Origin of the sequence: Haemophilus seminalis, assembly GCF_006384255.1 — a bacterium.
Lineage (GTDB): Bacteria > Pseudomonadota > Gammaproteobacteria > Enterobacterales > Pasteurellaceae > Haemophilus > Haemophilus seminalis.
Genome location: NZ_VCED01000009.1, coordinates 1 through 57,671, shown reverse-complemented (window position 1 = coordinate 57,671; position 57,671 = coordinate 1). Strand labels below are relative to the sequence as shown.

Genomic DNA, 57,671 nt, shown 5'->3' with positions numbered 1-57,671 from the left:
TGGTGGTGAGGTGTTGTTGCATGGTGCTAATTTCGATGAAGCCAAAGCAAAAGCGATTGAGCTTTCAAAAGAAAAAAACATGACATTTATTCCACCATTCGATCATCCATTAGTGATCGCAGGACAAGGCACGTTAGCGATGGAAATGCTACAACAAGTGGCAGATTTGGATTATGTGTTTGTACAAGTCGGCGGGGGTGGCTTAGCTGCAGGTGTAGCAATTTTGCTTAAGCAATTTATGCCAGAAATTAAAATCATCGGTGTAGAATCAAAGGATTCAGCATGCTTAAAAGCCGCTCTCGATAAAGGCGAGCCAACAGATTTAACGCATGTTGGATTATTTGCGGATGGCGTTGCCGTAAAACGCATTGGTGACGAAACATTCCGTCTATGCCAACAATATCTTGATGATATGGTATTGGTCGATAGTGATGAAGTGTGCGCAGCAATGAAAGATTTATTTGAGAACGTTCGTGCGGTTGCAGAACCATCAGGTGCGTTAGGTTTAGCTGGTTTGAAAAAATATGCCAAACAAAACCATATTGAAGGCAAAAATATGGCGGCAATTTTGTCTGGTGCAAACTTGAATTTCCACACGTTACGTTATGTATCTGAACGTTGTGAAATTGGTGAAAATCGAGAAGCTTTATTAGCCGTGACCATGTCTGAACAACCCGGTAGTTTCTTAAAATTTGCTTATGTATTAGGTAACCGAGCAGTAACAGAATTCAGTTACCGTTATGCAGATGATAAACGTGCTTGCGTGTTTGTCGGGGTAAGAACGACAAATGAGCAAGAAAAAGCAGACATTATTGCAGACCTCACTAAAAATGGTTTTGATGTTGAGGATATGTCTGATGATGATATTGCGAAAACGCATGTTCGCTATTTAATGGGTGGTCGTGCAGCCAATGATAATGAACGCTTATATACGTTCGAATTCCCAGAGCAAAAAGGTGCGTTATTGAAATTCTTGGAAACGTTACAAAATCGTTGGAATATTTCATTATTCCACTATCGTGCCCACGGCGCGGACTATGGAAATATCCTTGCTGGTTTCCAAATTGAAGAAGGCGAACAATCAGAATTTGAACAGGCACTTGCTCAACTCAATTATGTTTTTGAAGATGTAACAGAAAGCAAATCTTATCGTTATTTCTTACGTTAATCTTATAAAAAAGGCGTGATATTTTTCACGCCTTTGTATTATTCAAACTCTAATTCCACCGCACTTTCGCCAAGTAAATTCACCAATTCCGTCAGAATTTCATCTGTTGGAATGATCGACCATTGCACGCCCAAACGTAACAACGCACGACCTTTCGGACTTTGGTAATACACGTTAATGGGCAACGTTCCACCACTCACTGGCTCAAGTAATGCTTTAAGTTGTTTAATGAAACTTGGTGTAATTTGATGCTCAGAAAGGCTGATAGCTAAGGATTTGACATAACGAGAACGAGCCTCATCTAAGGTCATTAACTCTCGAACCGTCATTTTTAAGCCACCTGAAAAATCATCAACACTGACCTGCCCAGAAGCAATCACTACTGTATCTTTTTGTAACTTTTCACCAAATTGCTCTAAACTTTCACCAAATAAAGTTAAATCTAAACGACCAGAACGATCATCTAATGTTGCAATACCGAGTCGATTACCTTTTTTAGTCATAGCCATACGAGACGAAACTAATAATCCTGCGGCAGTACTTATTTGCCCACGACGATTTGGAGTCAAATCTTTTAAACGTATTGATGTGTAATGAGATAATTCTTTTAAATATCGGCTTACAGGATGACTACTTAAATAAAGCCCTAGTGTTTCACGCTCACCATCAAGAATTTGTTTTTCTGAGTAAGGGGGGGTATTCGCATAGGCATTCTCAACTTCTTCGTGGGTTTCAGTCAGCACCCCAAACATATCCGTTTGTCCCATTGCTTCATCTTTAGCATGTTGATCAGATGCTTTTAGGGCATCTTCTAAATTCTTAGAAAGTGCGGCGCGATGTGGACCTAATTTATCAAAGGCACCTGACATAATTAGGCTTTCAAAAGTCCGGCGGTTAATTTTCTTCAAATCTACTCGAGCACATAAATCAAATAAGTCTTTGAAAATTCCCCCTTCATTTCTAGCGGTCACAAGTGCCTCAATAGGGCCTTCCCCCACACCTTTAATTGCGCCAATACCATATACAATTTCACCTTGGTCATTAACACTAAAATGATGCTTACCCACATTAATATCTGGTGGAGCAACCTTTAATCCCATACGTAAACATTCATCATATAAACCCACAATTTTATCCGTGTTATCCATTTCAGATGTCATTACCGCTGCCATAAATTCTGCAGGGAAATGGGTTTTGAGCCAAAGGGTTTGGTAAGACACCAAGGCATAAGCAGCGGAGTGAGATTTATTAAAACCATAGCCAGCAAATTTTTCCACCAAGTCGAAAATCTTCATGGAAAGCTCACCATCAACACCGTTTTTTACCGCCCCCTCTTTAAACACAGAACGCTGCTTTGCCATTTCCTCTGGTTTCTTTTTCCCCATCGCTCGACGCAATAAGTCTGCTCCACCCAATGTATAACCAGCCAACACTTGCGCAATCTGCATAACTTGCTCTTGATACAAAATAATACCGTAAGTTGGCTCAAGAATAGGCTTCAAGCTTTCATGTTGATATTCTGCATCAGGGTAGGATACTTCTTCTCGTCCGTGTTTACGATCAATAAAATTATCCACCATGCCTGACTGCAAAGGACCAGGACGGAACAATGCTACCAACGCGATAATATCTTCAAAACAGTCAGGTTGAAGGCGTTTGATCAAATCTTTCATACCACGAGATTCTAGCTGGAATACAGCTGTAGTTTCAGAACGTTTAAGCAGTTCAAAAGATTCATGATCATCTAGAGGGATCGCAGCAATATCAACAAGTGGCTTACCTTCTCGAGCCATGCGAGCATTGATCATATCTAATGCCCACTTAATGATAGTCAGAGTACGTAATCCTAAGAAATCAAACTTCACAAGCCCTGCATATTCCACATCGCTTTTATCAAAATGGGTAACAGGGTGAAGCCCTTCATTATCGCAATAAAGCGGAGCAAAATCCGTAATTAAAGTTGGAGAAATTACTACGCCTCCCGCATGTTTACCCGCATTACGGGTTACACCTTCCAACTTACGCGCCATATCTATTAAGGCTTGTACTTCTTCATCACTGTCATACGCCACTTGCAATTGTGGCTCAACTTCAAACGCTTTTGCGAGCGTCATTCCTGGATCTGGAGGAATCAATTTCGAAATACGATCAACAAAACCATAAGGATGCCCCAATACGCGTCCTACATCGCGAATCACCGCTTTTGCCGCCATGGTACCAAAGGTGATAATTTGTGATACCGCGCCACGGCCATAGGTTTCAGCAACGTGCTCAATCACTCGGTCTCGACCATCCATACAGAAATCCACGTCAAAGTCAGGCATAGATACCCGTTCTGGATTTAAAAAACGCTCAAACAGCAAATCAAACTCAAGCGGATCTAAATCGGTAATTTTCAATGCATAGGCAACTAAAGAACCGGCTCCCGAACCTCGTCCTGGTCCCACTGGAATATCGTTATCTTTTGACCACTGAATAAATTCCATCACAATCAAGAAATAACCAGGGAATCCCATTTGGTTGATAACACCTAATTCCACTTCTAAACGTTCATCATATTCTGCCCGTCTTTCGGCCCTAATTTTTTCATCCGGAAATAGAAATGCTAAACGCTCCTCTAGTCCTTCTCTGGCTTTTTTTATTAAGAAATCCTCCGTGCTCAATTCACCCGTTGGAAATTTTGGTAAAAAATATTCACCAAGACGAAGCGTTACACTACAACGCTGAGCAATTAAAAGCGTATTTTCTAAAGCTGAGGGAATATCTGCAAATAACTCACACATTTCCTCTTCTGAACGGAAATATTGTTCGGAGGTATAACGTTTTGGGCGTTTAGGATCATCTAAAGTATAACCATCTCGAATCGCTACACGAATTTCGTGGGCTTCAAAATCATCTTGCTTAAGGAATACCACATCATTTGTAGCAACTAACGGTAAATGGTAATGTTCAGCTAATTTTAGTGCTGCTTGGATATAACTTTCTTCATCCGCTCTTCCTGTTCGGCTAAGAGCAAGATAAAAATGCTCGGGAAAAAATTCTTGATAAAATGCGACCGCACTTTCAATCTCATCAGCATTATCTTTTAATAATTTCTTTCCCACATCTCCCTGTATACCACCAGATAAGATAATCACCCCTTCTCGATAATCAATAAGCCAATCTTGATCAATATAAGGTAAGTCGTTATAACCTCGCTGGTAAGCCTTTGATAACAATAAAGTAATATTTTTATAGCCTTCATTATTTTTAGCCAACAAAGTCAGATCAAAGTATTCATCGCCACATAATGTACTTTTGACTTTTACATCTGCCCCGATAATTGGCTTCATCCCTAAAGAAAGCATCTCGCCATAAAAGCGCACCACACCGCAAAAATTTGTAAAATCCGTTAGTGCCATTGCAACCATTTCATTAGCAGCACAGGCTTTTACTAGCGGTTTCACTTTGATGATACTGTCAATCATCGAAAAATCTGTGTGCGTGCGAAGATGGACGAAACGAGGCTGGGATGACATTGAAAATCCTTAAAGTGCGGTTAAATTTTGCCGTAAATATTGAGGCTGTATTATAGCGAATTTTTCAAATAAATGCCTATGCAACAAATGGCTTTCCTAATTAGCTCGGATAACCGATTGCGTGAACAAAAAATGATTGCTTTCCGCAGACTGTAAATTAGATAAACGTATTTTTATTGAAACACCTTTACAATCCATTCAATAAATACGGCCAAGCGTTTGGGGATAAATTGACGCTGTGGGTAAATCAACCAAACTGGATGAGCGGTGGGTTGAAGCGCTGTTAAAACTGGCACCAATTTTTCTTTTTCTAAATAAGATCGGATCATCAACTCGGGCATTTGAACAATGCCGAGGCCAGAAAGGGCTGCAAATAGCAAGGCATTGGAATCATTGACTTGCATGGCTTTAGGGGATTTAAAGCGTTCTGTTTCCCCCGATTTTTTTTCGAAATTGCCATGGCAAAACTTTATGCTGAGAACCTGAAACATAATGCACAATTTGATGTTCGTCTAAGTCTAACAGCATTTCAGGCACGCCATGAATGGCAAGATAACTTGGTGCAGCACAAGTTTGCATCGCTTCAGTTTTCCAAGCAAAAGGTGATGGACTGCGAATTTTACCTTCACCGGGTAAAGTAAATAATTTAAGCATTTTGTTTTCCTTTCATTATTTGTTATTCAAATACGGTTCTACTATAGTCCAAACAGCCGGGAAATTCACGATAAAGACCGGATGTGGCGCATTAGGGATAACGGCTAAATCGGCATTCTGTGTCATACGATAGGCGTTGATGACCGTATCCAAGGGTGCATTGGCATCGTCTTGGCCAACCACAAACAACACCAGCGATTGAATCTTACCAAATGTCTCTTTGCCAACTTGGGTGTTGTCATAATTTTTCTGTACATTGTCAAACCACACCGCTGTTTGTTGTGGGTTGGGACGAATGCTTTGTTGCATTTGCCAATAGCTTGAATCTAACTGGCGAATTTGTTCATAGCTTGCGCGTTTATTTCCACCACCTTGAATAAAACCTCGTTTCTATTCGCCGGCACCGATGGCAATAATTTTCGCTGCCTGTTCGGGATAAGCAGCAGCAAAGGTGAGGACGGTATAAGCGCCGTCTGAAAAGCCGAGCAAATCCACTTTACCGTTAATTTGTGCGGCTTTTAATACGGCAAGCACATCAGCTGCTTTTTGTGCGTAAGTTGGCGCAACACTGCCGACTTCAGATTTTCCATGACCGCGAGTGCTGATGGCAATGACTTCATGATTTTGGCTTAAACGGTCAATAAACTCGCCCATTTCAGCCGTTGAACCCACTAATCCACCATGCCAATCACAGGCAAGCTTTTGCCATAGCGTTCAAAATAAATTTTAGCCCCATCACTTGCCGTCGCATAATGACCGACTTTTTCATTGTTCCCATAAGGCACTTGGCTATGGTAGACAGTTTCATTTTGTCCGAAATAGCGCAACGGTTCGCCAGCAAAACTGCTCGTTGCAAGGGTGGCGAAAAGTACGCTAAGCACTAATTTTTTAAATGCTTTCATGGTGTTCTCCTGAGTAAAGTGCGGTCATTTTTCTTGGTGTTTTTTGCTAGAACGCAATTACGCAATCACTGGATACTACGACATTTCCGACGTAAGAGTTTTTTGTAAGGCGTTTATTCATTGATTAATCCTTAGGAAAATTGACACAAGCGTAGGCTCTTGCGCCATCGGAGGGGTCAGAACGATACCTGAGCAGAAAAGTACAACCGGTTAGGGGTAAGTATAGTAAAATAGCATCAAGACAGTAATAATTAAATTTAGGACTACCTCGTATAAGGTTAGGATTTTGATGGAAAGGTAAATGGGTAAAGGAATTTCTTTGCGGATTATTGTATGGAGAAATTAAATGACTGTTGAATCGATGAAAAGAATATTAGCAATGCCGTCTATAGGTAATTTTAAATGTATTGAGCTTTTTGAAGTGATTGGTATAAAAGATAGTAACCCGCCTTTTAATATTTTCTCACTAGCAGTTACTCATGAAACAGATTTACGTTTGACAGATACAGAGAAAATTACATCAAAGCTTATTAAGTTAAAGGCTGATAACTCTCTAAAATTTGGAGTTTTTAAAAGAATTGTTTCTATAGAAGATTTTGTCAATATCATTTCTGATTTAGTTACTACAGAGGCAAATGAAGATGATGGCAATAAACTTTGTTATGGTCATTTAAAAGCTATTCCTCCTGTTTATGTTCCGCCATTAGAGCGCGGTAAGAATGAGTTTTTAGGTTTACTCAAGAATAATTTTTTTGGTGGTTCGCATCTTTTTGAATGGTTTGACGAAAGCAAAGAGTATGTTGCGCCACTGATAGACAATTTCTCTGCCTTAGACGAATTTTCTGAAAAACTACAGGAATACTTACCCATTAAAATCGGTACTCATTTTGATAGATTGGGCAATATCATCGTACAAATTCCTTGTGCTGCGGTGGCGCTTACAATAGAAAGAAGAGATGAACAAAGTCATCAGTTATTGTCTAATTTAGCAGTTAGCCCCTATTTTTCAGGAGAGGTAAAATTTTCAGGCATTTTTTGGCGGGAACAACATGGCAGTATTATTGATTTTCAGAAAATTTCATTGGTTATAGGAGAAAACATCATACCTTTTCAGCAAATTAATGGAAGTGGATATTATGTAATTTGGGATGAAAATAATCAGATAATTTGTAGTGGTGGGCAAGTAAGGTTTGTACCGGAATATATAAATTGTTCTATAAATATACATGAAAATAGTCAGAGAATATTAAAATTACCTAATGGAAAAGAGAAAAGAATTAATATTTTTACCCCGAAATCAAAAAGTCAAATTGGCAATAAGACTAAAGATTATCGAAATTGGGTTAGAAATAGATTTCTCAAAATAGAAAAACAAGAATTACATGATACTTTAAAATTGAGACAATTTAAGCGGGATATGCGTCAAGAAGCGTTGGATTTTCTCAGAGAGTTGATTGAAGAATATGGAAAAAATGGTATTTATCTTTGGGATCCCTATTTAAATGCAAAAGATTTATTGGAGACTGTATTTTTTAGCCCATATGCTAATTCGCCAATCAAAGCACTAACTGGCTTAAAAATTGCTCCACAAGAAAATAAAACATCATCTTATAAAGCCGACCTTGCAAACGAAATTAACCAAGCCATTCGTCAAGCTGGTTGGTTAAATCTGACCTTTGTCAATGCTGATCGTTCTAAGGTTGGCGATTTTCATGACCGTTTTATTATTTTTCCACAAGCAATAGATGAACCTGTAAGAGCTTGGTCATTGGGAACATCAGTGAATAGCTTAGGAAAAAGCCATCACATCATTCAAGAAGTTGAAGATGGGCAGATTATTGCTGATGTTTTTGAAGAAATGTGGGACCAATCAATTAATGATGAGGATAATATTATATGGAAATCTGCGAACAGCTAACTACAGCTCAAATACTACATTTAGCTCAATCTCTTGATTATTCCTCCTGCCTACCTGATGAAATATTCTCTTTTTTTGATAAGGATTTTAATTTCAATAGTTGGAAGTGGGATGATGAACATCTTTTCTGGCAATATTATAATAATTTTTATCCATCAAGCATTGATTACCATGATGCGGTTATTTATATTGATAATCCTGATAAGAAAAATAGGCTGATAGAAAGTATTTCATGGCTGATTAACACTTTGCAAGATGAGCATTCAAGTGAGAAAGATCAAAAGATAGCTTTTGAATTGACTTGTCTTCTTCCTAAATTTTGGGCAATCAGCTACGAAGAAGGAATTATTTTCTCTCAATCCTCTAAAAATTTAGCGATAAGATATTTATCTCATCTGAAAATTGAGTTGTCTACTATCCAGAATGCATCAATTAATGACAATGAGAGAATGGATTCTCTAACAGAAAATTTAGAAAATGAACGATGGAAAAAGCTCGCAGAAGATAAATGGCATTTAAATGAATTATATAATCACCTGTCTTTAAATTTTCATCAATCGTACTCATTTATATCTGAGCATCATAATCATGAGATCTTGTCACTGATTAATCAGGAAACTAAGGTTTTTAATCTTTTATATTGGCTTGCTTTGCTACCAGAAAAATATCGCCAGCCTTTTGCACTACAAACAACCAATAAGTTAGCAAAATTTCTTTTGCTGTTTAGATTAGATCATTTATCTAGAAATGAGATGAAAGACGAGCAAATCCAATTATCAAATATTTGGAAAGATTGCCCTAATGAATGGTTTGATATTTTTAACCAATATCCGGTCAGATACCCTTATCTTCAGTTAGGATTTGGTGCATTCTTGACAAAGGCTACCGATGAGAAAATCTGCATCTATATTGACAGCTTGCATTTAAATCAAGGTGAAGAGAGCATTAAAGAGTGTTTGATGTATTTTTTTGCTCATGCTGATAAAAATAGGATTCAGTATTTATGCAAATTAGCTTTTGATAAGTGGAAGGACTGGGATTTTGGGAATCCTTACTCAATTGCTAGAAGTATCCTAGATAGAGCTTTAGTGAAATATTTCCAAATAATGCTTCCTAAACAGGATAGAGAAAATTTCATTCAAAACGAAATTAATCAAATCCTGAATTTCCAACGGCAATGGTTTGCTTCTATTGTAGAGCTAGATAAATTTGTTTATCTGCATTTATCCCGAATGCAACAAGCTTGTATTTCTGAAGAATTAGAAAAAGATGCATCACTATCGTTTGAAGATATTCAGAAGCGTGTTTATTTTCCTGCTCAATTTGACAATGATTTAAGGTGGAGAAATTGGATTGATTTGGATAAATTTAACTAAGACAATGATAAGTTGCCAATTGCGAATTGGATTAAGATCTAATAATCAAAAAAACCGTCTAAATTTTATTTTCAGACAGTTTTTTGATGTTCTAATTATTTACTGGTATTAGCATATCTTCAGGCTACACAATCATAGTAAATGTTAGGTTAGTGGAGTTTTCTTTTTTCTGGCATGAAGTCGGTGTATTTTCGTAAAAGTGCGGTTATTTTTTAGCGTGTTTTTCTGATTTTAATATTGCAAATCTTGAACGAAGATGTTTTTTCAGGGCGCTTGTTTATTAATTCATCCCTAGGAAAATAGGCACAAGCGTGAACGCTTGCGCCTATGGGAGAAAACCACCCTTTCGAGTGGCTTTGTTTTAAGCTAAATTTCCAAATTTACCTGATTGCACATCGTGAATAGCTTGAAGGATTTCTTCTCGACTATTCATAACAAATGGGCCATATCCTACAACAGGCTCATTGAGAGGCTCCCCTGTGAGAATCAATAATTTTGCAGTATTATTGGATTCAATTAACACATCTGCAGCACCACGCTCAAAGGTAACCAATTCACCGCGTCGAGCAATCGCCTTGCCGCTAACGTGGATCGTACCATCTAATACAAGGATAATCACATTATGACTTGCTGGCACGCTGAACATATAGGCAGCATTCGCATTCATTGTGGTATCCCACATATTAATTGAGCTAAATGTATCCGCAGGGCCTTTCACATTGAGCAATTCACCAGCGATAACTCTGACTGAACCTGCATTATTCGGTAATGCCACGACTGGAATATTTTCAGCTTTAATCGCTTGATATTTAGGTGCTGTCATTTTATCTTTTGCCGGCAAATTAACCCAAAGTTGTACCATCTCGAACAAACCGCCTTCTTTAGCAAATTTTTCAGAGTGCATTTCCTCATGCATCACGCCAGAACCTGCTGTCATCCACTGAACATCCCCCGTACCAATCGTACCACCACCGCCATGTGAATCCCGATGTGATACTTCACCTTGATAAGCAATAGTCACCGTTTCAAAACCTCTGTGCGGATGTTCACCGACACCACGTAAAGCAAATTCAGAATCATCGCGACGACCACCTTGGAAAAATTTGGGTTCGTTGTAATCCATTAAAAGAAATGGATCGAGATTTTTATCTTTATCGTTATAACTAAACATCGAGGCGACATGAAAGCCATTTCCTACCCAATGTTTTACTGGGGCAGTAAAAACATTTGCAACTTTTTTCATATAAAACTCCTTTGTTAATATGTAGAACCTATCGTTCTGTCAATGCGAGTATTATATGGTTCGAAGATAAGAGATAAAGATGACTTTAGTTGAAGAATATTTTACTAAAAGGAAACAATTAAAATTAGGTTGATATAAAAGAACAATTAAAGGGAATTTACAAAAAACACCCTAAAATTTGACCGCTCTTTTTCTCCTCCACAAAAAACTAATTTGAAGTACGGATTATTATTCAATTTCGTTATAACTAAAAATCAGTACATATATTTAACAATTCTTTGGTTTTGCTATGCGGTTTTCTACATTTTTACCGTCTTATATTCACTAGAGGTACAACTATGCAGCATCTCGATCTTTATCCCCACGAAATCTTACAAGATGTTATTGATAATAAGTTATGCTAAATCGGAAGGACACTTAAAGACATTAACAATTTTAAGTTTTTTTAGGTGGCGGCTATGTGAGTTTTGGTTATATGGCCTATTTAAAAGTAGTGAGCGGTATTCCTCCAGAGTGGAGGCAGGCTATCGACATTACTTGGTGCGGCGGTGTTTCCTATTTGTTTGATTTGTATATTAATCGGTGGTGGTGAATTGGCCACGGGAAATACGATGATGGCGTTAGGTCATTTAACCAAAAAAGTAAGCTTAAAAAAATTATTTCATAACTGGATTATCGTGAGTTTGGGCAACCTACTCGGTGCGCTTTTTATAGTATATTTCTTAGGGCATTATTTCGGTTTATCTGAAGGTGCAGCCTCTGATAAAACTATTGCTATCGCCGAGGCTAAAGTGCAAATGGATTTTGGTCGCGCCTTTATTTCTGCCATTGCCTGTAACTGGATGGTCTGCATGGGTATTTGGTTCTATTTTGGTGCCAAACAAACCTCTGGTCGTATCCTAGCCATATGGTTCCCCGTGATGATTTTTGTGCTTATCGGATTACAACACTTTGTCGCCAATATGTTTATTATCCCTGCCGGGATTTTTGCTGGTGATAATGTAACTTGGAGCCAATTCTTCTTTAATATGATTCCTGTCTTTTTAGGCAATGTCACGGGTGGTGCAGCATTTGTCAGCGCATCTTATCTTTATGCCTATCGTCACTTATTAAAAGAAGATTATTGTATTTAGTAAACGAAAATCTGCCGCACTTTTACATAAAAAATCCGACTGAAATTTCAGACGGCCTTTTTCTAAGAAATAATTTTAATAAATCCCTTCCACCAAAAGGTACAAGTGGTTGCACTTCACAGATTTTAAATCAGATAAACGTATTTTAATAGGTTATTGATAGACTCAATGAGTTAGCAATAAATAAGTAACATTTGCGGTTACCATGTAACTAGCTCGGATAACCGATTGCGTGAACAAAAAATGTTAAGTAGATCAAAATTTTGATAATTATCCGTTCCTATTTTGGGTGATTTCGGCTAGTCTAGCAGCGATTTATTTCAAGAGAATAAGGATGATCCTATGACAACTCTTTTTCATGTAGCGCAAAATTGGTTAAACCAAGACCCTGACGCAGAAACTCGTGCAGAATTAACCGCACTTTTAGATGCGGCAAAAGGCGGAGATAAAGCGGCAGAAGCAGAATTGCACGCACGTTTTGATGGTCGTTTACAATTTGGTACGGCAGGTTTACGTGGCCGTTTACAAGCTGGCTCAATGGGGATGAACCGAGTTTTAGTTTCTCAGGCTGCTGGCGGTTTAGCGGAATATTTAAAAGATTACGATAAAGAACCCTCAATCGTAATTGGTTACGACGGCCGTAAAAACTCTGATGTTTTTGCCCGTGACACGGCTGAAATTATGGCGGGTGCAGGCGTAAAAGCTTATTTATTACCACGCAAATTACCTACCCCAGTTTTAGCTTATGCTATCCAATATTTTGATACCACTGCGGGTGTAATGGTAACAGCAAGCCATAACCCACCAGAAGATAACGGCTATAAAGTGTATTTAGGTAAAGCAAATGGCGGCGGTCAAATCGTTTCACCGGCAGATAAAGACATCGCAGCATTAATTGATAAAGTTGCGGCAGGCAATATCCAAGATTTACCACGTAGCGATAATTATGTGGTGTTAAATGATGAAGTGGTAGATGCGTACATTGCAAAAACTGCATCATTAGCTAAAGAGCCTGCTTGTGACATTAACTATGTTTATACCGCTATGCACGGTGTTGGCTATGAAGTTTTAAGTAAAACACTGGCAAAAGCAGGCTTACCACAACCACACGTAGTGGCAGATCAAGTTTGGCCAGATGGCACATTCCCAACGGTGAACTTCCCAAATCCAGAAGAAAAAGGTGCATTGGATTTAGCAATTAAAGTGGCAAAAGAAAAGAATGCTGAATTTATCATTGCTAATGACCCCGATGCAGACCGTTTAGCGGTTGCTGTGCCTGATGCACAAGGCAACTGGAAATCACTACACGGCAATGTGGTAGGCTGTTTCTTAGGTTGGTACTTAGCAAAACAATATCAAGGTAAACAAGGCACATTGGCTTGCTCACTTGTTTCTTCTCCTGCGCTCGCTGAAATTGCGAAAAAATACGGTTTCCAATCAGAAGAAACCTTAACCGGTTTCAAATATATCGGTAAAGTATCTGGCTTATTGTTTGGTTTTGAAGAAGCATTGGGCTATTTAGTTGACCCAGATAAAGTACGCGATAAAGACGGTATTTCTGCAGCAATCGTGTTCTTAGATCTTGTACGTAACTTGAAAAAACAAGGCAAAACTTTAGCAGGTTATGCTGATGAATTTACTAAAGAATTTGGCGCTTATGTGAGTGGACAAATCTCTATTCGAGTAAGCGATCTTTCAGAAATCGGAAAATTAATGGCCGCACTTCGCAACAATCCACCAGCAGAAATCTCTGGCGTGAAAGTGGCACAATTTATCGACCATACTAAAACAGATCGTCAAAGCGATATCCTTGTATTCAACTTGGAAAATGGCGGACGCTTAATTGCTCGTCCTTCAGGTACCGAACCAAAAATTAAATTCTACTTGGATGCGCGCGGTAAAGATCCAAAAGATGCAGATCGCGTATTAGCAGAATTTGATGAAGGTGTTCGTCACATTCTTCGCCAAGATGCTTATGGCAAACAAGCTTGCTAATTAATCGCTTCTAAAAATAAAACGCACTTCGTAAAAAGTGCGTTTTTTTATATCTGAAACCCAATAAATATCAGCAGATAAAATTAGAATTACAAGGATGACTAATAGATTAATAAAAATTAGAATTTGAGATAGTTTGACTAATGGAATGGTTACATCGTTACACCCCATATAAACATTCCATTAGCCAACAACAACTAACAATATCGCACCTAACAACAAGGTTGGTGGACAAAGAAGCGGACTGAAGCCCTCCATTTGCCCCACATCCAGTTATGGATGTTGTCCTATCATCAATGGCCACTTCATAATAAAGGTGAGCGACTCACTCATTATCATTTCACTGATTAGGATATCGTTCGGGAATGTCAGACAACAGTCCGCCAAACCCAATAGGCAAGATGCACAGCTCTATGCCAAATGGCACAAACGTCCATTCTTGTGCCTAAATCTTGATTTATAGCTTGCGTCATTAACAACAAACTTACTGTGCAGATGTATGGTATGACTTTTCACTTTTAGAAACTGTGATCTAGATCACAAAATTTGAAATACGATAAAATTCTTTTAGGCACGCTATCGCACTTACGATATATCACTATACTAACAATGCAACGGCCTCACAGGCGATGCCTTCACTTCGCCCTGTAAAACCTAATTTTTCCGTGGTCGTGGCCTTTACATTGACTTGATCAATATCACATTGTAAATCCTCAGCAATTTTTACACGCATTGCATCAATATATGGGCGCATTTTGGGTGACTGAGCGATAATAGTTACATCAACATTCCCAATTTTATATCCCTTTTCTTGAACCTGACGAAAAGCTTCACGTAATAAACCACGACTATCTGCATTTTTATATTGCATATCTGTATCAGGGAAAAGTTTGCCAATATCACCTAGTGCTGCCGCGCCTAAAATTGCATCAGTCAAGGCATGTAAAGCCACATCACCATCCGAATGTGCTATAAAACCAGTGTGGTATGGTACTTCTACACCACCGATAATTAATGGGCAATTCTCTCCAAAAGCATGAACATCAAACCCATGTCCAATTCTTATCATAATTTATTCCTTGTTAAATAAAATTCAGCTAATGCCAAATCCTCGGGACGCGTGACTTTCAAATTATCACTACGACCAGCTACCAAGTGCGGTCGAAAACCCGCATATTCCATTGCAGAAGCCTCATCCGTAATTTGAACCCCTTGCTGCAGGGCTGTAGAGAGTGCTTTTTTCAAGCGATCCACTTGAAAAAATTGTGGTGTTTGTGCCTGCCAAAGCTGACTACGATCTTCAGTCATAACTATACGTTGTTGATTGTCTGAACGCTTAATTGTGTCTGTTACGGGAATTGCTAAAATTGCCCCCTGTTCATCATCAATAGTTAATAATTTATCAATATCAGTATGCTGTAAACAAGGACGAGCCGCATCATGTACTAGTACCCAAGCATTTTTATCACAAATTGCATTCAAACCATTTAGCACTGATTCAGCCCTCGTTTCACCACCTTCTACCAATTGAATTTTAGGTGAAAGTGATAAATTGGCTATATAAGGATCATCTTTACTCACGACTAATATAATCTTCGAAATCGCTGTATGAGTTAGCATGATATCAAGCGTATGTTCCAACAACGTTTTACCTAACAACGCTAGATATTGTTTTGGTTTATCCGCTTGCATACGCGAGCCTACTCCAGCTGCAGGTAATACAACAACAATTGGACGATCCATTATTTATTCTCTTTCACAATGTGATAAAACACTTCATTTTCTTTTACCATACCATGCTGCATCCTTGCTCGTTCTTCAATCGATTCAAACCCCTTTGTTAATCCTTGAATTTCTGCATTAATACGTTGATTACGCTGGGAAAGTTTTTCATTTTCAGCATGATTTTCTACAATTTTTACCGCAGTTTCACGATAATCCCAAAATCCATTGCGCCCAAACCATAAATCATATTGAAACAGTGCCAATATGGCGAAAAGAATAAGAATCAAAAGTCGCATAATCTTTATCTTATACAAGAAAAAATACTGATAGTTTACCGTGAAAAAAGAGGAAAGGCGATAGCATAAAAAAATGCTGTACATATTCGTCACAAAATGAAAAGAAAAAATGTGATCCATATCACAAACTAAAGAGATATTCAGAGAAGATGAAGTAAAAAAGCAAAAGACTTGATATACTCCCCACAGTATTTAACTGCCTTAATATGGAGAATAATTTAACATGAAAACAACCTTAAAAATGACCGCACTTGCTGCAATTTCTGCTTTTGTTCTCGCTGGATGTAGTACTCATTCAATGGATTCAAAGGAACATGCTAATGCACAATTGCAACAACAAGCTGTTCTTGGATTAAACTGGATGCAAGATTCGGGTGAATACCAAGCATTAGCTTATCAAGCGTACAATGCAGCAAAAGTTGCCTTTGACCACGCAAAAGTCGCTAAAGGAAAGAAAAAAGCGGTTGTTGTTGACTTAGATGAAACCATGTTAGATAACAGCCTTTATGCTGGTTGGCAAGTAAAAAACAATAAACCATTTGATGGAAAAGATTGGACACGTTGGGTTGAAGCTCGCCAATCCCGAGCTATCCCTGGCTCAGTAGAATTTAATAATTATGTAAATTCACATAACGGTAAAATGTTTTACGTGACTAACCGTAAAGATAGCACAGAAAAAACCGGTACCATTGACGATATGAAACGTCTTGGCTTTAAAGGCTTAGATGATTCATCCTTTTACTTTAAAAAAGATAAATCTGCTAAAGCTGCGCGTTTTGCCGAGATTGAAAAACAAGGCTATGAGATTGTTCTTTACGCTGGCGATAACCTAGACGATTTCGGTGATACAGTTTACGGAAAAAGTAACAATGAACGTCGTTCATTTGTACAACAAAATCAGGCTAAATTTGGTAAAACCTTTATTGTATTACCAAATGCAAATTACGGTGGCTGGGAAGGTGGATTAGCTGACGGTTACTTTAAAAAAGATACCCAAGGCAAAATTAAAGCACGTCTAGATGCCGTACAAGCATGGGATGGTAAATAGTCTGCTTTATTAATAGTAGTTGATAAAAAATCTCCATTAAATGTTATTTAATGGAGATTTTATTTAACTTCTTGTTCTTGCAAATGCTGCCGCTTCTTCTATTAATTCATTACTTGGACGCTGATGCGTGTAAAGTTCAAATTGTTCAACCGCTTGTAAAACAATAACCTCAGCACCTGAAATAACCTTTTTCCCTTTAGATTCCGCATAACGGATAAAGGGGGTTTCAGCCGGAATAGCAACAACATCAAAAGCGATATTTGCAGCATTAATCATAGATTGTGGAAAAGCCAACTCAGTTTCTTCTTTTCCACCTTTCATGCCTATCGGGGTGGCATTTACCAGAATTTCTGCACACTGATTTACCAACGAATCAATATATTCATAACCATAAAGTGCGGCTAAATATCGCCCTGTTTTTGCATTGCGAGCATAAATTTTAACCTTCTCAAAGCCCCTATTTTTAAATGCAGCAACAACGGCCTTCGCCATCCCGCCACTGCCTTGTACAATCACGGAAGCATAATTATTCAGTTGATATTTCTCAATTAATTTTACAATAGCAATATAATCTGTGTTATAAGCACGCAAGAAACCATCATCATTCACAATAGTATTTACTGATTCTATCGCTTTTGCTGAAGAATGGATTTCATCTAAAAAAGGCATACAACTTTCTTTAAACGGCATAGAAACAGCACAACCACGAACACCTAATGCTCGTACACCTTTCACTGCATGTTCAATATCTTGTGTCGTAAAGGCTTTATAAATGAAATTTAATCCTAACTTTTCATATAAATAATTATGAAATGTGGTTCCAAAATTACCTGGTCGTCCTGACAACGACATACAGAGTTGAGTATCTTTATTTATCATTTTACTTTTCTAAATATTTAAATTCATACCATCATCAAGTCCAATAAAATATTGGTTCATATCAAATGCAGGTTTTGCAGCTTTATCTTGCCCAACAATTCGCGCCGGTACCCCAGCAGCTGTCGCGTATTCTGGTACAGGATGAAGCACAACTGAATTAGCCCCAATTTTGGCATATTTTCCTACTTCGATATTACCTAAAATTTTAGCTCCAGCACCAATCATCACGCCCTCACGTACCTTGGGATGACGATCACCAGATTCTTTACCTGTTCCGCCAAGTGTTACGCCTTGCAAAATAGACACATCATTCTCAATTATAGAGGTCTCCCCTACGACAATTCCTGTGGCATGATCAAACATGATGCCATGACCAATTTTAGCTGCAGGATGAATATCTACATCAAAGGCTACTGAAATCTGATTTTGCAGATAAAGCGCAAGCGCTTTTCGATTCTGATTCCACAAATAATGTGTAATCCGATAACTCTGAATAGCATGGAAACCTTTTAAATAAAGTAATGGAGTAGTCCACAATTCCACCGCAGGATCGCGCTGACGCACAGCTTTAATATCACTTGCTGCACAATCAATAATTGAAGGATTAGCTTGATAGGCTTCTTCAATGATTTCTCGTAAAGAGATCGCTGGCATAATAGGATTCGCTAATTTATTAGCAAGTAAATAACTCAATGCACTACCAAGATTTTGATGTTTCAAAATAGTAGAGTGAAAGAAACTTGCTAACATAGGCTCATGCTCTGCGAGCATTTTGGCCTCTTGACGGATGTACTGCCATACCTCTAATGTCATATTATATCCCCTTTCTCCGCCCATTTTATTGGCAAGCCTGGCCATATCTTAATTTATTCAACAAAAATTATAACGCAATATCAACTAAACATTAGCTAAACTAAATTGAAAAGGTACTATCACCCTTCCTTTTTCACCATTTTGTAATTGATAAAATTGCGGATAATTAAAATTACGCAAAATGATATTATAAGGATTGTTATCTCCCTCATGCTTAGCATTTTGGTAAAGTTGATTAATCTCACGCACTTTATCATCCTTTTCACCATCACATCGGCGATAAATTTCAAGACGATTAGCTTCATCTAAAATATAAACATTGAAACTGTGATCTGGATTATCTTCAAAGAAAAACTGTAAGAAACCTTCTCGAGCAAACGCGTCCATTTCTGCTGGATAACAACGGCTCTCTTGGATCATTTCACTATCTTTAATAGGATTTTGTAAAACTTCATCAAAATCTACCGCACTTTTTATATCATCAAGCGCAGAATCATTCTGGATTTCTTGTAAACTGATACCACGCTCTTCGAAGAAGAATTGCCAATTTTTACCGGCAACACGTAAACGAGAGGAATGACTTAATGATGTCTCTCCAACCTGAATACTCACACAACGATTAACTAACCCACTAACAAGCTGGCATAAATCTTGTCTATAACGTTTGCTATAACAATATACTTGAATCAAATCAGGTCGATTTACTCCACGATAAATTTTGTTAGAAAGCACTTTTAGAGCAAGCAAAATCGCATTTTGACCTTCAAAATGAAGGGTACGAATTTCATTCCAAATATTACGATAAGTAAAATCAATACTTCCTACAAGGCTTTGCTCCATTGCACCAAAACTAAATAAATCTCTTGATGAAATATCTGTTAATACTTCTTCTACATTCGCTGTTGGATCTAACGTCAGATTAATAGCAATAAACAAACTACGAATTTCACACTGATTTAACAAATCACTATTACTTGGTTGAGGCGTGACAGTACTTGGAAATGCCACTCGAAGATTACTTACAAAACGATATAATGTTGCTGAACTCACTTTTTTACTGAAAATAGATAAGTGCGTCTTCTCAGTTAAAAGACGATTAAAATATGCCCACGCGACGAGTTTATTTAAGCTCTCACCATATTCAATCACTCGCTCTTTAGAAAACATAATATGATTTGGCGACTGATTAATAAGATACCAGCCATCTTTAAAATGCTTATTTCCTCGTACTTCTAAGAAGGTAATATGATCTTCCGACAAATTATGGGAAATTTGCGTGTTGAGTAAAGTGACCTTACCCGGAATCGCTTCAAAGGCCGTATAAAGTTTACGTGAAAGAATATTAATATCTTGTGGTACAACACTTGAGTGAATTCGATGTTTTCGAGCAAACTCAACTAAGTTACGGTAACTCAACATCAAAAACTTCACCACATTATCATGATTTTCTTTTACTGCTTTGATTTTCCAGAGTGGACGACAATTAAGGAATCGTACAGTTTCATCAGACCATTCCCATTCCCGAGCCAAAATTTCCATATAACGGATACGCCAATTATCTGCTTGGTAAAGCGCAAGATCCTTCGTTGCTTTCACATAAAAACAACGACGTACAAAATCAAGGCGCTTAAATTCAGAAAGTGCGGTTAAATATTGAGTAACTTTTGAAAGGATAGCAATATAAGGATCAAAATGGTGATCTGGATTAGCACAACCTGAAAGTAAATCGCGTTTAAAGGTGCGTGCAATTAAACAGGTATTAGGATATTCTTTAGAATAAGCTTCTAGTAGTAAAATTTTGAGTACTGATTTATAAGGAGAATCAATTCCTTTATAAAGCTGCCATAAGCTAGCCCCAAAATATTCACTCGCAGAGAATTGACCTAAACCGCCAAAATCAACCCAATCATTTGGATCGAGTTCCCCTGATTCAATCAGTCGTTCAACCTCTTTTTCATAATCCTTTTCGTTTTCAACCCATAAATGTAGCCATAACAAAGGTTTACCCGCTAAACGAACTGCTGACCGATAAAATTCATCCAACAGCAACATATACTGTGCGGATCCACTATTTTCAGCGGTGAGTGAATCAGCATAATGTTCATGGCGAAAGCGTTGTTGATCTACTAAATAGAAATTAATTTCTACATTAAACTGAGTCGCCCATTCAGAAATACGTTTAGCTTTTTTGGTGAGAAGCGCACATTCATCTGAACTAAGGCCATCACGGACACAAATCCAAGTATCTAAATCAGAAGATGAAGTTTGGCTAATAGAACCAAAACTCCCCATCACATACACACCTAAAATAGGAGGTAAAACAGATCGAAAATTTACCGCACTTTGATTATTTATATATTTACAATCGGCATAATTAATACCGTATTCATTAACAAGCCATCGCTTTTGATAATCAGAAATATGGAAACCGGAAACCCCTGATGGAGCATGAATGACATAGCCAGGAAGCTGTGGGTGATTACTCTGTAAAAGTAAAGGAACTATTGATAACACATGTTGAAACGCATCGCCAGAACCCAGTAACGCTCGTTCAAAACGACGTTTATCTAAAGCCTTTACCCATTGTTTGGCTCGTTCAAGATTATATTCCAAGCGGCGTCCTTACCAGAACAGCAAAATTTACTAGGTAATTTACCACTTGAGGTGTAGGAAAGCAAAAGAATTAAACGAAATAGCGCGGTACTATTCTATCATTCGATTTATTACACCTTAATCCCAAATATAGATGATTAAGGTGTAACATTTTCTTCACTAAGCATCCATCGACATACAGAGTAAAGTTAATGGGTGAATACAGGTCACGTTGGATGACATATCAATTTGCCATTTACAGGTTTGGCATTCCGATATAACGTAATCAAACCCACCTTCGTTAATATTATCAAATAGGTTTTTACCAATAGATTGAGAAATCTCATAGTTTTCTGATTTAAAACCATAAGTCCCCGCAATACCACAGCATTGGCTAGGTAACATAATAATTTCTAAACCAGGAATTTTTTTCAACACTTCTAAAGTATAAGGTGCCCAACCTGCTTTATCTACGTGACAAGCAGTGTGATAAGCGACTCTGAGTTTGAGCGGTTTCAACGGTAATGTTTTACCTTCTTTGAAAAGTTGGTATAGGAATGGTGTCACCATATGAATATGCGGACGCACTTTAGTGTTGTCGATACCTAAAATATGATGGTATTCGTCACGCAGATTAAGTGAACAGCTTGATGCTTCACTGATCACGTCTAGTCCATTTTCATCTACCATTTTTCCAATGTAATCGGTATTGAACTGTGCGATATTACGAGCACGTTCAGGGAAACCGTTCACCATTAATGGTAAACCACAGCATTTTTCTTTTTCCAGTAACATCACACCAATGTTCATCGCATTGAACACTTTAAGGAATTCTTTACCAAGCTGCGGATTGTTATAGTTCACATAGCAACCATGATAATATGCGACTTTACGCTCAAATTTTTGTTGGTCTTGTAACGCATTTTTCATATACCAGCTACGGAACGTACCAAATGCATATTTAGGTAAAGTACGTTCTTTACTGATTTTAAGCGTTTTTTCCAACATAAATTTGGTCGCTTTTAGGCTTGTGATAGTGTTTACAATCGGCGCTAAAGGAGTATTGATTTTCCCCATTACATCCGTGTTACTTAAAATCGCATCACGCAATTTATTCATTAACGGTTTTTTAGACTGCGCTAAGTGGTTATTACGCGCACGCACAATTAAATCACCGATTTTCACATCTGACGGACAAGCCACTTCACAACGTTTACAGTTGGTACAATATTTAAGTGCTTCATCGTAAAGTTCTGCTGATTTTAAGCGCAAACGCTCACCGTCTGGGCCAGATTGTTTTGGACCAGGATAAAGCGGATTGTTGCGTGAAACCGGACAAACCGCGGTACAAGCCGTACATTTAATACAGCTTTCAAAACTTTCGTCTATATATTTATGGCTTTCAGGTGAATTAAGGGATTGTTTTGCACTATCAATGAGTCGTTGAATATTATTATCCATATTATTCCCCCTTATTTCGCCAAGATTTCGTCAGCAACCGCCAAGGCAGTTACAACAGCCACACCCGAACCACAACCAAGCTCAAGCGCATTAAACCCACCAATCACATTACCGACGGCATATAAATTCGTTAAATATTGACTGCTCTTTTGTACTTGGCATTGAGCATTAATTACCACACCAGCAGATTGATAAGGTTGTGGATGAGCAAAACGATGAGCAGTCCAAGTGAAACGATCTTTATCGTTAAACCCTTCAACACCGATAATATCGGATTCAAAAACCGGCTCATAAATTTTATCGAATTCAGAAATGAGTCCTTTACTGAAGAAACTTCCTGAAGCCAGTACAAAATTATCTGCGGTAATTTCTTCATCTTCGAGCAAGCGAGTATTTATACAACGTACTTGGTTTCCTTCAAATGTTGCATTCAATGCACTATCACCGTTAATCATTAAACCGCCAAGGGATTCAAATTTACGGCGTAATTGAATACGTTGACGCATACCGAGTAATGATGGTGGCAATGTTGGTAATTCAAATAATGCGAGCTTAGTTGCATCACGAAGTGCGGTCATAAATTCTTGGTTTTCTAAACCAAAACAAGCCGGTAAAAATACTGCTTCTGCACCTTGCGCTGATTCAATAATTTCTTTAACAAGATCATTGAACGCAAGTTTGTGCTCTAGAAGTTGAGAAATATTTACACTACGGAACTCACGAGCATTTTTGCGAAGCTCGTCTAATTGTGGAATGTTTAAGAAACCACTGGTCACCTCACAATGCTCAAATTGTGGGTTTAACACCAAATTTTCCGCTAAAAGTTGCGGCTGAAAATCGTGATAACCTTCGATACCAAGCACCGCAATACGTTTATGCGGAAAACGTTCATTGCCTTGCACTGTTGGTACACTATTTGGTGAAAGCCACGCACCACGTAAACTGCCTAAACCTGTTACACGCCAGTGATTTTTTTCCGTAGAACCAATTAAATCAAGATTTAATTCATTGGCTAAACGTTCAAAATCTTGTGCTTTAGCAAGCACTTTCTCTGCGCCCAATAAACTATAAGGATGGGCTGGTAATTCATTACGAAGTGCGGTGATATTTTCTTTTAAATTTTCTACCGCGCGACCTTCTCCATTTTGAGTCGATGGCATACGGCTTAATAAATCTAAAGAGCCGGATGCAAAATCAATGGCAGCTTGACCGTTGTTGATAATCACGCAACGTTTACTGCGTTGTTGAAGGGCGATGCCACAGGTTAAACCCGCCAAACCACCGCCAATAATGGCTACATCAAAATTCATTGCTATCCGTCCCTTGTTGTGCTTGTTCATCAAGCGGTTTCACATCATTCAAACCTAATACGCTGCCATACATCCAAGATGTAAATTCGGCTTCGCGAATAGCTTCACCCCAAGCAATCGGCTCAATACCTCTCCAGCGCTCTTCCATAAATGCAGAAAGTTGAGTGGTTGATTGAGTTGGTGTTGCCACCTCAAAACGATTCATTAAGCCTGCAGCACGACATGCACATAGTTCAGCTTGACAAGTCCCCATACCAACACGTGTACGGCGACGTAAATCCACAATGTTATTTACACCGAGTTCATCAATTGCATAGCGAACTTCGCCAGCTGTCACCGCTTCACATTCACACACCATTGAACGATCTAAACGTTCTTTTTCAAGCAAACGAGTAGCACGTGAACCATGACGATACACAGCAGAATAACGAATAGTACTTGGTAATGAAATGACTTTTTGATTGGTCTCTTGACGGCTTTCTGTAGAACCTGGCAAAGGTTGCTCCGAAGTGACACAACGTGCCGTTTTATCGAGTTTTTTACAAACAAGGTCGGTCGCCCATTCAGCCATCAAACGATAAGTCATTAACTTACCACCAGTGATTGTAATAAAGCCATCTAAGCCATCACGTTCTGCGTGGTCAAGTAGCACAATACCACGGCTCACATTACGACCTGATGGATCATCATCACTTGCAACTAATGGTCGCACCCCTGCATAAGCACGTAATACGCGAGTATGACGCAAGCTCGGTGCGAGTTTTTCACCTTCACGGAAAAGAATATCTACTTCTTCTGGCGTCACTTGCATATTATCGATTTGATCATAAGGAACACGACTTGACGTTGTACCAATAACACAAATTGTATCGCCTGGAACAAGAATATCCGCATCAGCTGGTTTACGGCAGCGGTTAATTACAAGTTTATTAATGCGATGGCCCATTACGAGCAATGCACCTTTCGCAGGGAACATTTTGATTTTGAGATCGGCATATTCTGCAATCCCTTGTCCCCAAATACCACCAGCATTCACAACAAGCGGTGCAAAAAATTGACGTTCTCTACGATTTTTATGATCGTACACATTCACACCAATCACTTTCCCACCTTCACGAATCAAATTTTTTACTTCGCAATAAGTGAACATTTTTGCGCCGTTTTCTGTCGCATCCATCATGTTAGAAGCAGTTAAACGGAATGGGTCAATCGAACCATCTGGCACAACAACAGCCCCCACTAAATCTGGGTTTACAGAAGGCTCCATAATTTTAGCTAAATCTGGATCAATGGCTTGTGCATCAATTCCAGATTTTGCACAACTCTCAAGGAAAGTTTTTTGATAGTCGAGAGAATCTTCAGGCAACGTGATAAATAAGCCTTCCGTTTCATCTACGCAATGACGCGCAATTTTGCGCAAAATGCGGTTTTCTTTAATACATTCTTCAGCAGATTCTTGGTCGTTCACGGCATAACGTGCACCACTGTGTAATAAGCCGTGGTTACGTCCTGTCGCACCCGTCGCAATGTCTCGACGTTCCAATAAAATACAATCAATGCCACGAAGTGCACAGTCACGTGCAATACCTGCACCCGTTGCGCCACCACCGATAATAATGACATCGGTACTGAGTGGCGAAAAATCTCCAACATCTTTGTACATGCCAGGCGATAATCCCATGTTTACCCCCAATTCCCAAAATTTAACAAAAAAGTAATATAAAAAATACAGAGAGTATTGTATTTAAGTATGCTTAAATTAACAACATTTTGAGCGGAAAAGAAAATGAATTTGTGAAGTTGATCACAATAATTTTCGCATTCGCTCAGACAAAGTAAAATTTTTGTGAAACACTTCACATTTTTGCATTTTACTACTTTCTTATTTTTTATTTTCTTTTATGATGCACCACATCCCTTACTATCTGAAGGGTAAATTTCAATAACACATAATTACAAAGTTGGAGAAAAATTATGTTTGGTCCATTTAAACCCGCTCCGCATATTGCGGAACTTCCAGCGGAAAAAATTGATTCCACGTATAGACGCTTACGTTGGCAAGTATTCGCAGGGATCTTCTTTGGTTATGCTGCATACTATTTCGTGCGTGCAAACTTTGACTTAGCACAACCAGGTTTAATTCAAGCTGGTCTTTATACAAAAGCTGAGCTTGGTGTAATCGGTTCTGCAGCTGGTCTTGCTTACGGTTTATCAAAATTCGTCATGGCTGGTATGTCTGACCGTTCTAACCCTCGTGTATTCCTACCATTTGGTCTATTACTATCTGGTTTATGTATGACCTTAATGGGTCTATTCCCATGGGCAACCTCAGGCATCGCTATCATGTGGGCGATGATCTTCTTAAATGGTTGGTTCCAAGGTATGGGATGGCCTCCATGTGGTCGTACTATGGTGCACTGGTGGTCTAAATCTGAACGCGGTACTATCGTGTCAATTTGGAATACTGCGCACAATATCGGTGGTATGATGCCTGGTGCAATGGTGCTATTAGCAAGTGCCGTCTTCTTCAGCACTCATGGTATCGAAGCACAAGCAAAAGACATTTGGCAACAATCCCTATACTATCCGGGTATTGCAGCAATGATCTGTGCAATCCCAGTTTACTTCGTAATGCGTGATACTCCACAATCTTGCGGGTTACCATCAATCGAAAAATGGCGTAATGACTACCCTGATGACTATAACGAAAAAACTTACGAAAACGATTTAAGCACAAAAGAAATCTTCGTTACTTATGTATTGAAAAACAAATTGTTATGGTACATCGCACTTGCTAACGTGTTCGTATATTTAATCCGCTACGGCGTATTAAAATGGTCTCCGGTTTACCTAAGTGAAGTAAAACACTTCAACATCAAAGGTACCGCATGGGCATACACAATCTATGAATTAGCAGCGGTTCCAGGTACATTATTATGTGGTTGGGTATCAGATAAAGTATTCAAAGGTAAACGTGGTTTAACTGGTTTCATCTTCATGATCTTAACCACTGCAGCGGTTGTTGCATACTGGATGAACCCAGCTACACCAGAAGCTGAATTAGCAAACTACAGCGCATGGTATCAAAATCCATACCAATTAACTGACTTTATTTTAATGACTTTAATCGGTTTCTTAATCTATGGTCCTGTAATGTTAATCGGTTTGCATGCTCTTGAGTTAGCACCGAAAAAAGCGGCAGGTACTGCAGCAGGTTTCACCGGTTTATTCGGTTACTTAGGTGGTACAGTTTCTGCATCTGCAGTTATCGGTTGGGCTGCTCAACATTACGGATGGGACGGTGGTTTCTACGTAATGATCGGCGGTGGCGTATTAGCGGTGTTATTACTCTTAATCGTAATGGTCGAAGAAGGAAAACACAAAGCGAAATTAGGCGATACTTACGGTACTAAATAATTAGTTTAAAAAAGGCGGCGAGCAAATGGCTTAGCCGCCTTTTTTGTAACTAAAATCTAAAAAACCCATAAAAATTTACCGCACTCTTAAGGAGAAAATACTTATGAAACTTAAAACTTTAGCGCTTTCTTTATTAGCAGCTAGCGTACTTGCGGGTTGCAGCAGCCATTCATCAAGCATGGCAAACACCCAAATGAAATCAGACAAAATCATTATTGCTCACCGTGGTGCTAGCGGTTATTTACCAGAGCATACTTTAGAATCTAAAGCACTTGCGTTTGCACAACACGCTGATTATTTAGAGCAAGATTTAGCAATGACTAAAGATGGTCGTTTAGTGGTTATTCACGATCACTTTTTAGATGGCTTGACTGATGTAGCAAAAAAATTCCCACATCGTCACCGTAAAGATGGTCGTTACTATGTCATCGACTTTACCTTAAAAGAAATTCAAAGTTTAGAAATGACAGAAAACTTTGAAACCAAAGATGGCAAACAAGCACAAGTTTATCCTGGTCGTTTCCCACTTTGGAAATCACACTTCAGAATTCACACCTTTGAAGATGAAATTGAATTTATCCAAGGCTTAGAAAAATCGACTGGCAAAAAAGTAGGGATTTATCCAGAAATCAAAGCACCTTGGTTCCACCATCAAAATGGCAAAGATATTGCCGCTGAAACGCTCAAAGTATTGAAAAAATATGGCTATGATAAGAAAACCGATATGGTTTACTTACAAACTTTCGACTTTAATGAGTTAAAACGTATCAAAACTGAATTACTTCCAAAAATGGGCATGGATTTGAAATTAGTTCAATTAGTGGCTTATACAGATTGGAAAGAAACACAAGAAAAAGATGCGAAAGGTAAATGGGTAAACTACGATTACGATTGGATGTTTAAACCAGGTGCAATGGCAGAAGTGGTGAAATATGCTGATGGTGTTGGTCCAGGTTGGTATATGTTAGTAGATAAGGAACAGTCTAAACCAGGCAACATTGTATACACACCATTAGTAAAAGAGCTTGCTCAATACAAAGTTGAACTTCATCCATATACCGTGCGTAAAGACGCATTGCCAGAATTCTTCAAAGATGTAAATCAAATGTACGATGCATTATTGAATAAATCAGGTGCAACAGGCGTATTTACTGATTTCCCAGATACTGGCGTAGAATTCTTAAAAGGGAAAAAATAATATCCCTCATAACCGTGGGTAAATAATACCCACGGTTAAATAGCTTTCTATATTGTAGAAGCTAAAAATCTACTCTAACAGAGTAACATCATACTCAATCTAGGTGTTCTAACCTAGAATTCAAATAAGGAGGCTATTTCAAAACACTCCGTATTCTTTTTTAACAAATTCTTCCCCTTTTTATTTAGGGAAAATACCCTTCATTTCAACCGCACTTCTAAGGAGTGATCTATGGATAAATCATTAAAAGCGAACTGTATTGGCGAGTTTTTAGGTACAGCCTTATTGATTTTCTTTGGTGTGGGCTGCGTTGCAGCACTAAAAGTAGCAGGCGCTAGTTTTGGCTTGTGGGAAATCAGCATTATGTGGGGGATGGGCGTTGCACTTGCAGTATATGCAACAGCTGGTTTATCTGGCGCACATTTAAACCCAGCAGTAACCATTGCCCTTTGGAAATTTGCTTGCTTTGATGGCAAAAAAGTAATTCCTTACATCATTTCACAAATGCTCGGCGCATTCTTTGCTGCAGCATTAGTTTATGCCTTATACCACAATGTTTTTATCGATTATGAAGCTTCTCATAACATTGTTCGTGGTACACAAGAAAGTTTAAGCCTTGCGGGTACATTCTCCACTTATCCTCATCCAAGTTTAAGTATTGGTGGAGCCTTTGCTGTAGAATTCGTGATTACTGCAATTCTTATGGCATTAATTATGGCATTAACTGACGATGGAAACGGTGTACCTCGTGGTCCACTTGCCCCATTATTAATTGGTGTATTAATCGCAGTTCTCGGCGGTGCTATGGGCCCATTAACAGGTTTTGCCATGAATCCAGCACGTGACTTCGGACCAAAATTCTTTGCTTATCTCGCTGGCTGGGGCGAACTCGCTCTAACTGGCGGACGAGAAATCCCTTATTTTATCGTTCCAATGGTTGCACCTGTTTTAGGCGCATTAGCTGGTGCATGGTTATACAAAAAAGCAATTGGCGGCAATTTACCTTGTAATTGCGGCCGCGAATAATTATTTGTAAGGAGTAATACTATGACAGACAAAAAATATATCATTGCATTAGACCAAGGCACAACAAGCTCTCGCGCAGTATTATTAGATCATAATGCGAATGTGGTTGAAATTGCACAACGTGAATTTACCCAAATCTACCCTAGAGCCGGCTGGGTAGAACATAATCCAATGGAAATTTGGGCAACTCAAAGTTCAACCTTAAACGAAGTCGTTGCCAAAGCGGGCATTACATCTGATGAAATCGCCGCTATCGGTATCACCAACCAACGCGAAACCACCATTGTATGGGAAAAAGCAACGGGTACGCCTGTTTACAACGCAATCGTATGGCAATGTCGCCGTACAGCAGACATTACCGATAAATTAAAAGCCGATGGCCATGAAGAATACATACGTAATACCACTGGCTTAGTGGTTGACCCTTACTTCTCTGGTACAAAAGTAAAATGGATTTTGGATAACGTTGAAGGTGCTCGAGAAAAAGCAGAACGAGGCGAATTATTATTTGGTACCGTTGATACTTGGCTTGTATGGAAACTGACTCAAGGCCGAGTACACGTAACCGATTACACCAATGCATCTCGTACCATGTTATTCAACATTCACACCAAACAATGGGATGATAAGATGCTTGAAATCTTGAATATTCCACGTTCAATGTTACCTGAAGTACGAAACTCTTCTGAAATTTACGGACAAACCAATATCGGTGGTAAAGGCGGTGTTCGTATTCCTGTTGCAGGGATTGCAGGTGACCAACAAGCTGCACTTTACGGACATCTTTGCGTACATGCAGGCCAAGCCAAAAACACTTATGGCACAGGCTGCTTTATGTTACTCCACACAGGTAACAAGGCCATTACATCCAAAAATGGACTTCTCACAACCATTGCTTGTAATGCTAAAGGCGAACCAGAATATGCCCTAGAAGGTTCTGTATTTATCGCGGGTGCATCAATCCAATGGCTCCGTGATGAACTCAAAATTGTTCACGATAGCTTTGACTCTGAATACTTCGCACAAAAAGTGACTGATAGTAATGGCGTATATGTTGTTCCAGCTTTCACGGGTTTAGGTGCACCATATTGGGATCCATATGCGCGCGGTGCAATTTTTGGTCTTTCTCGTGGAGCAAATCGTAATCATATTGTTCGTGCAACCTTAGAATCTATTGCTTACCAAACCCGTGATGTCTTAGAGGCTATGCAATCAGATTCGGGTGAACGCCTACAATATCTCCGTGTAGATGGTGGCGCAACAAACAATAACTTCTTAATGCAATTCCAAGCTGATATTTTAGATGTAAATGTTGAGCGTCCTGTCGTGAAAGAAGTGACCGCTCTAGGTGCTGCTTATCTTGCTGGTTTAGCAACAGGCTTCTGGAAAGATTTAGACGAGCTTCGCGATAAAGCCCGTGTAGAACGCACATTCAGTCCAGACAGCGACAATGAAAAACGCGAACGTCGCTACAAAGGCTGGAAAAAAGCAGTTAAACGCTCATTAGAATGGGCAAAAGAGGATGAGGAATAATTTTTTATTGACTATTTTCAAATGTTCATTATTACTTCAAAACGATCGTAAGTGCGGTCGTTTTTTATTGGTTTTTTTATCTCAAATCAGTAAACTAAAGATATTATTTTCTCAATGGAGAATCATCATGAAACCTTATCTCATTGCCCCCTCTATTCTGTCTGCCGATCTTGCTCGACTTGGAGATGATGTACAACGTGTGCTTAATGCTGGCGCTGATGTCATTCATTTCGATGTGATGGATAACCATTATGTGCCTAATCTTACTTTTGGTCCCGCAGTATGCCAGTCCTTACGTGATTATGGGATTACTGCGCCAATTGATGTACATTTAATGGTAAAACCTGTGGATAGAATTATTCCTGACTTTGCTAAAGCTGGGGCAAACTATATTACATTTCATCCAGAATCTAGCGAACATATTGACCGCACTTTACAACTCATTCGTGATCACGGTTGTAAATCTGGTTTAGTTTTTAACCCTGCAACACCACTAAGTTATTTAGATTATGTGCTAGACAAAATTGATATTGTATTATTAATGTCAGTAAACCCAGGTTTTGGTGGTCAATCCTTTATTCCTGCAACCTTACAAAAACTTCAACAAGCACGTAAAATTATTGATAACAGTGGCTATGATATTCGTCTCGAAGTTGATGGTGGTGTTAAAGTCGATAATATTGCAGAAATTGCTGCTGCAGGTGCTGATATGTTTGTTGCGGGCTCAGCCATTTTTGGAAAATCCGATTATAGACAAGTAATAGATCAAATGCGTACACAATTATCAAATGTGAAAGCCCAATAATATTTTTAGAAGAGATAACAAATGAATACACAATTTAAACTTATTGGATTTGATTTAGACGGAACCTTAGTAAATAGCCTGCCAGATTTAGCCTTATCAGTAAACTCTGCATTAACTGAATTTAGCTTACCTCAAGCATCTGAAGAATTAGTACTCACTTGGATTGGCAACGGTGCACCTGTCTTAATTGCCCGAGCATTAGATTGGGCTTATGCTCAAAGCGGTCGAAAATTGACAGCGTCTGAGATTGAAAAAGTAAAAGCGCGGTTTAATTTTTACTACGGTGAAAATTTATGCAATATCAGCCGTTTATATCCCAATGTGAAGGAAACTTTAGAAAATTTAAAAGAAAAAGGCTATACGCTTGCAGTCGTAACAAATAAGCCAACACGTCATGTTCAACCTGTATTGGCCGCATTTAGTATTGATCATTTATTTAGTGAAATGCTTGGTGGACAATCACTACCTGCGATCAAACCCCATCCAGGGCCACTTTATTATTTATGTGGGAAATTCGGTGTTGAACCACGCCAAATACTTTTTGTTGGTGATTCTAAAAATGATATTCTTGCTGCACACGCAGCAGGTTGCCCCGCTGTCGGATTAACCTATGGGTATAACTATAATATGCCTATTAGCGATTCCAACCCAGATTGGGTATTCGATGATTTTTCTCAGTTACTAACAATTTTGTAAGATATCTTTAAAATGGGGCGGCAGTTTTCCGCCCTAACTCAATCTAAAGGTTCAACATTCCTTCCAACGTTTCCTGCGCAATCATCCAATCTGCTTCCACTATTTCTAACGACTTTTTCACCGTCACTTGTTCATTCAAAAGTGCGGTTAATTTTTCTTTATTTTCTGCATTATAAAGCTCTGAATCCGACAGCTGATTTTCGATTTCTACAAGTTGTTGAGAGTACTTATCCATTTTGTCTTCCAACTGAACAATTTTTTTACGAAATGGCGCGGTTTGTTGACGTAATTCCGCCTCACGGCGTTTTTGTTCTTTACGATTTTGGTTAGAAGTAGCATTTTCTGTAGCTTCAATTTCATCATTAGATTTGGATATCAATTGACTATTTTGTTCAGTTAACCATTTCTGATAATCGTCTAAGTCCCCCTTAAATTCTTCCACTTGTTTATCATGTACTAAATAAAATTCTTCTACCGTATTACGTAGTAAATGACGATCGTGAGAGACAACAACTAGCGAACCTTCATAATCAACCAAGGCTTCTGTTAAAGCTTGGCGCATATCTAAATCCAAGTGGTTAGTTGGCTCATCCAATAACAGCAAATTTGGGCGTTGCCATACAATCAATGCTAAAACTAATCTCGCTTTTTCACCACCGGAAAAGGATTTCACCGCCTGATTTACTTTATCACCGTGAAAAGCAAAACTACCAAGATAATCACGTACCTGTTGTTCAGTTTGTTCTGGTGCGATTTTTTGCATATGCCAAAGCGCAGATTCTTCCACACGAAGCGTATCCAACTGATGTTGAGCAAAATAACCAAGCTGTACACCTTTAGCAAGTTGAACATTGCCTGAAAGTGCGGTTAGCTCTCCAGCTAAAAGTTTAATCAAAGTTGATTTACCTGCACCATTTTTCCCCAATAAACCAATGCGTGAACCTGGCACAAGATTAAGTTTAATTTTACTCAAAATTTCAACCGCACTTTCCCCTTCTCCATAACCCGCACTAACTTGTTCAATCATCACTAAAGGGCTTGGCAAAGTAGTAGGGGAACGAAATGCAAAGGTGAAGGGATTATCTGCATAAGCTGGTGCAATAAGTTCCATTCGTTCTAACGCTTTCACTCGACTTTGCGCCTGTTTTGCCTTAGTCGCTTTTGCCTTAAAGCGATCAATATAGCTTTGTAAATGAGCAATTTTTTGTTGTTGCTGTCGATACATCGCAGCCTGTTGTGCAAGTTTAGTCGCGCGCTGCACCTCAAAAGACGAATAATCACCGGTGTACTCATTCAGTTTTTGATGTTCAATATGCAAAATTTTATTCACGATCGGATCAAGAAAATCACGGTCGTGAGAAATCAGCACCAATGTACCTTGATAATTCACTAACCAACGTTCCAACCAAATCACCGCCTCCAAATCTAAGTGGTTCGTCGGCTCATCAAGTAACAATAAATCTGACGGGCAAAGCAACGCCTGTGCTAAATTCAATCTCATTCGCCAACCACCAGAGAAGGATTTCACTGCATGACTGGTTTCTGCCTGAGTAAAGCCCAAACCATGTAAAAGTGTTTCCGCACGAGAGCGAATTGTCCACGCATTAATAGCATCAAGTCTATCGTGAATGCGTGCAATCGCATTACCATCGTTTTGTTCATTCGCCCAAGCTAATTCTTGCTGTAAGCGGCAATATTCTCGATCACCTTGAATTACATAATCAATTGCAGAAACATCCAGTGCAGGCGTTTCTTGATTCACCCAAGATACCGCCCAATTTGATGGATAAGTCACATCTCCGCCTTCTGGCTGAAGTTCTTTTTTTAACAACGCCAAAAGAGAGGATTTACCACAACCATTTTTACCCACTAAACCAACTTTTTGTTTAGGGGTAATCGTAGCTACCGCATTGTCGAGTAATTCCGTTTGTCCACGCTTTAAGGAAATATTATTAAATACAATCATTTTTTCTAAAACACATCTTAATTTCTGCTTATTTTGCAACATTATGTTCAATATGCAAAACTTATTACAAAATCAATTTCAATCAATAAGAAATAATTACTTGCGGTAGGTTTATTTTGTTGTTACTAGGCAAATTAGGTAGAATAAGCCAAATTTTATACTGAGATTATGAATGAAAAAACAAGCAATTTTAGCCGCACTTTTAGGTACATTCTTACTAACAGGATGTGCAAATAAACCTGATGGAGAACGTAATGACTCCCTTGAAGGGTTCAATAGAACAATGTGGAAGTTTAACTATAATGTGATGGATCGTTATGTTCTTGAACCTGTAGCTAAGGGCTGGAATAATTACGTCCCTAAACGCGTTTCTTCAAGCCTTACAAGTATGGCGAACAATCTTGATGAGCCTGTAAGCTTTGTAAACCGATTAATTGAAGGTGAACCGAAAAAAGCCTTTGTACATTTTAACCGTTTTTGGATCAACACTATATTTGGTTTAGGTGGTTTTGTTGATTTTGCGAGTGCAAGTAAAGAATTACGTATTGATCACCAACGCGGATTTGGTGAAACACTTGGAAGCTATGGCGTTGATGCTGGCACATATATTGTTTTACCTATCTATAATGCCACTACACCGCGCCAATTAACTGGTGCCGTAGTAGATGCCGCTTATATGTATCCTTTCTGGGAATGGATAGGCGGGCCATGGTCCCTCGTTAAATATGGTGTTCAAGCTGTAGATACCCGTGCTAAAAATCTCGATAACACAGAGCTATTACGTCAAGCCCAAGATCCATACGTAACATTTCGCGAGGCTTATTACCAAAATCTTCAATTCAAAGTCAGTGATGGAAAATCTGAAGATCATCAAGAGACACTTCCTGATGATGTGCTAAAAGAAATTGATCAATAAACAAAAGTGCGGTAATTTTCTCCGCACTTTTATCAATCAAGGAGAAAACCATGACAACAATTATTCATACCGAGCATGCCCCTACAGCAATTGGCCCTTATGTTCAAGCCATTGATTTGGGCAATTTAGTACTTACATCGGGTCAAATTCCTGTCAATCCAACAACAGGGGATATACCAACAGATATCGTAGCACAAGCACGCCAATCCTTAGAAAATATAAAAGCAATCATTGAACAAGCAGGTTTAACTGTGGCAGATATTGTCAAAACAACAGTTTTTGTAAAAGATCTCAATGACTTCGCAGCAGTAAATGCTGAATATGAACGTTTTTTCAAAGAAAATCATCATCCTCACTTTCCCGCACGCTCTTGCGTAGAAGTAGCGCGATTACCAAAAGATGTAGGGTTAGAAATCGAAGCCATTGCAATACGAAAATAATAACTTCTGCAACCAATTATCAAAAATGCGGTCATAAACTTGCGTGTTTCTGACCGCATTTTTATATAAATTTTTCTATTCTACCTTGAATTTTAATAACCCTTCCCCACTAAAAGAGGAAGATTAATCCTAACTTAGAGAGAACATATTATGATGCGTATTCTTCTTTTCCTTGCTACCAATATGGCCGTTATGTTGGTGCTGGGAATTATTTTAAGTGTCACAGGCATAGCTAGAAACAGTACCAGTGGTGTTTTAATTATGGCCTTACTATTTGGTTTTGCCGGATCTTTAATTTCTTTATTTCTGTCAAAAACAATGGCATTGCGTTCAGTTGATGGAGAAGTTATTACTCAACCTCGTAACCAAACAGAACATTGGTTAATGAATACCGTTGCTCGACAAGCACAACTTGCGGAGATTCCAATGCCAGAAGTAGCAATTTACCATTCACCAGATGTCAATGCTTTTGCAACCGGTGCAACAAAAAGTAATTCATTAGTCGCAGTGAGTACTGGCTTATTGAATAACATGACAGAAGCAGAAGCGGAAGCCGTACTTGCTCATGAGATTTCTCACATAGCAAATGGTGATATGGTAACTATGGCTTTATTACAAGGTGTGTTAAATACTTTTGTAATTTTCTTATCACGTATTATTGCAACAGCAGTCGCAAGCTCACGTAATAATAACGGTGAGGAAACGCGTAGTTCTAGCTTATATTTTTTAGTGTCAATGGTGTTAGAGATGGTATTTGGCGTACTTGCTAGCATTATTGCAATGTGGTTCTCACGTTATCGTGAATTTCGAGCAGATGCGGGTTCTGCAAGCCTTGTCGGCAAAGAAAAAATGATTATGGCATTACAGCGTTTACAACAATTACATGAACCACAAAACCTTGAAGGTTCACTCAATGCTTTCATGATTAATGGCAAACGTAGTGAACTCTTTATGAGCCATCCACCGCTTGAAAAACGCATTGAAGCATTACGTAATCTTTAAAAAATAGATAAAAAATCGGTCACCCTTTCATGATGACCGATTTTTTATTTTCCTTTCTTCACCCAATATTTGAATGGCGGTGTTCCTACTTCACTTTGCAACAACGTATGATCCATAAATTGACAAAAACTAGGAATATCACGCGTTGTGGCTGGATCATCAGCAATAATAAGTAATACCTCTCCCTCATTTAAATGACGAATATTTTTACGTACAAGCATGACAGGTTCTGGGCAACGAAGCCCCATGGTATCAAGGGTTTGAGTAATAATAATTTCAGACATTTTCTTTTTTATCATTAAAAATGTGCGGTAAAAACCACAGTATTTTTACCGCACTCTATAACTTATCTTAACGTCTTGGTAAATAGCGAATAGGATCAACTGATTTACCTTTATAACGAATCTCAAAATGAAGCTTCACAGTATTTGTACCGGAGCTACCCATTTTTGCGATTTCTTGACCAGCTTTAACTTCTTGTTGATCGGTTACAAGAATTTTGTCGTTATGCGCATAAGCACTTAAGAAATCATCGTTATGTTTGATGATGATTAAATTACCGTAACCACGTAAAGCATTGCCAGCATACACGACGCGACCTGATGCAGCCGCTTTAACAGACTGTCCACGAGAACCACTAATATCAATTCCTTTATTTCCACCATCAGTATCTGAGAAACCTTGGATAATATTACCTGAAGTCGGCCATTGCCATGCAACATTTGATGCGATTGGCGCAACAACATTGGCATTAATCGATGTGCTATTGGTGTTATCTACTGGCGTAGTTGGTGCTGATGGTGTTGTCGCAGGGGCAACTGGTGTTGTCGCAACCGGTACCATTGCTGGTGCGCTATTCGCTACACCTGCACCAGATTTAATTGGGCCAATGATTGTGCCATCTGATCCTATTTGCGTACCGTTTGCGCCTGGCGTATAGGTGACTGCCGGTTCTGCAGGTGTTGTCGATACAGCCGCAGTAGTTGTTGTCGTTGCTGCCGCAGGTTGTTTTACAGGAACCGTTGTTGTCACGGTTTTTGTACCACAATTAGAGATTTTTAAAGTTTGTCCTAGACTCAAACTATAAGGCTCAGTCATGTTGTTCAATGCAGCTAATTCTTTTACATCAATCCCTGCCAGGTAGGCTATTAAGAACATGGTATCGCCTTTGTTCACTTTATAGGTATTGCCTTTGTAAGAGCCTTTTTCAATTTGGCTATAATCTGGTGCATTGGTATTTGGATTGCGTGGAACATTAATATGTTGTGAACCTACGCAATCAGAAACTGTTTTAGTGATAGTTTTTGTTTGCACAGCTGGCGCAGGAGCTGGTGTTGGCGCTACTGGTTTTTGAGCTGGCTGAAATGCTGGCTGTGCAGGTTTGAATGCCGGTTGAGTAGGCGCTGCTGGCATAGCAGGCTGTTGATAGGTTGGTTGGAAATTTGGCTGTGGAGTTTGCACGCTTGTTGGTACACCGCCCATCGCTGGTACCGTGTTTTTTTGAATTTCTGGTTGCCAAGAACCGCCCGCACTTTCGCCATTGACTGGTTGCATGATGCCAGGGGAAAGATTGCCATCAGCATTGCTGATTGGAGCGGGAGAATTAGAGGTACAAGCCGATAATACAACAAGACTCAAAGGGAGTAAGAGAAATGATTTTTTCATAACAATTCCTTATTATTCCTTTATTATTTCGTTTGCGCTGGCATTGTATTTTTTTGAATTTCTGGCATAAAGCTACCGCCAGCAACAGCGCCTGTGCCTTCTACTGGTTGCATGATGCCGTTTGGCAACGCATCTGGATCTTTAACTGGTTCTGATGCACATCCAACTAATACGAATCCAGCCATTAAAATAAGACCTAATTTATTCATTTTTCTATCCTAGTTTTTCAATATAAAGTAAGCAATGACAGCCAGCACAACGACTGACCAACCTATAATTTCAATAGATTTTCGCAATTTTGCTGCGAATTTTTCACCGCCCCAAGCGGCTAATTTTGCCACCAGCAAGAAACGCGCTAAACGTGAAACAAATGCGGTAATGGCAAAAGGGAAAAATGCCATTTGCATTACCCCAGAGCAGAGAGTAAATACCTTGTAAGGAATTGGGCTAAAACCCGCTACAAACACAACTAATACGCCCCATTGCTCAAACCAATTTATGGCTTTTGCCCAATGCGCACCATATCCCCATTGTTGTACAATGTTTTCTACCCAATCCGTTGCATAATAACCAATTGCATAACCAATAACCCCACCAATGACAGAAGCAATTGCCGTATAAAATGCAAATTTCACCGCACTTTTTGGCTTTGACATAGACATTGGGATCAACATCACATCAGGCGGAATAGGAAAAAATATCGCCTCGATAAAACTAACAAAAGATAGCCAAAAAGTCGCAAAGCGATGCGTTGACCATTGCATGGTTTTATCGTACATCGTACCGAAAATTTTCATATTTCTTCTCTATTTGGTAAAACGCGCCATTATTCCTGCTCTAACCAATCTTGTAAAGCCGAAAGTGAATGATGCGCAGTAAGATCTGCTTGAATTGGCGTGATAGACACATAACCATTTTTCACCGCATGGAAATCCGTTCCCTCGCTTTCATCCTCAGGTAATGCTGAAGGGCCAATCCAATAAATCGTTTCATCACGAGGATCCCTTTGTTTAATGACTTCTGCAGACGAAGCACGGTAACCCAAACGACACACCTTGTAACCCTTTAATTCTTCAAAAGGTAAATCTGGCACATTGATATTAATAATTTCACGAGGATTTAATAATTGATGATGTAATTTTGGAATGAGATCACACACCACTCGTGCTGCAGTTTCATAATGTTGACGACCATCTAATGAAACCGCAATAGCAGGCAAGCCTAAATGACGCCCTTCAAGAGCTGCGGCTAATGTGCCAGAATAAATCGTATCATCGCCCATATTGCAACCTGCATTAATGCCCGATACCACTAAATCCACTTGGCCAGATAAAAATCCGTTTAACGCTAAATGTACACAATCTGCTGGCGTACCATTCACACAATAATCGCCATTGTCTAAATGGCGTGGGCGAAGTGGCTCCACTAATGTAAGCGAGCTTGATGCTGCACTTCGATTACGATCAGGTGCAACAACAATGACTTCTGCAATTTTTCTTAATTCTGTTGCTAAAACTTGAATGCCTTCCGCGTGAAAACCGTCATCATTACTGACTAAAATTCGCATTGTACTTCCTTATGCTTCTGTGTAATTTACTAACTCACGAACTAATGCCGTGGCATAACTGCCCGATGGCAAATAAAATTTCAAACGCAAGCCTTCTGGCTCGAATGCCCAAGAAAACGCTTTTGCTTTCATTAATAATGGACGACGCGCTGCCTTCATTCTCTCTTGTTTCATTAAAGGATCGAAAACTGAATGTTTACTTACAATTTCATTTTCAATATCGCTTGCGGCCAACACATCTTCGCCAATTAAAGGGGCGGTGAGTAAAATATCTTGATTTTCTAACCGCACTTGCAAGGCATTTAAGTCTTCTTTTTCGTCCGCTTTGAACCAACTGTGCGAACCGGCTAATTGTACAATATCGTTTGGCAAAACTTCATTTGTTGCGCCCTTTGCAATACGTTCCGCCACAACTAAATTAAAAATTTCACTGCGCGCGGCGGAAAGATAAAAACTGCGTTTTTTGCGATCTTTTACCTTAATTTCTCCTTGCGCCCAACGCAATGCTTGCGTGAGGTTATGACCATCTCGACCAAAACGTTGTTCCGTAAAATAATTGGGGAAACCAAAATTTGCCACAAAATCTAACCGCACTTTAAGCTCATCAGATTCTTCTGCGCCACGCAATAAAATATCGAAATAATTTCCCTCAAGGCTACCCGTTCGAATTTTTCGGTTATGTCGAGTAACCGTTAAAATCTCTACACCATCTAATTCAAATTGACTGAAATCGGGCGTTTCCATTCCAGGCATTTGTAAACAAAACCATTGTTCTGTTACTGCTAGACGATCTTTCAACCCCGCATATCCCATATTGCGTTCAGAAACACCGGCAAATTTAGCTAATTTTTCACCAACAAATAATGTGTTGCAATCTGTTTTGCGTACATACAACGCAACAAACTCACCTTCGCCTGACATTTCATAGCCTAAATGCTCTTTTACAATAAAATCCGCGCATTCAGCCTTTAAAAGTGCGGTGGTTTTTGGCGGTGTTTTTAATGCCAAATAAGGGAGTTGTTCGAGCATAGTTAAGGGTTCTTTTTTATAGAAAATAATTGCTCGAAATTTTATGCGACTTTTGGTGATTTATCCACTAAAATAACCGCACTTTTGTTCTTGTTGAAGGATTTTATTATGTCAAAATTGGCTGGCTTACAAGCAGAAACCCGTGAAATTATCACTAATTTACTTAACGATGGTAGTGACCCGGACGCGCTTTACATTATTGAGCATCACATTGCTCATCACGATTTTGATTTGTTAGAAAAAATCGCGGTAGATGCGTTTAAAGCCGGTTATGAAGTTTCCGAAGCAGAAGAATTTGAAGATGATGATGGTAAACCAATTTTCTGTTTTGACATTATCAGTGAAGTAGAATTAAAAGCGGAAATTATTGATGCTCAACAAAAAGAAATCCTTCCGTTATTAGAAAAACATAAAGGCATTTATGATGGTTGGGGCACCTATTTTGAAGATCCGAATGCCGATGACGATGAGTACGGTGATGATGGGGAATTTTTTGATGACGAGGATGTCGAAGAGCCTCGTGTACATTAATCATTCTTTTTAACCGCACTTGATAAGTGCGGTTATTTTTTTAGGAGTTTCAATATGAAATTAAAATCGCTTTCTTTAACATTATTGGCGCTACCTTTTGCTGTACCTGCATTGGCGGATAATCCGCAAAGTGCGGTGCAAAATAATATTGTTTCTTTTAATGCTGAAGTTGAAAAAGAAGTTTCACGAGATTTGTTACAAGTTACGCTTTTTTATCAGGCAGAAGGCACCTCACTTTCAACCTTAAATAAAACGATCAATGAGAAATTAAGCAACGCGCTTTCTATCGCGAAAAACGAAAGTGCGGTAGAAATTAAAGATCATTTTCGTCATACCAGTGTGCGTTATAACAATCAAGGCAAGCAATCTGGCTGGATTGATCGTGTAGAACTTGTATTAGAAAGCAAAGATTTCCAAGCCATCTCTAAAGTGATTAGCGAGCTTGATGGCGTTATGGCGGTGGAAAGTACGAATGCACTTATTTCATCAGAAAAATTAATGAGTTTAGAAAATGAATTAACTCAAGCTGCGTTGGATAAATTTAAAAACAAAGCCACATTAATTCAAAATTCATTGAATATGAAAGGCTATCAAATTTTAGATTTAGATGTCTCTTCCGTGAATGAACAAACCATGAGCCCACGACCTTATATGATGGCGATGGCAAAATCTGCCGATATGAGTGCGGTGGATTCTTCTGGTGATGGTTATCTGGAAAATGGTAAAGAGAAAATAAAAGCACGCATTAGTGCGCGAATTGCATTGCGCGCGGAATAATTTTCGCTACAATGGTACGACTTTTTTTAACCGATTTTTTATAAGGAAAACATAATGAAAGTAGCAAAAAATGTAGTGGTGAGCATTGCTTACCAAGTTCGCACACAAGATGGCGTATTAGTAGATGAAGCGCCAGCGAATCAACCACTAGAATATTTACAAGGCCACAATAATTTAGTGATCGGTCTTGAAAAAGCGCTTGAAGGCAAAGAAGTTGGCGACAAATTTGAAGTACGTGTACAACCTGAAGAAGGTTACGGTGCATACAGCGAAAATATGGTTCAACGTGTACCAAAAGATGTATTTCAAGGTGTTGATGAACTTGAAGTTGGCATGCGTTTCTTAGCGGATACTGACATTGGTCCAGTTCCAGTGGTGATTACTGAAATTGATGGCGATGAAGTTGTGGTTGATGGAAATCACATGTTAGCGGGTCAAGAATTACACTTCACCGTTGAAGTTGTCGCAACCCGTGAAGCAACGTTAGAAGAAATCGCACACGGCCACGTTCACGGTGCGCATAGCCACCACCACGATGATGACGAAGATGGTCACGGTTGTGGCTGTGGCGGTCATCACCACCATCACGACCATGATCACGAACACAGCGGATGCTGCGGCGGTGGTCACGGGCACGGACACGAACACGGACACGGACATGGTCACGGCAGCTGTGGCTGCGGCGGTCATTAATTAAAAACAGCCGAAAACATTACCGCACTTTAGCAATGAAGTCTGCTATTGCTTTCTGAAATAAAAAACACGATGAGAAATCATCGTGTTTTTTGTATCTTTGGATTAATACCTATCTTATAAAATATGGGTAAACTCTTCTAACATTTCTTTTGGCCATACGCTTGATTGCACTTCACCAATATGTTTTTTACGAAGTAAAAGCATCGCTAAGCGAGATTGACCGATACCACCGCCGATAGTTAATGGTAATTTTCCGTTTAATAAATCTTGGTGCCAATCCATTTTTAAACGGTCTTCATCACCCGTTAGGCCAACTTGTAAGCGTAATGCACTTTCATCTACGCGAATACCCATTGAGGAAAGTTCAAAGGCTTTACCTAATTGGTCGTTCCATACCAAAATGTCACCGTTTAAGCCTTTATAGCCGTTTTCAGATTCAGTTGTCCAGTCATCATAGTCTGGTGCACGGCCATCATGAGGTTTGCCATCTGAAAGTTTGCCGCCAATCCCGATTAAGAATACTGCGCCGTATTCTTTACAAATTGCGTTTTCACGTTCTTTACTACTTAAATCAGGATAGCGTTTTACTAAATCTTCGCTATGCACAAAGGTAATGTGTTTTGGCAAAATTGAAGGGATATCAAAACGTGCTTCTACGGCTAATTCCGTTAAGCGAATAGCACGATAAATAGAATTTACCGTTTCTTTTAAGTATTCAAAATTACGACGACCTTCAGGAATCACTTTTTCCCAGTCCCATTGATCCACATAAACAGAGTGAGTTGGGTCAAGAGAGTCTTCATCTGGACGTAATGCTTTCATATGAACAAACAAGCCTTCGCCTTCTTTAAAATTGAAGCGAGCAAGGGTATGGCGTTTCCATTTTGCTAGGGAATGCACCACTTCAAATACTGCATTTGGAATACATTTCACGTTAACCTGAACGGCTTTTTCAATACCAGATAAGTTATCTTGCATTCCGTTACCCACTTGGCTCAAGATCGGACCTTGTACTTCAATAATACCAAGTTGTTCAATAAGGTTTTGGGTGAAGGTATTCTTCACAAAGCTGATTTCTTGTTGTTGTAAAATAAATGTCTTTTTCATTTTTATAACCTTTTTAATCTGTTGTTTTATTTGTTAAGTATTATTTAATAAAATCGAGCATTATTTCAAGTATTTCATTTACTTTCTTTTATAAGTTAAATATTATCTAATCTAAGGTATAAAATTTAAATAAAATCTAAAGGAGATGATTTTATGCACAACATTGATAATTTAGATCAGCAAATCTTACGTGTACTAACCAAAGATGCGAGAACTCCCTATGCCGAAATGGCTAAAAACTTTGGTGTAAGCCCAGGAACAATCCATGTACGTGTAGAAAAAATGCGCCAATCCGGCATTATTGAAGGAACAAAAGTCATTATTGATGAACAAAAATTAGGTTATGACGTTTGCTGCTTTATAGGTATTATTTTGAAAAGTGCAAAAGACTACGAAAAAGTTATTAAAAAGTTAGAAAGTTTTGATGAAGTTGTTGAAGCCTATTACACAACTGGCAATTATTCAATTTTTCTGAAAGTAATGACACATACTATTGCGGAATTACATTCCGTTCTGGCAACTAAAATTCAGCTAATTGATGAGATTCAATCTACAGAAACACTGATTTCAATGCAAAATCCAATTTTAAGAGATATTAAGCCATAAAATAAAAGTGCGGTGAACGTTCACCACACTTTTGCTTGATAAGAAAATTATGCCTTCACATTCTCTTCCAAAAATGCCAATAGCTCATCTTTAGCAATCATTTTCTTTTCACCGGTACGACGGTTCTTATACTCAATTTCACTGTTCTCTAGGTTTTTCTCACCGATAACCACCATATGAGGTACACCAATGAGTTCCATGTCTGCAAACATCACACCTGGACGTTCTTTACGATCATCAAAAATCACATCTACACCTTGTGATTGTAAAGTGCGGTAAAGTTCTTCAGCGTATTTTTGCACGGTTTCAGATTTGTGCATGTTCATTGGCACAATCGCCACAGTGAATGGTGCAATTTCATCTGAGGGCCAAATAATACCGCGTTCGTCGTGGTGTTGCTCAATGGCTGATGCCACCACGCGAGTTACGCCGATACCGTAGCAACCCATTGTCATCACAAGAGGTTTACCATCTTCACCTTGAACGGTCGCTTTCATTGCTTCAGAGTATTTTTTACCAAGTTGGAAAATATGTCCCACTTCAATACCACGTTTGATTTGAAGCGTGCCTTTACCATCTGGACTTGGATCACCTTCCACTACATTACGTAAATCAAATACTTCAGGCATTGCTACATCGCGTTCCCAGTTGACATTGAAATAATGTTTTCCATCGATATTCGCGCCACAACTAAAATCAGACATTAACGCTACAGTGCGGTCAATAATTGCAGGAATATTTAAATTCACAGGACCTAATGAACCAACACCCGAACCAATTTTCGCTTTAATGTCTGCTTCATCTGCAAACTCAAGAGGATCTGCCACTAATGGGTGTTTTTGTGCTTTGATTTCATTTAATTCATGGTCACCACGAATAATCAACGCAACAAGTGGTTGATTTTCATCAGCACCTTTTACAATCAACGTTTTCACAGTTTTAGTGACTGGTTGATTAAATTGTTCTACAAGTTCATTAATAGTTTTCGCATTTGGCGTATCCATCAAGGTTATTTCCTCCGTTGGCGCTTGACGCTCACCGATAGCTACCGCTTCAGCAAGCTCAATATTCGCTGCAAAATCTGATTCTGTTGAAAATACAACATCATCTTCACCGCTTGAAGCTAACACTTGGAACTCATGAGAAGCAGAACCACCAATAGATCCCGTATCCGCTTGCACTGCACGGAAATCTAAGCCTAAACGGTTAAAAATGTTACTATACACTTGGTACATCACATCATAGGTTTCTTGCAAACTTTCTTGTGTAGTGTGAAATGAGTACGCATCTTTCATAATAAATTCACGCGAGCGCATTACACCAAAACGAGGACGTACTTCATCACGGAATTTAGTTTGAATTTGATATAAGTTCAGTGGAAGTTGTTTATATGAAGAAACTTCTCGGCGCACTAAATCAGTAATCACTTCTTCGTGAGTTGGCCCAAGTACAAAGTTACGGTTTCCGCGGTCTTCAAAACGAAGGAGCTCAGGGCCATATTGCTCCCAACGACCAGACTCTTCCCATAATTCCGCAGGTTGCACAACAGGCATTAATACCTCAATTGCACCACCTTTGTTCATCTCTTCGCGAATAATCTTTTCTACTTTTTTCAATACGCGAATACCAGTCGGCAACCAGTTATATAAACCTGATGCCATTGGGCGAATCATACCTGCACGCAACATTAATTGGTGGCTCACTACCTGAGCATCATTTGGCGTTTCTTTAAGGGTGGAGAATAAATATTGACTTGTACGCATTGTTTAACCTTAGATTCTAAGAACTGAAAAAATTGGCGCAAGTATAACAAAAAGTGCGGTGATTTTTAACCGCACTTTCGATACTTACTCATTATTTTGCGCTTTCGCCAAAATTGCTTTATGTTCCTGAATCAATGCCATAAAAGGCTGGCCAAACCGTTCTAATTTGATAGAGCCCACGCCATTAATTTGCAACATTTCAATATTGCTTGTTGGCATATATTGTGCCATTTCTTGCAAAGTCGCATCATTAAAGACAATGTACGGCGGAATATTTTCTTTATCGGCAATTTGTTTGCGTAAGAAACGCAAGCGTGCAAATAAATCCTTATCGTAATTTGCAACACTTTGGCGTTGTGGATTATGGACAATTTTACTGATTGAAGAAATACGAGGCATTGCCAGTTCTAATGGTTGTTCACCTTTCAGAATCGCTTTCGCACTTTCAGTAAGTTGCAACGTTGGATTTAATTCACTAATGACTTGTTGCATAAAACCCAAATGAATAAGCTGACGAATAACAGACTGCCAATGTTCTTTACTTTTATCTTTTCCGATACCATACACCGAAAGTTTATCATGTTGGCGTTCAATAATTTTCTGATTATGCATTCCACGCAATACCGCAATCACATAATGTGCACCGAAACATTGCCCCACTCGATAAATAGTAGACATTACTTTTTGCGCATCGACTAAACCATCATATTTTTTAGGAGGATCGAGGCAAATATCACAGTTATTGCATGGTGTTTGTCGATGCTCACCAAAATAATTGAGAAGAACTAAACGGCGACAAGTCTGGCTTTCCGCAAATTCACCTATAGCTTCTAATTTATGCTGCTCAATCTGACGCTGTGGCGTTTCTGGTTTTTCTAAAAGAATTTTTTGTAACCAAGCATAATCCGCCGGCTCATAAAACAAAACGGCCTCTGCAGGTAAATCATCACGTCCTGCTCGCCCTGTTTCCTGATAGTAAGATTCAATGCTGCGAGGTAAATCAAAATGGGCAACAAACCGCACATTGGATTTATTAATCCCCATTCCAAAAGCAATGGTTGCGACTACCACTTGAACATTATCACGCTGAAAATCCTGTTGCACGCGCTCACGAAGTGCCGTTTCCATTCCAGCGTGGTAAGCAGCAGCAGAGACGCCTTTATTGCGTAAACTTTCCGCAATTCTCTCAACCTTATTTCTGCTGTTGCAATAAATAATCCCACTCTTGCCCTTTTGAGCTAACACAAAACGCGTCAGTTGCTCCATTGGTTTATATTTTTCTTCCAAGGTATAACGAATGTTTGGTCGATCAAAACTACCAATATATTTATGCGGATTTTCCAGATTAAGGTGAGTCAAAATATCTTGGCGAGTAGCATAATCGGCTGTCGCGGTGAGTGCCATAATCGGCGCATGAGGGAAACTAGCTTTTAAACCGCCAAGCTGGGTATATTCAGGGCGAAAATCATGCCCCCATTGAGAAATACAATGCGCTTCATCAATCGCAATAAAGCTAACTTTACTATAAGAAATAAGTTGAAAGAAACTGTTCGCCATCACTTTTTCTGGCGACACATAAAGCAGTTTAAGTTGCCCAGAAATAAGCTTATTTTGTACTTGTTTCTGCTGTTCTAAAGTCTGACTAGAATTAAGAAAATCCGCCTCAATTCCATTAGCTTGAAGCTGATCTACTTGATCTTTCATCAAGGAAATCAGCGGAGAAATCACTAAAGTTAAACCCTCAAAACAAAGTGCGGGAATTTGGTAACAAAGTGATTTTCCATTACCCGTTGCCATTACCACCAAAGCATCTTGTCCGTTTAACACGGCATTGATGACTTCTTCCTGTCCTTTACGAAAAGATTGATAACCAAAAACCGATTTCAAAACAGAAAGTGCGGTCGGTTTTTCTATTATTTTTGGTGATAAAGGAGAATCAGGCATCTTAGAACTGCACGTTCTCGCCATGTGCAGCACAAGCTTCGACTAAACAATCCCAAAAACGTTTTCCGTCATTAGAAACCCAGTCGCCATTTTTAAAAGCAAAATGAAAGCCACCTAATTTACTCGCAATCCAAAGCTCAAGTAATGGTTCTTGCTTGTTAATCACTATTTGTGTGCGATTATCAAAGGTGATTGTAAATACTGAACCTTGCGTTTCACAATCTACATCCGCACCTTGCTCTTCCAATTCTTCTTCAATTTTTTGCCAAACTTGTTCAATATTTTGGTGAAATTCTGCAATATTCATAAAATGTTCCTGTTTAAATCTGATAGAATGCGGCAAATTATAAAGCCTTTCTTAAGCTTGTGAAAGGCGGATTTACCGATAAGTAAGAGAGAGAAAAATGAAAAAACTACTATCAATTTTAGTGCTTAGTGCAATTTGCATTGTGGCAACAGGATGCGGCGTAAAAGGTCCTTTATATTTCCCAGAAAAAGAACAAGCACAACAAACCAAATAAGCAATTACAATCGCAAAATCAAAAACAGGAACACAACATGAATTTCTTCCAATATAAAAATAATAAGCTTTATGCTGAAGATATTCCGGTTCAACAACTTGCTGAACAATTCGGTACACCTCTTTATGTATATTCTCGAGCGACACTTGAACGCCATTGGCATACTTTTGACTCAGCCTTCGGTAAGCGTCCTCACTTAATTTGCTTTGCCGTAAAATCTTGCTCGAATATCGGCGTATTAAACATCATGGCAAAACTAGGTTCAGGTTTCGATATTGTCTCGCAAGGCGAACTTGAGCGTGTACTTGCAGCGGGTGGCGATGCATCAAAAGTAGTTTTTTCGGGCGTTGCTAAATCCCGAGAAGAAATTATTCGTGCACTAGAAGTTGGAATTCGTTGCTTTAATGTGGAATCAGTTTCTGAACTCAAATACATTAACCAGATTGCAGGCGAGATGGGGAAAATAGCGCCAATATCTTTACGAGTGAATCCAGATGTTGATGCGCATACACACCCTTATATCTCAACAGGATTAAAAGAAAATAAATTTGGTGTAAGCGTAAATGAAGCTCGAGAAGTATATAAATTAGCCTCAACGCTGCCAAACATAAAAATAACAGGGATGGATTGCCACATAGGCTCACAGCTCACTGAATTGCAACCATTTTTAGATGCAACAGATCGCTTAATTATCCTAATAGAACAATTAAAAGAGGATGGAATTACATTAAAACATCTCGATCTTGGCGGTGGTTTAGGCGTGACTTATACGGATGAAACACCACCTCACCCAAGCGATTACGCAAATGCATTGTTAGAAAAACTAAAAAATTATCCTGAACTTGAAATTATTCTTGAACCAGGCAGAGCAATTTCTGCAAACGCGGGAATTTTAGTAGCCAAAGTGCAATACCTAAAAAATAATGAAAGTCGTAATTTCGCGATTACCGACACAGGAATGAACGATATGATCCGTCCTGCATTGTATGAGGCTTATATGAACATCGTAGAAATTGACCGCACTTTAGCAAGAGAAAAAGCCATTTATGATGTTGTAGGGCCTGTTTGTGAAACCTCTGATTTCTTGGGCAAACAACGGGAACTTTCTATTGCTGAAGGTGATTATATTGCTCAATGCTCAGCTGGCGCCTATGGAGCAAGCATGTCATCAAACTATAACTCAAGACCCCGTACTGCAGAAGTTTTAGTAGATGGAGATAAATCCTATTTAATCCGTCGTCGAGAAACCTTACAGGAACTTTGGGCATTAGAGTCGACCATTCAATCGCCATCTGATTAAATTTTAATCTAACCATATAATTTATTCACTTATGATATACCTAAAAAACAGTAACTTTATGCGTAAAATCAAATTTCTATCGGTTCGTCATTGGAACTAATAGAAATTATTTATAAAATGGCACGTTTATCGTCACTAAGGGGGAATTTATGCAAGAAAAACTAAGCGTTTTATTAATTGACGATCATCCATTAATGCGTCGTGGCATTAAACAACTTATAGAATTAGACGATAACTTTGAAGTTGTGGCTGACGTAGGCAGCGGTACAGAAGGGATTTCTGTGGCATTACAAACATCACCTGATGTGATCATTTTAGATCTCAACATGAAAGGACTTTCAGGGTTAGATACGCTCAAAGGATTACGAGCAGAAGGCGTTGATGCGCGAATCTTAATTTTAACTGTCTCTGATGCTAAAAATGATATTTATACGTTAATTGACGCCGGTGCTGATGGCTATCTGTTAAAGGATACAGAACCCGAAACCTTACTAGAACAAATTAAGAAAATAGCGCAAGGTGAAGTGATCTTAAGTGATTCTATTAAAGATTTATTACTTGAACGAAGACATGAGCAAAATCCATTAGATAGCTTAACAGATCGTGAAATGGATGTACTTCGTCAAATTGCCACAGGATTATCAAACAAACAAATTGCAGCTCAACTGTTTATTTCAGAAGAAACCGTGAAAGTACATATTCGTAATTTATTACGTAAACTCAATGTGCACTCTCGTGTAGCCGCAACTGTACTCTTTTTTGAACAAAATAATAAATAGTTTACAAAAATGCGCAAGGTTAAAAAACCAAGCGCACTTTTCTACTGAGCATTTTCTACTTGGATAAAGAATCCTTTATCATTCAAAATAACACTGTAATCTGTTTGATAACTTTTTCCATCAGTCACCACTAAAGCATGGCAACTTCTAATACCTTTTTGTGGGTAAAATTGAGTTTCTCTTGCTTGAAGAATTTGTTTCACCATCATACTGGTTTTAGTTGAATCGCCTTGCTGCTTAAATGCATCAGATAGCACTTTTGACACAGAAAAATCATTACATTGTGGCACGATCACTGGCTTATAAACTGATTTGTCCTTTGCTGTTTTTTCATGTTTTGTTGAAACAACTGTTGTCGTTTTTTTCTCAATAGATGTCTTAGGTTTCGAGCTAATTTCCTTTACCAAAGCTTTAGGCTTTTTGTCTGTCAATTTCACAGCTGTTTTTTTATTTTTACTACTAATTTTCTTGGTTAGAACTAATTTAGTTTCTTTCGTTTTTTTAGTTTGTTGTTTTTTATCTAAAGATTTGGTTACTACAATTTTTTTATTTATTTGATTTTTATGTACTGGTGCAGCCGTAACTGATGTTGTAAAAAATGGCAACAACACCAAAATGAACGTTATCAATTTTCTCATTCATGTCTCCTTAAACATAAAGTGCGGTTAAAATTAACCGCACTTTGAATATTAAATAAAAAAATAAAGCGATAAATTAAAGGTAGTAGTGTTCTACGTAATTTAATTTATCATCTAGTTTTAATACTAAAGGTTGGCCAGTTGGAATTTCAAAATCCATAATTTCAGCATCAGAAATACCGATAATATGTTTTGCCAACGCACGGAGTGAATTACCGTGAGCAACAACTAAAACACGTTTACCAGAAAGCATTGCTGGTGCAATTTGATCTTCCCAGAATGGAAGTGCGCGCTCTAAAGTAATTTTTAAGTTTTCTGCATTCGGCACTACATCAGATGGAATATTTGCGTAACGACGGTCATTGTGTGCAGAATTTGGATCTTGTGGATCTAAATCTGGTGGAGAAATGTCATAAGAACGACGCCAAATATGAACTTGTTCGTCACCGTATTGTTCCGCAGTAGCTTTTTTATCTAAACCTTGTAAAGCACCATAATGACGTTCATTTAAGCGCCAGTTTTTCACTTGAGGAATCCATAATTGATGGGATTCTTCTAACACGATGTTACAAGTTTTGATTGCACGAGTTAGCACAGATGTAAATGCGATATCAAACTCATAGCCAGCATCTAATAATTTTTTGCCCGCTGCTTTTGCTTCTTCAACGCCGCGTTCTGTTAAATTTACATCGCGCCAGCCAGTGAACAAGTTTTTTGCATTCCATTCACTAAAACCGTGACGGATAAATACTAACTCCATAAGAATCTCCTAAAATTTAAGTAAAAGATAACTCGCACTTTATAGCAAAAATTGAGTATGTTTAAAAGCAAAAAGGCGAGTTTTCCTGATCTTTAGCAAAAAATAGAGGCTAAACTTTTTCGCCTTTTAACAAATATGATAAGATTTGTGCGATTTTAAGAATTTAGGAAAAATTATGCTGTCTTCGGGATTAAACAAAAAAATATCGCCATTTTTCACCGCACTTTTTAGTAGCGGTTTGTTGATTTTTTCCCCAATAAGCCATGCTTCCGATCTTAACCTGATTCAAAAGCAAATTAAGCAACAAGAATCTAAAATTGCTGAACAAAAACGCGAGCAAGCTAAGTTACAAGCTAATTTGAAAAACCATGAAAGTAAAATTAATGCTGTCGTGGGTGAGTTACATGAAACAGAAATGAGCTTGAAAGAAATTCGTAAGCAAATTTCTGACTCAGATAAACAACTCAAACAATTGGAAAAACAAGAATCTGAACAAAAATCACGATTAGCGAAACAAATGGATATGATTTATCGCTCAGGTTTAAATCCTTCCGTTATTGAAAGAATGTTTTCTAAAAATGCGGAAAAAGCAGAACGCATGAAAGTGTACTATCAACATTTAAACCAAGTTCGAATAGAAATAATTGATAGTTTAAAAGCAACACAAGCTCAAATTGTATCCCAAAAAGAATCCATTTTAGGTCAGCAAAAAAATCATCGAGATCAACTTTTAACGCAAAAAAAACAGCAACAAGAATTACAAAAATCACAACAAGAACGTCAATCTACGCTAAATGAACTTAATAAGAATTTGGCGAGAGATCAAAATAAATTGGATAGCCTAAAGGCTAATGAACAAGCGCTCCGTCAAGAAATTCAACGTGCAGAAAAAGCGGCTTTAGAACAAGAAAAAAGAGAGCGAGAAGCGCTTTCACAGCGACAAAAAGCTGAAGAAAAACGGACTTCAAAACCTTATCAACCGACAGCACAAGAACGTCAATTGCTTAACAGTACAAGTGGTTTAGGGATTGCAAAAAAACAATATTCAGCACCAGTTTCAGGCCCAACTTTACATAATTTTGGAACGATTCAGGCCGGTGAAGTTCGTTGGAAAGGTATGGTTATTGGTGCCTCAGCTGGAACTGCAGTCAAAGCGATTGCAGCTGGACGTGTCATTTTAGCTGGGTATTTGAATGGCTACGGTTATATGGTCATCGTCAAACATGGAGAAACCGACTTAAGTTTGTATGGTTTCAATCAAGCCGTATTGGTAAAAGTTGGTCAACTAGTTTCTGCTGGACAAATTATTGCTCAAGTGGGTAATACTGGTGAAATCTCTCGTTCCGCACTCTATTTTGGAATTAGCCGAAAAGGCACACCAGTAAATCCAACTGGATGGATTCGTTAATGAAACTTCTCATAAAAAGTGCGGTGAAAATTTTCATCATTTTTTCTACCGCACTTTATACTTCCATCTCTCTTGCACAAAATAAACTTGCAATTGTTATTGATGATGTCGGCTATCATCTCAAAGAAGATGCAGCTATTTTGGCAATGCCGCGTGAAATTTCCGTCGCAATTATTCCTGCTGCACCTCATGCTCGAGCACGTAATCAAGAAGCAAAATCTCAAGGCCGAGACATTTTAATTCATATGCCGATGCAACCGGTGAGTGCGGTGAAAATAGAAGATGGAGGACTACATTTAGGAATGTCTTCAGCGCAGGTTAATGATCGGGTAAATACAGCCAAAAATATCGTGAATTATGCCATTGGCATGAATAATCACATGGGCAGTGCGGCTACGGCCGATCCCCAATTAATGACTTATTTAATGACCGCACTTCAAGAAAAACATTTGTTCTTTTTAGATAGTCGAACAATAGGAAAATCTGTAGCAGGGAAAATAGCAAAAGAACAAGGTGTTCGTTCCTTAGATCGCCATATATTTTTAGATGACAGTAACGAACTAGCTGACGTTCAACATCAGTTTCAAGCTGCAATTCAATATGCAAGGAAACATGGTACCGCGATTGCGATAGGACATCCTCGTCCAAATACCATTGCGGTGTTACAAGCAGGAATTAACAATTTACCTGAAGATATCCAACTGGTAGGAATGGGCAACTTATGGCGTAATGAAAAAGTAATTCCACCTAAACCATTTATTCTATTATTTACAGAAATGCCTGCGCCAACCTCAATGGAACCTTTTGAACCCGTAGGATTACTACGTGGAATTCCAAAATAAAAACCTGATTTTACAATCAGGTTTTTGTCTTATTTAGAAAGTGCATTTCTTAATTTACCTTGATATCTTTCTAATAATGCCTTCGCCTCTAATTTTGATAAATTACTCAAAATCATCATAATTGCAAGCTTGGCATTTTGATCTGCTTCAATTAATGTCTGCTCAGCGAGCACTTTATCACAATCCGTTGCCTGCATTACGATACGCACGGCGCGTGCTTTAAGCTTTTCATTACTGGCTTGTACATCGACCATCAAATTTTCGTAACATTTACCCAGTAAAATCATACTTGCCGTAGTCAGCATATTCAAAACCATTTTTTGTGCGGTACCAGATTTTAAGCGGCTAGAACCCGTCAATATTTCAGGTCCAACAATAGTCTCAATCGCAATATCGGCTATCTCAGCCATCGCAGATTTTGGATTACTCGCAATAGAAATTGTCAAAGCACCGAGAGATTTAGCGTATTGAAAACCTGCAATAACATAGGGTGTGCGGCCACTTGCAGCAATTCCGACTAATACATCATTTTTTGAGAGATTTATACTTTGCAGATCCTCAAGTACAGCTTTCGTATTGTCTTCTGCCCCTTCTACGGGATGACGAATAGCACGCTCGCCACCTGCAATTATTCCTTTGACCATTTCCGAAGATACACCAAATGTAGGAGGACATTCTGACGCATCCAATACGCCAAGACGACCACTCGTCCCAGCCCCAATATACACTAGACGTCCGCCCTGTTGAAAAGCATGAACGATTTTATCTACAGCTAACGAAATCTCAGGCAAACATGCTTCAATAGCTAAAGGAACTTGTTTATCTTCCTTATTCATTAGTCGAACAATATCTAAAGCACTTTGACGATCAATATCAACTGAATTAGAATTTCTCTGTTCCGTAATTAACGTGGATAAACTTTTTAGTATAATGTCATTCATATTTTGACCTTAGTTTTTAGGAAAAATAGCCCCCAAACTAACCGCACTTTTTGCGCCAGTTACGCTAGGCAGGTTTGCTGGTAAATTGTTCATTCGACAATAAGCTAACCAAGCAAAAGCAGCGGCTTCTACATAATCAATATCAAAACCTTGCTCTGTCGTTGTACCAACCTGCCAATCGAGTAAATTATCATGCAATCCACGCATAATTAAGCTATTCTTTGCGCCGCCGCCACATACTAATAAACGTTTTGGTAAATCTGTTTGGAGTTGATTTAGTGCATTGACAATGCTTGTTACCGTCAATTCAACAAGCGTCGCTTGTACATCTTCTGGGGATAATGTGATTTTGGAGCAAAGTGCGGTAAGTTTTTCAGATGTTTTTTCTACTTTGCCAATTAACCAATCAAGATTAAATAATTCTCTCCCTGTACTTTTTGGAGCAGGTAAAGAGAAAAAAGGTTCATTTAATAATTCATCAAGCAGAACTTGATTCATGTTGCCTTTTGAAGCCCACTCACCATTTTTGTCATAGCGAAGGCCTTGGTGTTTTTCTATCCATTGATCTAATAATGTATTACCTGGCCCCGTATCAAACCCAATTACAAGTTGATTAGGAAACAATATAGAAACATTACTAATCCCACCAATATTTAAAACAACTGTAGCAAAATTAGCATTTGAGAATACAGCTTTATGGAAAGCGGGTACAAGAGGAGCCCCCTGTCCGCCTAATGCCATATCTTTACGACGAAAATCACCAATAACCGATATTCCTGTTTTAGCTGCCAATAAATTCATATCGCCTAGTTGCATTGTGAAAGGAAATGCAGAAGCAGGAGAATGCCATACTGTCTGTCCATGACAACCAATAGCTTCAATTTGACTTGGAATAAGATTATATTTTTGTAGAAAGCTATGTACACAATCACAATACAGTAAAGCAAGCTCATGATCGAGCTCGCCTAAATTTTGTAGAGTTGTTTCACCAGCTTGAATGAGTTTGGTTAATTTCTGACGTAAATTTTCTGGCATAAGAAAAAAATCAGATAAGATAAGTCGAGGCTCCAGAGAAAAATCAACAAGAGTAACATCCACTCCATCTAGACTAGTTCCAGACATCATGCCAAGATAATATTGAGGTTTCATACTAATTATTTTTATATTTTGAATATAATAATTATATATCTAATTCAAAAAGAAAAATAAAAAGAATTATTAAATAATATAAAAAGGGGTATGAGTATAAAGATATTTTATGATCAATTGAAAAGAATATTTTAATGGCAGGGGCGGAGAGGCTCGAACTCCCAACACCCGGTTTTGGAGACCGGTGCTCTACCAATTGAACTACGCCCCTATTGGTATGAATAAATTGGCGGAATGGACGGGACTCGAACCCGCGACCCCCTGCGTGACAGGCAGGTATTCTAACCAGCTGAACTACCACTCCGCTAAATTTGGTAATTGGCAGTGCCTTACTCTCACATGGGGATACCCCACACTACCATCAGCGTTACAACATTTCACTTCTGAGTTCGGTATGGTATCAGGTGGATCTATTGCACTATCTCTGCCAAAAATTTTTTATTTTTTTAATTTACTCAATGAATAAACTAAAAAAATAAACCTGGCGGTGTCCTACTCTCACATGGGGATGCCCCACACTACCATCGGCATTACAGCGTTTCACTTCTGAGTTCGGTATGGTGTCAGGTGGTTCCACCGCACTATCGCCGCCAGGATAATTCTTTGATAACTTGTCTT

The 57,671-nt window shown here is 38.7% G+C and carries 54 protein-coding genes, 2 tRNA genes, 2 rRNA genes and 1 pseudogene (1 of these 59 running past the window's edge); 24 read left to right on the top strand and 35 right to left on the bottom strand.

What is annotated here, in order from left to right:
- Positions 1 to 1,168 carry the 3' portion of a threonine ammonia-lyase, biosynthetic gene (gene ilvA / locus FE813_RS10045; RefSeq protein ID WP_139990402.1) on the top strand. 374 nt of this gene lie to the left of the window's left edge, so only the last 1,168 of its 1,542 coding nucleotides appear in the window; its start codon lies beyond the left edge, outside the window; its stop codon occupies positions 1,166 to 1,168.
- 38 nt (positions 1,169 to 1,206) lie between these two features.
- Here ilvA and dnaE read toward each other — a convergent pair whose 3' ends face one another.
- From dnaE to FE813_RS10585, 6 genes are all read right to left on the bottom strand, one after another.
- A complete protein-coding gene (dnaE, locus tag FE813_RS10040; protein WP_139990401.1) occupies positions 1,207 to 4,686 on the bottom strand; it encodes a DNA polymerase III subunit alpha in 3,480 nt (1,159 codons plus the stop codon).
- Positions 4,687 to 4,859: 173 nt separating this feature from the next.
- On the bottom strand, positions 4,860 to 5,090 hold the full coding sequence (locus FE813_RS10035) for a LysR substrate-binding domain-containing protein (protein ID WP_235898368.1): 231 nt from the start codon (positions 5,088 to 5,090) through the stop codon (positions 4,860 to 4,862).
- Positions 5,091 to 5,103: 13 nt separating this feature from the next.
- Positions 5,104 to 5,340, bottom strand: a complete 237-nt coding sequence (locus tag FE813_RS10600; protein ID WP_208430677.1) for a type 2 periplasmic-binding domain-containing protein — start codon at positions 5,338 to 5,340, stop codon at positions 5,104 to 5,106.
- Positions 5,341 to 5,355: 15 nt separating this feature from the next.
- Entirely contained in the window at positions 5,356 to 5,649 is a 294-nt protein-coding gene (locus FE813_RS10595; protein ID WP_208430676.1) for a hypothetical protein, read from the bottom strand.
- A gap of 81 nt (positions 5,650 to 5,730) precedes the next feature.
- Positions 5,731 to 6,012, bottom strand: a complete 282-nt coding sequence (locus FE813_RS10590) for an alpha/beta fold hydrolase (protein WP_208430675.1) — start codon at positions 6,010 to 6,012, stop codon at positions 5,731 to 5,733.
- Positions 6,012 to 6,242, bottom strand: a complete 231-nt coding sequence (locus FE813_RS10585; RefSeq protein WP_208430674.1) for a hypothetical protein — start codon at positions 6,240 to 6,242, stop codon at positions 6,012 to 6,014. Before FE813_RS10585 ends, FE813_RS10590 begins: the two co-directional genes overlap by 1 nt.
- Before the next feature lie 346 nt (positions 6,243 to 6,588).
- Between FE813_RS10585 and FE813_RS10025 the strand changes: the two genes are divergently transcribed.
- Both FE813_RS10025 and FE813_RS10020 read left to right on the top strand, forming a co-directional pair.
- Positions 6,589 to 8,160 (top strand): VPA1262 family N-terminal domain-containing protein, encoded by a 1,572-nt coding sequence (locus FE813_RS10025; protein WP_139990400.1) that lies wholly within the window; start codon positions 6,589 to 6,591, stop codon positions 8,158 to 8,160.
- Entirely contained in the window at positions 8,139 to 9,536 is a 1,398-nt protein-coding gene (locus FE813_RS10020; protein WP_139990399.1) for a hypothetical protein, read from the top strand. Before FE813_RS10025 ends, FE813_RS10020 begins: the two co-directional genes overlap by 22 nt.
- A 361-nt stretch (positions 9,537 to 9,897) precedes the next feature.
- On the opposite strand, the gene FE813_RS10015 is transcribed toward FE813_RS10020, so the two are convergent.
- Positions 9,898 to 10,779 carry a pirin family protein gene (locus FE813_RS10015; RefSeq protein WP_139990398.1) on the bottom strand — a complete coding sequence of 294 codons (882 nt, stop codon included), beginning with the start codon at positions 10,777 to 10,779 and terminating at the stop codon, positions 9,898 to 9,900.
- Positions 10,780 to 11,117: 338 nt separating this feature from the next.
- On the opposite strand from FE813_RS10015, the pseudogene FE813_RS10010 reads away from it, so the two are divergent.
- Together FE813_RS10010 and FE813_RS10005 are read left to right on the top strand one after the other, a co-directional pair.
- Positions 11,118 to 11,912: pseudogene (locus FE813_RS10010) on the top strand (formate/nitrite transporter family protein).
- 342 nt (positions 11,913 to 12,254) lie between these two features.
- Positions 12,255 to 13,907, top strand: a complete 1,653-nt coding sequence (locus FE813_RS10005; RefSeq protein WP_139990397.1) for a phospho-sugar mutase — start codon at positions 12,255 to 12,257, stop codon at positions 13,905 to 13,907.
- A 598-nt stretch (positions 13,908 to 14,505) separates the two neighbouring features.
- Here the strand turns inward: FE813_RS10005 and ispF are convergent.
- From ispF to ftsB, 3 genes are read right to left on the bottom strand one after another with little or no spacing between them, the layout of a single operon-like run.
- On the bottom strand, positions 14,506 to 14,976 hold the full coding sequence (gene ispF, locus FE813_RS10000) for a 2-C-methyl-D-erythritol 2,4-cyclodiphosphate synthase (protein ID WP_139990396.1): 471 nt from the start codon (positions 14,974 to 14,976) through the stop codon (positions 14,506 to 14,508).
- On the bottom strand, positions 14,973 to 15,650 hold the full coding sequence (gene ispD / locus FE813_RS09995; RefSeq protein ID WP_065265199.1) for a 2-C-methyl-D-erythritol 4-phosphate cytidylyltransferase: 678 nt from the start codon (positions 15,648 to 15,650) through the stop codon (positions 14,973 to 14,975). The genes ispF and ispD overlap by 4 nt, the downstream gene beginning before the upstream one ends.
- Complete coding sequence (gene ftsB / locus FE813_RS09990; RefSeq protein ID WP_048953088.1) at positions 15,650 to 15,928, bottom strand: cell division protein FtsB; 279 nt, start codon at positions 15,926 to 15,928, stop codon at positions 15,650 to 15,652. The genes ispD and ftsB overlap by 1 nt, the downstream gene beginning before the upstream one ends.
- Positions 15,929 to 16,151: 223 nt before the next feature.
- Here ftsB and FE813_RS09985 point away from each other — a divergent pair, with 223 nt between their 5' ends.
- Positions 16,152 to 16,976 (top strand): 5'-nucleotidase, lipoprotein e(P4) family, encoded by an 825-nt coding sequence (locus FE813_RS09985; protein WP_139990395.1) that lies wholly within the window; start codon positions 16,152 to 16,154, stop codon positions 16,974 to 16,976.
- A gap of 63 nt (positions 16,977 to 17,039) precedes the next feature.
- On the opposite strand, the gene FE813_RS09980 is transcribed toward FE813_RS09985, so the two are convergent.
- From FE813_RS09980 to glpA, 6 genes are all read right to left on the bottom strand, one after another.
- Positions 17,040 to 17,855, bottom strand: a complete 816-nt coding sequence (locus FE813_RS09980) for a shikimate 5-dehydrogenase (protein WP_139990394.1) — start codon at positions 17,853 to 17,855, stop codon at positions 17,040 to 17,042.
- Between the two features lie 9 nt (positions 17,856 to 17,864).
- Positions 17,865 to 18,668 carry a serine O-acetyltransferase gene (gene cysE / locus FE813_RS09975; RefSeq protein WP_048953091.1) on the bottom strand — a complete coding sequence of 268 codons (804 nt, stop codon included), beginning with the start codon at positions 18,666 to 18,668 and terminating at the stop codon, positions 17,865 to 17,867.
- Positions 18,669 to 18,752: 84 nt separating this feature from the next.
- Positions 18,753 to 21,281 (bottom strand): class I adenylate cyclase, encoded by a 2,529-nt coding sequence (locus FE813_RS09970; RefSeq protein WP_139990393.1) that lies wholly within the window; start codon positions 21,279 to 21,281, stop codon positions 18,753 to 18,755.
- Positions 21,282 to 21,440: 159 nt separating this feature from the next.
- Positions 21,441 to 22,721 carry an anaerobic glycerol-3-phosphate dehydrogenase subunit GlpC gene (glpC, locus tag FE813_RS09965; protein WP_139990392.1) on the bottom strand — a complete coding sequence of 427 codons (1,281 nt, stop codon included), beginning with the start codon at positions 22,719 to 22,721 and terminating at the stop codon, positions 21,441 to 21,443.
- 11 nt (positions 22,722 to 22,732) lie between these two features.
- Positions 22,733 to 24,031, bottom strand: coding sequence for a glycerol-3-phosphate dehydrogenase subunit GlpB (glpB, locus tag FE813_RS09960; RefSeq protein WP_139990391.1), 1,299 nt, complete (start codon positions 24,029 to 24,031; stop codon positions 22,733 to 22,735).
- The gene (gene glpA / locus FE813_RS09955; RefSeq protein ID WP_139990390.1) at positions 24,021 to 25,712 is read right to left on the bottom strand and encodes an anaerobic glycerol-3-phosphate dehydrogenase subunit A; all 1,692 of its coding nucleotides are present in this window, start codon (positions 25,710 to 25,712) and stop codon (positions 24,021 to 24,023) included. Before glpA ends, glpB begins: the two co-directional genes overlap by 11 nt.
- Before the next feature lie 293 nt (positions 25,713 to 26,005).
- On the opposite strand from glpA, the gene glpT reads away from it, so the two are divergent.
- From glpT to FE813_RS09925, 6 genes are all read left to right on the top strand, one after another.
- Positions 26,006 to 27,448, top strand: coding sequence for a glycerol-3-phosphate transporter (gene glpT, locus FE813_RS09950; RefSeq protein ID WP_005644150.1), 1,443 nt, complete (start codon positions 26,006 to 26,008; stop codon positions 27,446 to 27,448).
- A gap of 103 nt (positions 27,449 to 27,551) precedes the next feature.
- A complete protein-coding gene (gene glpQ, locus FE813_RS09945; RefSeq protein WP_139990389.1) occupies positions 27,552 to 28,646 on the top strand; it encodes a glycerophosphodiester phosphodiesterase in 1,095 nt (364 codons plus the stop codon).
- A 231-nt stretch (positions 28,647 to 28,877) separates the two neighbouring features.
- Positions 28,878 to 29,672 carry an MIP/aquaporin family protein gene (locus FE813_RS09940; RefSeq protein ID WP_139990388.1) on the top strand — a complete coding sequence of 265 codons (795 nt, stop codon included), beginning with the start codon at positions 28,878 to 28,880 and terminating at the stop codon, positions 29,670 to 29,672.
- Positions 29,673 to 29,693: 21 nt separating this feature from the next.
- On the top strand, positions 29,694 to 31,205 hold the full coding sequence (glpK, locus tag FE813_RS09935; protein ID WP_005635293.1) for a glycerol kinase GlpK: 1,512 nt from the start codon (positions 29,694 to 29,696) through the stop codon (positions 31,203 to 31,205).
- Between the two features lie 127 nt (positions 31,206 to 31,332).
- A complete protein-coding gene (gene rpe, locus FE813_RS09930; protein ID WP_106013824.1) occupies positions 31,333 to 32,010 on the top strand; it encodes a ribulose-phosphate 3-epimerase in 678 nt (225 codons plus the stop codon).
- A gap of 21 nt (positions 32,011 to 32,031) precedes the next feature.
- Positions 32,032 to 32,706, top strand: coding sequence for a phosphoglycolate phosphatase (locus FE813_RS09925; RefSeq protein ID WP_139990387.1), 675 nt, complete (start codon positions 32,032 to 32,034; stop codon positions 32,704 to 32,706).
- Between the two features lie 43 nt (positions 32,707 to 32,749).
- On the opposite strand, the gene FE813_RS09920 is transcribed toward FE813_RS09925, so the two are convergent.
- Positions 32,750 to 34,672 carry an ABC transporter ATP-binding protein gene (locus tag FE813_RS09920; protein WP_139990386.1) on the bottom strand — a complete coding sequence of 641 codons (1,923 nt, stop codon included), beginning with the start codon at positions 34,670 to 34,672 and terminating at the stop codon, positions 32,750 to 32,752.
- A 172-nt stretch (positions 34,673 to 34,844) separates the two neighbouring features.
- On the opposite strand from FE813_RS09920, the gene FE813_RS09915 reads away from it, so the two are divergent.
- From FE813_RS09915 to htpX, 3 genes are all read left to right on the top strand, one after another.
- A complete protein-coding gene (locus tag FE813_RS09915; RefSeq protein ID WP_139990385.1) occupies positions 34,845 to 35,588 on the top strand; it encodes an MlaA family lipoprotein in 744 nt (247 codons plus the stop codon).
- Between the two features lie 50 nt (positions 35,589 to 35,638).
- Positions 35,639 to 36,028 carry a RidA family protein gene (locus tag FE813_RS09910; protein WP_139990384.1) on the top strand — a complete coding sequence of 130 codons (390 nt, stop codon included), beginning with the start codon at positions 35,639 to 35,641 and terminating at the stop codon, positions 36,026 to 36,028.
- A gap of 147 nt (positions 36,029 to 36,175) precedes the next feature.
- Positions 36,176 to 37,030 (top strand): protease HtpX, encoded by an 855-nt coding sequence (gene htpX / locus FE813_RS09905; RefSeq protein WP_180978729.1) that lies wholly within the window; start codon positions 36,176 to 36,178, stop codon positions 37,028 to 37,030.
- A 44-nt stretch (positions 37,031 to 37,074) separates the two neighbouring features.
- Here htpX and tusA read toward each other — a convergent pair whose 3' ends face one another.
- The 6 genes from tusA to truD form a co-directional block, all read right to left on the bottom strand.
- Entirely contained in the window at positions 37,075 to 37,314 is a 240-nt protein-coding gene (gene tusA, locus FE813_RS09900; protein ID WP_106013821.1) for a sulfurtransferase TusA, read from the bottom strand.
- Between the two features lie 67 nt (positions 37,315 to 37,381).
- Positions 37,382 to 38,695, bottom strand: coding sequence for a murein hydrolase activator NlpD (nlpD, locus tag FE813_RS09895; protein ID WP_139990382.1), 1,314 nt, complete (start codon positions 38,693 to 38,695; stop codon positions 37,382 to 37,384).
- Positions 38,696 to 38,718: 23 nt separating this feature from the next.
- On the bottom strand, positions 38,719 to 38,904 hold the full coding sequence (locus FE813_RS09890; protein ID WP_005638432.1) for a hypothetical protein: 186 nt from the start codon (positions 38,902 to 38,904) through the stop codon (positions 38,719 to 38,721).
- 9 nt (positions 38,905 to 38,913) lie between these two features.
- The gene (locus tag FE813_RS09885; RefSeq protein WP_009500691.1) at positions 38,914 to 39,492 is read right to left on the bottom strand and encodes a YqaA family protein; all 579 of its coding nucleotides are present in this window, start codon (positions 39,490 to 39,492) and stop codon (positions 38,914 to 38,916) included.
- Between the two features lie 29 nt (positions 39,493 to 39,521).
- Positions 39,522 to 40,262 (bottom strand): 5'/3'-nucleotidase SurE, encoded by a 741-nt coding sequence (gene surE, locus FE813_RS09880; RefSeq protein WP_005644202.1) that lies wholly within the window; start codon positions 40,260 to 40,262, stop codon positions 39,522 to 39,524.
- Between the two features lie 9 nt (positions 40,263 to 40,271).
- Positions 40,272 to 41,291, bottom strand: a complete 1,020-nt coding sequence (gene truD, locus FE813_RS09875) for a tRNA pseudouridine(13) synthase TruD (protein WP_139990381.1) — start codon at positions 41,289 to 41,291, stop codon at positions 40,272 to 40,274.
- A gap of 108 nt (positions 41,292 to 41,399) precedes the next feature.
- Between truD and rraB the strand changes: the two genes are divergently transcribed.
- Genes rraB through slyD form a run of 3 tightly spaced genes read left to right on the top strand, consistent with a single transcriptional unit; the run spans position 41,400 to position 43,292 of the window.
- Positions 41,400 to 41,822 (top strand): ribonuclease E inhibitor RraB, encoded by a 423-nt coding sequence (rraB, locus tag FE813_RS09870; RefSeq protein ID WP_139990380.1) that lies wholly within the window; start codon positions 41,400 to 41,402, stop codon positions 41,820 to 41,822.
- A gap of 54 nt (positions 41,823 to 41,876) precedes the next feature.
- Positions 41,877 to 42,599: an SIMPL domain-containing protein gene (locus tag FE813_RS09865; RefSeq protein ID WP_139990379.1), complete on the top strand. Its 723-nt coding sequence runs from the start codon at positions 41,877 to 41,879 to the stop codon at positions 42,597 to 42,599.
- Positions 42,600 to 42,653: 54 nt separating this feature from the next.
- Positions 42,654 to 43,292, top strand: a complete 639-nt coding sequence (slyD, locus tag FE813_RS09860) for a peptidylprolyl isomerase (protein ID WP_139990378.1) — start codon at positions 42,654 to 42,656, stop codon at positions 43,290 to 43,292.
- Positions 43,293 to 43,409: 117 nt separating this feature from the next.
- Here slyD and asnA read toward each other — a convergent pair whose 3' ends face one another.
- Positions 43,410 to 44,402, bottom strand: a complete 993-nt coding sequence (gene asnA, locus FE813_RS09855) for an aspartate--ammonia ligase (RefSeq protein WP_139990377.1) — start codon at positions 44,400 to 44,402, stop codon at positions 43,410 to 43,412.
- A 153-nt stretch (positions 44,403 to 44,555) separates the two neighbouring features.
- Here asnA and asnC point away from each other — a divergent pair, with 153 nt between their 5' ends.
- Positions 44,556 to 45,008: a transcriptional regulator AsnC gene (asnC, locus tag FE813_RS09850; protein WP_048953112.1), complete on the top strand. Its 453-nt coding sequence runs from the start codon at positions 44,556 to 44,558 to the stop codon at positions 45,006 to 45,008.
- A gap of 47 nt (positions 45,009 to 45,055) precedes the next feature.
- On the opposite strand, the gene proS is transcribed toward asnC, so the two are convergent.
- The 3 genes from proS to cyaY all read right to left on the bottom strand — a co-directional run bounded on the left by proS (position 45,056) and on the right by cyaY (position 49,022).
- Positions 45,056 to 46,771 carry a proline--tRNA ligase gene (gene proS, locus FE813_RS09845; protein ID WP_139990376.1) on the bottom strand — a complete coding sequence of 572 codons (1,716 nt, stop codon included), beginning with the start codon at positions 46,769 to 46,771 and terminating at the stop codon, positions 45,056 to 45,058.
- 84 nt (positions 46,772 to 46,855) lie between these two features.
- Positions 46,856 to 48,715, bottom strand: a complete 1,860-nt coding sequence (gene recQ / locus FE813_RS09840) for a DNA helicase RecQ (RefSeq protein ID WP_139990375.1) — start codon at positions 48,713 to 48,715, stop codon at positions 46,856 to 46,858.
- A 1-nt stretch (position 48,716) separates the two neighbouring features.
- Positions 48,717 to 49,022, bottom strand: coding sequence for an iron donor protein CyaY (gene cyaY / locus FE813_RS09835; RefSeq protein ID WP_005643206.1), 306 nt, complete (start codon positions 49,020 to 49,022; stop codon positions 48,717 to 48,719).
- 97 nt (positions 49,023 to 49,119) lie between these two features.
- Between cyaY and lptM the strand changes: the two genes are divergently transcribed.
- From lptM to FE813_RS09820, 3 genes are all read left to right on the top strand, one after another.
- Complete coding sequence (lptM, locus tag FE813_RS10580) at positions 49,120 to 49,236, top strand: LPS translocon maturation chaperone LptM (protein ID WP_005639040.1); 117 nt, start codon at positions 49,120 to 49,122, stop codon at positions 49,234 to 49,236.
- Between the two features lie 37 nt (positions 49,237 to 49,273).
- Entirely contained in the window at positions 49,274 to 50,536 is a 1,263-nt protein-coding gene (gene lysA, locus FE813_RS09825; protein WP_139990374.1) for a diaminopimelate decarboxylase, read from the top strand.
- A 149-nt stretch (positions 50,537 to 50,685) separates the two neighbouring features.
- Positions 50,686 to 51,315 (top strand): response regulator, encoded by a 630-nt coding sequence (locus FE813_RS09820; protein WP_139990373.1) that lies wholly within the window; start codon positions 50,686 to 50,688, stop codon positions 51,313 to 51,315.
- Between the two features lie 41 nt (positions 51,316 to 51,356).
- Here the strand turns inward: FE813_RS09820 and FE813_RS09815 are convergent, their stop codons facing one another.
- A complete protein-coding gene (locus FE813_RS09815; protein ID WP_139990372.1) occupies positions 51,357 to 51,953 on the bottom strand; it encodes a hypothetical protein in 597 nt (198 codons plus the stop codon).
- A 76-nt stretch (positions 51,954 to 52,029) separates the two neighbouring features.
- On the bottom strand, positions 52,030 to 52,713 hold the full coding sequence (locus FE813_RS09810) for a 2,3-diphosphoglycerate-dependent phosphoglycerate mutase (RefSeq protein WP_005625827.1): 684 nt from the start codon (positions 52,711 to 52,713) through the stop codon (positions 52,030 to 52,032).
- A gap of 175 nt (positions 52,714 to 52,888) precedes the next feature.
- Between FE813_RS09810 and envC the strand changes: the two genes are divergently transcribed.
- Positions 52,889 to 54,121, top strand: a complete 1,233-nt coding sequence (gene envC / locus FE813_RS09805) for a murein hydrolase activator EnvC (RefSeq protein WP_139990371.1) — start codon at positions 52,889 to 52,891, stop codon at positions 54,119 to 54,121.
- Positions 54,121 to 54,963 carry a divergent polysaccharide deacetylase family protein gene (locus FE813_RS09800; RefSeq protein WP_139990370.1) on the top strand — a complete coding sequence of 281 codons (843 nt, stop codon included), beginning with the start codon at positions 54,121 to 54,123 and terminating at the stop codon, positions 54,961 to 54,963. Before envC ends, FE813_RS09800 begins: the two co-directional genes overlap by 1 nt.
- 29 nt (positions 54,964 to 54,992) lie before the next feature.
- Here FE813_RS09800 and murQ read toward each other — a convergent pair whose 3' ends face one another.
- The 6 genes from murQ to rrf (FE813_RS09770) all read right to left on the bottom strand — a co-directional run bounded on the left by murQ (position 54,993) and on the right by rrf (FE813_RS09770) (position 57,648).
- Positions 54,993 to 55,904, bottom strand: a complete 912-nt coding sequence (murQ, locus tag FE813_RS09795) for an N-acetylmuramic acid 6-phosphate etherase (protein WP_139990369.1) — start codon at positions 55,902 to 55,904, stop codon at positions 54,993 to 54,995.
- A gap of 9 nt (positions 55,905 to 55,913) precedes the next feature.
- The gene (locus FE813_RS09790; RefSeq protein WP_180978728.1) at positions 55,914 to 57,053 is read right to left on the bottom strand and encodes an anhydro-N-acetylmuramic acid kinase; all 1,140 of its coding nucleotides are present in this window, start codon (positions 57,051 to 57,053) and stop codon (positions 55,914 to 55,916) included.
- A 135-nt stretch (positions 57,054 to 57,188) separates the two neighbouring features.
- Positions 57,189 to 57,264 (bottom strand) — tRNA-Trp (locus FE813_RS09785).
- A gap of 16 nt (positions 57,265 to 57,280) precedes the next feature.
- Positions 57,281 to 57,357: transfer RNA gene (locus FE813_RS09780), tRNA-Asp, on the bottom strand.
- A gap of 12 nt (positions 57,358 to 57,369) precedes the next feature.
- A 5S ribosomal RNA gene (gene rrf, locus FE813_RS09775) occupies positions 57,370 to 57,485 on the bottom strand.
- Between the two features lie 47 nt (positions 57,486 to 57,532).
- A 5S ribosomal RNA gene (gene rrf / locus FE813_RS09770) occupies positions 57,533 to 57,648 on the bottom strand.
- Positions 57,649 to 57,671: the final 23 nt, after the last annotated feature.

What these genes read in the sequence shown, in the direction of transcription:
- cyaY (WP_005643206.1), bottom strand. Translation starts at nt 49,022, where the DNA reads ATGAATATTGCAGAATTTCACCAAAATATTGAACAAGTTTGGCAAAAA.
- FE813_RS09820 (WP_139990373.1), top strand. Translation starts at nt 50,686, where the DNA reads ATGCAAGAAAAACTAAGCGTTTTATTAATTGACGATCATCCATTAATG.
- FE813_RS10035 (WP_235898368.1), bottom strand. Translation starts at nt 5,090, where the DNA reads ATGCAAGTCAATGATTCCAATGCCTTGCTATTTGCAGCCCTTTCTGGC.
- ispD (WP_065265199.1), bottom strand. Translation starts at nt 15,650, where the DNA reads ATGGATCGTCCAATTGTTGTTGTATTACCTGCAGCTGGAGTAGGCTCG.
- dnaE (WP_139990401.1), bottom strand. Translation starts at nt 4,686, where the DNA reads ATGTCATCCCAGCCTCGTTTCGTCCATCTTCGCACGCACACAGATTTT.
- FE813_RS09890 (WP_005638432.1), bottom strand. Translation starts at nt 38,904, where the DNA reads ATGAATAAATTAGGTCTTATTTTAATGGCTGGATTCGTATTAGTTGGA.
- FE813_RS09815 (WP_139990372.1), bottom strand. Translation starts at nt 51,953, where the DNA reads ATGAGAAAATTGATAACGTTCATTTTGGTGTTGTTGCCATTTTTTACA.
- FE813_RS09885 (WP_009500691.1), bottom strand. Translation starts at nt 39,492, where the DNA reads ATGAAAATTTTCGGTACGATGTACGATAAAACCATGCAATGGTCAACG.
- envC (WP_139990371.1), top strand. Translation starts at nt 52,889, where the DNA reads ATGCTGTCTTCGGGATTAAACAAAAAAATATCGCCATTTTTCACCGCA.
- glpA (WP_139990390.1), bottom strand. Translation starts at nt 25,712, where the DNA reads ATGGGATTATCGCCTGGCATGTACAAAGATGTTGGAGATTTTTCGCCA.
- glpC (WP_139990392.1), bottom strand. Translation starts at nt 22,721, where the DNA reads ATGGATAATAATATTCAACGACTCATTGATAGTGCAAAACAATCCCTT.
- lptM (WP_005639040.1), top strand. Translation starts at nt 49,120, where the DNA reads ATGAAAAAACTACTATCAATTTTAGTGCTTAGTGCAATTTGCATTGTG.
- lysA (WP_139990374.1), top strand. Translation starts at nt 49,274, where the DNA reads ATGAATTTCTTCCAATATAAAAATAATAAGCTTTATGCTGAAGATATT.
- ftsB (WP_048953088.1), bottom strand. Translation starts at nt 15,928, where the DNA reads ATGCGACTTTTGATTCTTATTCTTTTCGCCATATTGGCACTGTTTCAA.
- rraB (WP_139990380.1), top strand. Translation starts at nt 41,400, where the DNA reads ATGTCAAAATTGGCTGGCTTACAAGCAGAAACCCGTGAAATTATCACT.
- murQ (WP_139990369.1), bottom strand. Translation starts at nt 55,904, where the DNA reads ATGAATGACATTATACTAAAAAGTTTATCCACGTTAATTACGGAACAG.
- proS (WP_139990376.1), bottom strand. Translation starts at nt 46,771, where the DNA reads ATGCGTACAAGTCAATATTTATTCTCCACCCTTAAAGAAACGCCAAAT.
- FE813_RS09920 (WP_139990386.1), bottom strand. Translation starts at nt 34,672, where the DNA reads ATGATTGTATTTAATAATATTTCCTTAAAGCGTGGACAAACGGAATTA.
- asnA (WP_139990377.1), bottom strand. Translation starts at nt 44,402, where the DNA reads ATGAAAAAGACATTTATTTTACAACAACAAGAAATCAGCTTTGTGAAG.
- glpQ (WP_139990389.1), top strand. Translation starts at nt 27,552, where the DNA reads ATGAAACTTAAAACTTTAGCGCTTTCTTTATTAGCAGCTAGCGTACTT.
- FE813_RS09985 (WP_139990395.1), top strand. Translation starts at nt 16,152, where the DNA reads ATGAAAACAACCTTAAAAATGACCGCACTTGCTGCAATTTCTGCTTTT.
- FE813_RS10585 (WP_208430674.1), bottom strand. Translation starts at nt 6,242, where the DNA reads ATGAAAGCATTTAAAAAATTAGTGCTTAGCGTACTTTTCGCCACCCTT.
- FE813_RS10600 (WP_208430677.1), bottom strand. Translation starts at nt 5,340, where the DNA reads ATGCTTAAATTATTTACTTTACCCGGTGAAGGTAAAATTCGCAGTCCA.
- FE813_RS09940 (WP_139990388.1), top strand. Translation starts at nt 28,878, where the DNA reads ATGGATAAATCATTAAAAGCGAACTGTATTGGCGAGTTTTTAGGTACA.
- FE813_RS09810 (WP_005625827.1), bottom strand. Translation starts at nt 52,713, where the DNA reads ATGGAGTTAGTATTTATCCGTCACGGTTTTAGTGAATGGAATGCAAAA.
- slyD (WP_139990378.1), top strand. Translation starts at nt 42,654, where the DNA reads ATGAAAGTAGCAAAAAATGTAGTGGTGAGCATTGCTTACCAAGTTCGC.
- glpK (WP_005635293.1), top strand. Translation starts at nt 29,694, where the DNA reads ATGACAGACAAAAAATATATCATTGCATTAGACCAAGGCACAACAAGC.
- glpT (WP_005644150.1), top strand. Translation starts at nt 26,006, where the DNA reads ATGTTTGGTCCATTTAAACCCGCTCCGCATATTGCGGAACTTCCAGCG.
- FE813_RS09980 (WP_139990394.1), bottom strand. Translation starts at nt 17,855, where the DNA reads ATGATAAATAAAGATACTCAACTCTGTATGTCGTTGTCAGGACGACCA.
- FE813_RS10025 (WP_139990400.1), top strand. Translation starts at nt 6,589, where the DNA reads ATGACTGTTGAATCGATGAAAAGAATATTAGCAATGCCGTCTATAGGT.
- FE813_RS09925 (WP_139990387.1), top strand. Translation starts at nt 32,032, where the DNA reads ATGAATACACAATTTAAACTTATTGGATTTGATTTAGACGGAACCTTA.
- recQ (WP_139990375.1), bottom strand. Translation starts at nt 48,715, where the DNA reads ATGCCTGATTCTCCTTTATCACCAAAAATAATAGAAAAACCGACCGCA.
- FE813_RS09800 (WP_139990370.1), top strand. Translation starts at nt 54,121, where the DNA reads ATGAAACTTCTCATAAAAAGTGCGGTGAAAATTTTCATCATTTTTTCT.
- FE813_RS10020 (WP_139990399.1), top strand. Translation starts at nt 8,139, where the DNA reads ATGGAAATCTGCGAACAGCTAACTACAGCTCAAATACTACATTTAGCT.
- FE813_RS09910 (WP_139990384.1), top strand. Translation starts at nt 35,639, where the DNA reads ATGACAACAATTATTCATACCGAGCATGCCCCTACAGCAATTGGCCCT.
- tusA (WP_106013821.1), bottom strand. Translation starts at nt 37,314, where the DNA reads ATGTCTGAAATTATTATTACTCAAACCCTTGATACCATGGGGCTTCGT.
- FE813_RS10595 (WP_208430676.1), bottom strand. Translation starts at nt 5,649, where the DNA reads ATGCAACAAAGCATTCGTCCCAACCCACAACAAACAGCGGTGTGGTTT.
- asnC (WP_048953112.1), top strand. Translation starts at nt 44,556, where the DNA reads ATGCACAACATTGATAATTTAGATCAGCAAATCTTACGTGTACTAACC.
- surE (WP_005644202.1), bottom strand. Translation starts at nt 40,262, where the DNA reads ATGCGAATTTTAGTCAGTAATGATGACGGTTTTCACGCGGAAGGCATT.
- glpB (WP_139990391.1), bottom strand. Translation starts at nt 24,031, where the DNA reads ATGAATTTTGATGTAGCCATTATTGGCGGTGGTTTGGCGGGTTTAACC.
- FE813_RS10015 (WP_139990398.1), bottom strand. Translation starts at nt 10,779, where the DNA reads ATGAAAAAAGTTGCAAATGTTTTTACTGCCCCAGTAAAACATTGGGTA.
- cysE (WP_048953091.1), bottom strand. Translation starts at nt 18,668, where the DNA reads ATGACATTAGAGGTATGGCAGTACATCCGTCAAGAGGCCAAAATGCTC.
- FE813_RS10005 (WP_139990397.1), top strand. Translation starts at nt 12,255, where the DNA reads ATGACAACTCTTTTTCATGTAGCGCAAAATTGGTTAAACCAAGACCCT.
- rpe (WP_106013824.1), top strand. Translation starts at nt 31,333, where the DNA reads ATGAAACCTTATCTCATTGCCCCCTCTATTCTGTCTGCCGATCTTGCT.
- FE813_RS09790 (WP_180978728.1), bottom strand. Translation starts at nt 57,053, where the DNA reads ATGAAACCTCAATATTATCTTGGCATGATGTCTGGAACTAGTCTAGAT.
- FE813_RS09915 (WP_139990385.1), top strand. Translation starts at nt 34,845, where the DNA reads ATGAAAAAACAAGCAATTTTAGCCGCACTTTTAGGTACATTCTTACTA.
- FE813_RS09865 (WP_139990379.1), top strand. Translation starts at nt 41,877, where the DNA reads ATGAAATTAAAATCGCTTTCTTTAACATTATTGGCGCTACCTTTTGCT.
- truD (WP_139990381.1), bottom strand. Translation starts at nt 41,291, where the DNA reads ATGCTCGAACAACTCCCTTATTTGGCATTAAAAACACCGCCAAAAACC.
- nlpD (WP_139990382.1), bottom strand. Translation starts at nt 38,695, where the DNA reads ATGAAAAAATCATTTCTCTTACTCCCTTTGAGTCTTGTTGTATTATCG.
- ispF (WP_139990396.1), bottom strand. Translation starts at nt 14,976, where the DNA reads ATGATAAGAATTGGACATGGGTTTGATGTTCATGCTTTTGGAGAGAAT.